This is a genomic window from Tahibacter sp. (assembly GCF_032229445.1).
GTDB lineage: Bacteria > Pseudomonadota > Gammaproteobacteria > Xanthomonadales > Rhodanobacteraceae > Tahibacter.
In genome coordinates this window covers 115,344-173,013 of record NZ_JAVTWC010000115.1, presented here as the reverse complement: position 1 = coordinate 173,013, position 57,670 = coordinate 115,344, and the positions used below count along the sequence as shown (strand labels likewise).

Annotated in this window: 44 protein-coding genes, 3 tRNA genes, 2 pseudogenes and 1 riboswitch; of the genes and pseudogenes, 24 read left to right on the top strand and 25 right to left on the bottom strand. The window is 66.6% G+C overall.

Going from position 1 to position 57,670, the window contains the following annotated elements; genetic code table 11:
• The first annotated feature begins 442 nt into the window (after positions 1–442).
• The 9 genes and pseudogenes from RUU78_RS21780 (at position 443) to RUU78_RS21740 (ending at position 11,656) form a co-directional block, all read left to right on the top strand.
• On the top strand, positions 443–1,120 hold the full coding sequence (locus RUU78_RS21780) for a response regulator transcription factor (protein WP_313919829.1): 678 nt from the start codon (positions 443–445) through the stop codon (positions 1,118–1,120).
• Positions 1,101–2,480, top strand: coding sequence for a HAMP domain-containing sensor histidine kinase (locus tag RUU78_RS21775; RefSeq protein WP_313919828.1), 1,380 nt, complete (start codon positions 1,101–1,103; stop codon positions 2,478–2,480). The genes RUU78_RS21780 and RUU78_RS21775 overlap by 20 nt, the downstream gene beginning before the upstream one ends.
• An 824-nt stretch (positions 2,481–3,304) precedes the next feature.
• Positions 3,305–6,730 (top strand): PKD domain-containing protein, encoded by a 3,426-nt coding sequence (locus RUU78_RS21770; protein WP_313919826.1) that lies wholly within the window; start codon positions 3,305–3,307, stop codon positions 6,728–6,730.
• Between the two features lie 437 nt (positions 6,731–7,167).
• A pseudogene (locus RUU78_RS21765) lies at positions 7,168–7,326 on the top strand (hypothetical protein); the annotation flags it as partial.
• Positions 7,327–7,402: 76 nt separating this feature from the next.
• Positions 7,403–7,729, top strand: a complete 327-nt coding sequence (locus tag RUU78_RS21760) for a hypothetical protein (protein WP_313919832.1) — start codon at positions 7,403–7,405, stop codon at positions 7,727–7,729.
• A gap of 69 nt (positions 7,730–7,798) precedes the next feature.
• Complete coding sequence (locus RUU78_RS21755) at positions 7,799–8,434, top strand: CGNR zinc finger domain-containing protein (protein ID WP_313919825.1); 636 nt, start codon at positions 7,799–7,801, stop codon at positions 8,432–8,434.
• The gene (locus tag RUU78_RS21750) at positions 8,431–9,300 is read left to right on the top strand and encodes a hypothetical protein (RefSeq protein WP_313919824.1); all 870 of its coding nucleotides are present in this window, start codon (positions 8,431–8,433) and stop codon (positions 9,298–9,300) included. Before RUU78_RS21755 ends, RUU78_RS21750 begins: the two co-directional genes overlap by 4 nt.
• Before the next feature lie 389 nt (positions 9,301–9,689).
• Positions 9,690–10,721 carry an SPFH domain-containing protein gene (locus RUU78_RS21745; RefSeq protein WP_313919823.1) on the top strand — a complete coding sequence of 344 codons (1,032 nt, stop codon included), beginning with the start codon at positions 9,690–9,692 and terminating at the stop codon, positions 10,719–10,721.
• A gap of 2 nt (positions 10,722–10,723) precedes the next feature.
• Positions 10,724–11,656, top strand: coding sequence for a sugar kinase (locus RUU78_RS21740; RefSeq protein WP_313919822.1), 933 nt, complete (start codon positions 10,724–10,726; stop codon positions 11,654–11,656).
• Positions 11,657–11,758: 102 nt separating this feature from the next.
• Here RUU78_RS21740 and gcvP read toward each other — a convergent pair whose 3' ends face one another.
• Positions 11,759–14,629, bottom strand: a complete 2,871-nt coding sequence (gene gcvP, locus RUU78_RS21735) for an aminomethyl-transferring glycine dehydrogenase (protein ID WP_313919820.1) — start codon at positions 14,627–14,629, stop codon at positions 11,759–11,761.
• A 39-nt stretch (positions 14,630–14,668) separates the two neighbouring features.
• Positions 14,669–14,764: riboswitch (glycine riboswitch) on the bottom strand.
• 400 nt (positions 14,765–15,164) lie between these two features.
• Here gcvP and RUU78_RS21730 point away from each other — a divergent pair.
• The 3 genes from RUU78_RS21730 to RUU78_RS21720 all read left to right on the top strand — a co-directional run bounded on the left by RUU78_RS21730 (position 15,165) and on the right by RUU78_RS21720 (position 19,345).
• Complete coding sequence (locus RUU78_RS21730) at positions 15,165–16,316, top strand: ATP-binding protein (protein ID WP_313919819.1); 1,152 nt, start codon at positions 15,165–15,167, stop codon at positions 16,314–16,316.
• A gap of 24 nt (positions 16,317–16,340) precedes the next feature.
• Entirely contained in the window at positions 16,341–16,895 is a 555-nt protein-coding gene (locus RUU78_RS21725; RefSeq protein ID WP_313919817.1) for a response regulator, read from the top strand.
• 134 nt (positions 16,896–17,029) lie between these two features.
• On the top strand, positions 17,030–19,345 hold the full coding sequence (locus RUU78_RS21720; protein ID WP_313919815.1) for a CSLREA domain-containing protein: 2,316 nt from the start codon (positions 17,030–17,032) through the stop codon (positions 19,343–19,345).
• Positions 19,346–19,375: 30 nt separating this feature from the next.
• Here RUU78_RS21720 and RUU78_RS21715 read toward each other — a convergent pair whose 3' ends face one another.
• Positions 19,376–23,212, bottom strand: a complete 3,837-nt coding sequence (locus RUU78_RS21715) for an EAL domain-containing protein (RefSeq protein ID WP_313919813.1) — start codon at positions 23,210–23,212, stop codon at positions 19,376–19,378.
• Positions 23,213–23,354: 142 nt separating this feature from the next.
• Positions 23,355–25,130 (bottom strand): cation:proton antiporter, encoded by a 1,776-nt coding sequence (locus tag RUU78_RS21710; protein ID WP_313919811.1) that lies wholly within the window; start codon positions 25,128–25,130, stop codon positions 23,355–23,357.
• Between the two features lie 151 nt (positions 25,131–25,281).
• On the opposite strand from RUU78_RS21710, the gene RUU78_RS21705 reads away from it, so the two are divergent.
• The 3 genes from RUU78_RS21705 to RUU78_RS21695 all read left to right on the top strand — a co-directional run bounded on the left by RUU78_RS21705 (position 25,282) and on the right by RUU78_RS21695 (position 25,628).
• Positions 25,282–25,357: transfer RNA gene (locus RUU78_RS21705), tRNA-Ala, on the top strand.
• Between the two features lie 40 nt (positions 25,358–25,397).
• Positions 25,398–25,473: transfer RNA gene (locus RUU78_RS21700), tRNA-Glu, on the top strand.
• Between the two features lie 78 nt (positions 25,474–25,551).
• A tRNA-Asp gene (locus RUU78_RS21695) sits at positions 25,552–25,628 on the top strand.
• A 143-nt stretch (positions 25,629–25,771) separates the two neighbouring features.
• Here RUU78_RS21695 and RUU78_RS21690 read toward each other — a convergent pair.
• Together RUU78_RS21690 and RUU78_RS21685 are read right to left on the bottom strand one after the other, a co-directional pair.
• Positions 25,772–26,272: a DUF1249 domain-containing protein gene (locus tag RUU78_RS21690; protein WP_313919809.1), complete on the bottom strand. Its 501-nt coding sequence runs from the start codon at positions 26,270–26,272 to the stop codon at positions 25,772–25,774.
• Between the two features lie 184 nt (positions 26,273–26,456).
• Positions 26,457–27,272 (bottom strand): pyruvate, water dikinase regulatory protein, encoded by an 816-nt coding sequence (locus tag RUU78_RS21685; protein WP_313919808.1) that lies wholly within the window; start codon positions 27,270–27,272, stop codon positions 26,457–26,459.
• 368 nt (positions 27,273–27,640) lie between these two features.
• Here RUU78_RS21685 and ppsA point away from each other — a divergent pair, with 368 nt between their 5' ends.
• Both ppsA and RUU78_RS21675 read left to right on the top strand, forming a co-directional pair.
• A complete protein-coding gene (ppsA, locus tag RUU78_RS21680; protein ID WP_313919807.1) occupies positions 27,641–30,007 on the top strand; it encodes a phosphoenolpyruvate synthase in 2,367 nt (788 codons plus the stop codon).
• A 78-nt stretch (positions 30,008–30,085) separates the two neighbouring features.
• Positions 30,086–30,544 carry a YaiI/YqxD family protein gene (locus RUU78_RS21675; protein WP_313919805.1) on the top strand — a complete coding sequence of 153 codons (459 nt, stop codon included), beginning with the start codon at positions 30,086–30,088 and terminating at the stop codon, positions 30,542–30,544.
• 83 nt (positions 30,545–30,627) lie between these two features.
• On the opposite strand, the gene tadA is transcribed toward RUU78_RS21675, so the two are convergent.
• Positions 30,628–31,098, bottom strand: coding sequence for a tRNA adenosine(34) deaminase TadA (gene tadA, locus RUU78_RS21670; RefSeq protein ID WP_313919803.1), 471 nt, complete (start codon positions 31,096–31,098; stop codon positions 30,628–30,630).
• A gap of 124 nt (positions 31,099–31,222) precedes the next feature.
• A complete protein-coding gene (locus RUU78_RS21665; protein ID WP_313919801.1) occupies positions 31,223–31,978 on the bottom strand; it encodes a transferase in 756 nt (251 codons plus the stop codon).
• 355 nt (positions 31,979–32,333) lie between these two features.
• On the opposite strand from RUU78_RS21665, the gene RUU78_RS21660 reads away from it, so the two are divergent.
• The 5 genes from RUU78_RS21660 (at position 32,334) to RUU78_RS21640 (ending at position 36,400) form a co-directional block, all read left to right on the top strand.
• The gene (locus RUU78_RS21660; protein WP_313919799.1) at positions 32,334–33,314 is read left to right on the top strand and encodes an NAD(P)-dependent oxidoreductase; all 981 of its coding nucleotides are present in this window, start codon (positions 32,334–32,336) and stop codon (positions 33,312–33,314) included.
• Between the two features lie 267 nt (positions 33,315–33,581).
• Positions 33,582–34,799, top strand: a complete 1,218-nt coding sequence (locus RUU78_RS21655; protein WP_313919797.1) for a helix-turn-helix domain-containing protein — start codon at positions 33,582–33,584, stop codon at positions 34,797–34,799.
• Positions 34,800–34,836: 37 nt separating this feature from the next.
• Complete coding sequence (locus RUU78_RS21650) at positions 34,837–35,478, top strand: glutamine cyclotransferase (protein WP_313919795.1); 642 nt, start codon at positions 34,837–34,839, stop codon at positions 35,476–35,478.
• Positions 35,479–35,697: 219 nt separating this feature from the next.
• The gene (locus RUU78_RS21645) at positions 35,698–36,021 is read left to right on the top strand and encodes a type II toxin-antitoxin system Phd/YefM family antitoxin (protein WP_313919793.1); all 324 of its coding nucleotides are present in this window, start codon (positions 35,698–35,700) and stop codon (positions 36,019–36,021) included.
• A complete protein-coding gene (locus RUU78_RS21640; protein WP_313919791.1) occupies positions 35,957–36,400 on the top strand; it encodes a type II toxin-antitoxin system RelE/ParE family toxin in 444 nt (147 codons plus the stop codon). The genes RUU78_RS21645 and RUU78_RS21640 overlap by 65 nt, the downstream gene beginning before the upstream one ends.
• A 219-nt stretch (positions 36,401–36,619) precedes the next feature.
• Here the strand turns inward: RUU78_RS21640 and RUU78_RS21635 are convergent.
• The 10 genes and pseudogenes from RUU78_RS21635 to folD all read right to left on the bottom strand — a co-directional run.
• Positions 36,620–36,944 (bottom strand): annotated as a pseudogene (locus RUU78_RS21635) (GIY-YIG nuclease family protein); the annotation flags it as partial.
• A gap of 236 nt (positions 36,945–37,180) precedes the next feature.
• Positions 37,181–37,810 (bottom strand): Fic family protein, encoded by a 630-nt coding sequence (locus RUU78_RS21630; RefSeq protein WP_313919789.1) that lies wholly within the window; start codon positions 37,808–37,810, stop codon positions 37,181–37,183.
• Complete coding sequence (locus RUU78_RS21625; protein WP_343232322.1) at positions 37,807–38,286, bottom strand: type IIL restriction-modification enzyme MmeI; 480 nt, start codon at positions 38,284–38,286, stop codon at positions 37,807–37,809. Before RUU78_RS21625 ends, RUU78_RS21630 begins: the two co-directional genes overlap by 4 nt.
• A 204-nt stretch (positions 38,287–38,490) precedes the next feature.
• Positions 38,491–40,134, bottom strand: a complete 1,644-nt coding sequence (guaA, locus tag RUU78_RS21620) for a glutamine-hydrolyzing GMP synthase (protein WP_313919787.1) — start codon at positions 40,132–40,134, stop codon at positions 38,491–38,493.
• Between the two features lie 131 nt (positions 40,135–40,265).
• On the bottom strand, positions 40,266–41,723 hold the full coding sequence (guaB, locus tag RUU78_RS21615; RefSeq protein ID WP_313919786.1) for an IMP dehydrogenase: 1,458 nt from the start codon (positions 41,721–41,723) through the stop codon (positions 40,266–40,268).
• 449 nt (positions 41,724–42,172) lie between these two features.
• Positions 42,173–43,456, bottom strand: a complete 1,284-nt coding sequence (locus RUU78_RS21610) for a TRAP transporter large permease subunit (protein WP_313919784.1) — start codon at positions 43,454–43,456, stop codon at positions 42,173–42,175.
• On the bottom strand, positions 43,453–43,956 hold the full coding sequence (locus tag RUU78_RS21605) for a TRAP transporter small permease (RefSeq protein ID WP_313919782.1): 504 nt from the start codon (positions 43,954–43,956) through the stop codon (positions 43,453–43,455). Before RUU78_RS21605 ends, RUU78_RS21610 begins: the two co-directional genes overlap by 4 nt.
• A gap of 31 nt (positions 43,957–43,987) precedes the next feature.
• Positions 43,988–45,001: a TRAP transporter substrate-binding protein DctP gene (gene dctP, locus RUU78_RS21600; protein WP_313919780.1), complete on the bottom strand. Its 1,014-nt coding sequence runs from the start codon at positions 44,999–45,001 to the stop codon at positions 43,988–43,990.
• A gap of 64 nt (positions 45,002–45,065) precedes the next feature.
• The gene (locus RUU78_RS21595; RefSeq protein ID WP_313919778.1) at positions 45,066–45,920 is read right to left on the bottom strand and encodes a TRAP transporter TatT component family protein; all 855 of its coding nucleotides are present in this window, start codon (positions 45,918–45,920) and stop codon (positions 45,066–45,068) included.
• Positions 45,921–45,925: 5 nt separating this feature from the next.
• Positions 45,926–46,783: a bifunctional methylenetetrahydrofolate dehydrogenase/methenyltetrahydrofolate cyclohydrolase FolD gene (folD, locus tag RUU78_RS21590; RefSeq protein ID WP_313919777.1), complete on the bottom strand. Its 858-nt coding sequence runs from the start codon at positions 46,781–46,783 to the stop codon at positions 45,926–45,928.
• A gap of 186 nt (positions 46,784–46,969) precedes the next feature.
• Here folD and RUU78_RS21585 point away from each other — a divergent pair, with 186 nt between their 5' ends.
• Positions 46,970–47,266: a DUF1244 domain-containing protein gene (locus tag RUU78_RS21585; RefSeq protein WP_313919776.1), complete on the top strand. Its 297-nt coding sequence runs from the start codon at positions 46,970–46,972 to the stop codon at positions 47,264–47,266.
• Positions 47,267–47,638: 372 nt separating this feature from the next.
• Here the strand turns inward: RUU78_RS21585 and serS are convergent, their stop codons facing one another.
• The 3 genes from serS to RUU78_RS21570 form a co-directional block, all read right to left on the bottom strand.
• Positions 47,639–48,916 carry a serine--tRNA ligase gene (gene serS / locus RUU78_RS21580; protein ID WP_313919774.1) on the bottom strand — a complete coding sequence of 426 codons (1,278 nt, stop codon included), beginning with the start codon at positions 48,914–48,916 and terminating at the stop codon, positions 47,639–47,641.
• 141 nt (positions 48,917–49,057) lie between these two features.
• Positions 49,058–50,230 carry an MFS transporter gene (locus RUU78_RS21575; RefSeq protein ID WP_313919772.1) on the bottom strand — a complete coding sequence of 391 codons (1,173 nt, stop codon included), beginning with the start codon at positions 50,228–50,230 and terminating at the stop codon, positions 49,058–49,060.
• Entirely contained in the window at positions 50,227–51,594 is a 1,368-nt protein-coding gene (locus RUU78_RS21570; RefSeq protein WP_313919770.1) for a replication-associated recombination protein A, read from the bottom strand. The genes RUU78_RS21575 and RUU78_RS21570 overlap by 4 nt, the downstream gene beginning before the upstream one ends.
• 140 nt (positions 51,595–51,734) lie before the next feature.
• Between RUU78_RS21570 and RUU78_RS21565 the strand changes: the two genes are divergently transcribed.
• Positions 51,735–52,307 (top strand): hypothetical protein, encoded by a 573-nt coding sequence (locus RUU78_RS21565; protein WP_313919769.1) that lies wholly within the window; start codon positions 51,735–51,737, stop codon positions 52,305–52,307.
• A gap of 11 nt (positions 52,308–52,318) precedes the next feature.
• Here the strand turns inward: RUU78_RS21565 and RUU78_RS21560 are convergent, their stop codons facing one another.
• From RUU78_RS21560 to RUU78_RS21540, 5 genes are all read right to left on the bottom strand, one after another.
• Positions 52,319–52,993: a YoaK family protein gene (locus tag RUU78_RS21560; protein WP_313919767.1), complete on the bottom strand. Its 675-nt coding sequence runs from the start codon at positions 52,991–52,993 to the stop codon at positions 52,319–52,321.
• Positions 52,993–53,676, bottom strand: a complete 684-nt coding sequence (lolA, locus tag RUU78_RS21555; RefSeq protein WP_313919766.1) for an outer membrane lipoprotein chaperone LolA — start codon at positions 53,674–53,676, stop codon at positions 52,993–52,995. The genes RUU78_RS21560 and lolA overlap by 1 nt, the downstream gene beginning before the upstream one ends.
• Before the next feature lie 5 nt (positions 53,677–53,681).
• Positions 53,682–54,770 carry a hypothetical protein gene (locus RUU78_RS21550; protein WP_313919764.1) on the bottom strand — a complete coding sequence of 363 codons (1,089 nt, stop codon included), beginning with the start codon at positions 54,768–54,770 and terminating at the stop codon, positions 53,682–53,684.
• 70 nt (positions 54,771–54,840) lie between these two features.
• Positions 54,841–57,132, bottom strand: coding sequence for a DNA translocase FtsK 4TM domain-containing protein (locus RUU78_RS21545; protein ID WP_313919762.1), 2,292 nt, complete (start codon positions 57,130–57,132; stop codon positions 54,841–54,843).
• Between the two features lie 236 nt (positions 57,133–57,368).
• Positions 57,369–57,659, bottom strand: a complete 291-nt coding sequence (locus RUU78_RS21540) for a hypothetical protein (protein WP_313919760.1) — start codon at positions 57,657–57,659, stop codon at positions 57,369–57,371.
• Between the last annotated feature and the right edge of the window lie 11 nt (positions 57,660–57,670).

Genomic DNA, 57,670 nt, shown 5'->3' with positions numbered 1-57,670 from the left:
GGGATGTGCGCGAGTTCGGCGTCGGCACAGGATGTGCCGTCGACGAACCCCCGGAGTGCCTCGCGCAGTCGGAGGGCAGGCGAGGGCATGGATGCCCGAGTTAGAGCAACGCAGGAGCAGTTGCCAGATGCCCGTAGACCGCGGCTTCTGGGGTGCGTTTCTCTTTGCCTACTTTCTCTTTGCGCATCTCAAAGAGAAAGTAGGTCGCGCGCCGCAGGCGTGCGAAAGCCCTTGGTCCAGGCCACCGCAGGCGTGGGAAAGCCCTTGATCCAGGGCAGCGCAGGCCACAAGCGCAGGCGAGCGAAAGCCTTTGGCCAAGGCCAGCGCCACCACCTCCACCGCCACAGGCGATCCCCCGCACGTAACACGCAACTGATTTGCACCCCCCACCCCACCCCGTCCACCATAGCCGGACCTCTGTCCGGCTACAGCCCCACTCTCAATGCCGCGTGCCCTGACCATCGAAGACGACACCGTGACCGCCGGCGAGATCGTCGCTGAACTCACCCGCCGTGGGCTGGCCGTGGATTGGGCCGCGAACGGCCGCGACGGCTTCGAACGCGCACGCGACGGTGCCTACGACGTCATCACGCTGGACCGCATGCTGCCCGAACTCGACGGCCTGAGCGTCGTGACGCGCCTGCGCGAGAGTGGCGTGCATACGCCGGTGCTGATGATCAGCGCGCTGTCGGACGTGGACGAGCGCGTGCGTGGCCTGCGCGCCGGCGGCGACGACTATCTGACCAAGCCCTTCAGCCCGGACGAAATGGCCGCGCGCGTCGAGGTGCTGCTGCGGCGCAACGGCGGCGGGCCGCGCGAGACCTGCCTGCGCGTGGCGGACCTGGAGCTGGACCTGATCGCGCGCGTCGCGCGCCGCGGCGGCACCGAACTGGAACTGCTGCCGACCGAGTTCCGCCTGCTCGAATTCCTCGTGCGCCAGTCCGGCCAGGTGCTGACGCGCACGATGATTTTCGAGGCTGTCTGGGGTTATCACTTCGACCCCGGCACCAACGTGATCGAAGTCCATATCGGCCGTCTGCGCCGCAAGCTCGATCCGCCCGGCAGCGCCGCGCTGATCCGCACGGTGCGCGGCTCGGGGTATGTCCTTGAAGCTCGCTGACGTCTGGCGCGCCGGCACGACGCGGCTGCTGCTGATCTACGGCGGATTATTCGCGCTGTGGTCCGTGGCGCTGATCGGCGTGATCCAGTGGAACACGACGCAATACCTGTCCAACGTGGTCGACCTGAAGCTCGACAACCTGTCGCGCTACTACATGACGCTGGACCGTGCGCGCCTGCGCGAGGCCATCGCGGTGACCAAGGCGCTGGATCTGCGCGACGTGCTTACGCAGGGAATGTTCGACGAGTCCGGACACTGGCTCGCAGGCAACCTCGCGCAAATTCCCGCCGAGTTGCCGCTGGACGGCAAGGTGCATTTGCTCGAACGCGGCGTGCAGCGCGTGGAAGGCCATCATCCGGTGCGCGCGCGCGGCATCTCGGTGCGCCTGGCCAGCGGCGAGTTGCTCGTGCTGACGCGCAATACCAGCGTGGTCGACGCGGTCGGCGCGCTGATCGGCGGTGCCGCGCTGTGGGGACTGCCGCTGATCGTGATCCCGGGACTGATCGGCGCGCTGCTGCTGAGCCGCCATCCGCTGCGTCGTGTGCGCGAGATGGAAACCGCAGTGGAGCCAATCCGGCGCGGCGATCTGCGCAAGCGCCTTCCCGTATCGCCGCGGCGCGACGAACTGGACCTGCTCGCCGGCATCGTCAACCGCATACTCGACGAGATCGAACGCCTCATGGGCGAGGTCAAGGGCGTCTGCGACAACATTGCCCATGACCTGCGCACGCCGCTGACCCGGCTGCGCGCACAGTTGCACCGGCTGCAGCACGAGACCCCGGCGGACGACCCGCGCGCCGGCCTGATCGACGCGACCATCGCCGACGCCGACGCGCTGCTGGACCGTTTCCGCGCATTGCTGCGCATCTCGGAACTGGAAGACCTGCATCGCCGTGCGGGCTTCGACGACGTCGATCTCGGCGCGACCCTCAAGCATGTCGGCGAGATCTACGCGCCGCTGGCCGAGGACAAGCAGATCGCCTTCACGCTGGAAACACCCGAATCGCTGCCGCGCCTGCGCGGCGACCCGCACCTGGTGTTCGAGGCCGTCTCCAACCTCGTCGACAACGCGATCAAGTTCACCCCGCCGCAGGGCCGGGTGCACGTGCTTACGACGCTCAGCGCGCTGGGCCCGCGCGTCGACGTGATCGACAACGGTCCCGGCATCGACGCGGTCGATCGCAACGCCGTGGTGCAGCGCTTCTACCGCAGCGCCAGCGCGCACGCGGAAGCCGGCCATGGCCTGGGGCTCGCCATCGTGGCGGCGATCGTGAAGCTGCACCGCTTCCGCCTCGAGATCACCGAATGCGGCGGCGGCGGCGCCAAGGTGTCGCTGCTGTGCTGGACCGCCCCGGACTGACACAGCCCGCCTGGCGGATCGCTAGCGCCTTGGCCGGCGACTGGGCAGCGACGGGTGGGGAGTGAGGTCAAGCTCGGGACGCGCCAGCGTCGCCGGGCGCTGGCGCGTGATGCCCGGAAGCAGCGGACGGCTCACGTGTCCGACCCGCCCGACAGCGGCCGCCGCGGTAGTCCACCGGACCCGGCGCAGGCGTGTGGCCAACCGGCTCAGCACGCCTGGTAATCGCGCCGCCCCGTGCCGTGCCCGCGACCGGCGCGCGTCCAACGCCGCGTTCCCGCCGTGAAGCTGACCGGACAACTCCGGATCGATCAAAAAATAATGCCTTGGTATCAATAACTTGAAATAAAAATATATTTTCAAGATATTGCCCGATGTGTCTCCGGCCGACTGCGCCCATGCTTTCCCGTCGTCGCCCGTCGGCCCTGCCGATCGCAGGGCGGAGCACGCCGGCCCGGTCCTGAGCTTCATCGGTGCCTGACGACGAGTGTGTATTGACCGGCTGCGTGGGAGGCGCGCCGGTTGGTGCGTTTCGCGGTGCCAACGCCTGGGAAGGCGCCGGCACCCGCCAACTGACCTGGATCGTGGAGGTGCACCACCGCGAAGTACGTTCGTCCGCCTTACCGCTGCATCACTGCGCGCCAGCGTCGAGCAGGACCGTCACCACGACTCGCCGGTAGCCCCGGTGCGCGACGGCCGCCCGCAGGCACTCAGTCGACCCACTTCCGGCCCGGCCCTGACCGTGCCGGTATCCACGCCGTCGAATGTGCCGAACGGGGGTCCGGCACGGCGACGGCAGCAGTTGCCGCTAATAAGGAATTTTTCTGATGCGTACGACTTTGTTCATCGGTATTGGCATTGCCTTGTCGGCCGCCGTCATGGCCGGGCCCGACCGCCCGTTCGACGACGGCTCCACCGGCACACGCGGCGGCGATCAAGAGCGCTGCCTGGTGTCGTTCGACTCCGCCCAGCAGGACGTCTGCACCGGCAACGTCACCCTGGCCAATCCGGATCTGAAAGATCTCGCCAATGTCGCGGCATTCAAGGATTCGCCGCTGCGCCTGATCAAATTCGACGGTCCCATCACCGAACAGCGCCGCAGCGCCGTACTGGCCGCCGGCTTCGAGATCGTGGGCTACGCGCCGTACAACGCGTTCATCGTGCGCGCTCCGGCCTCCTGGACCGGACAGCGCATCGTGATCGACGGCGCGCTCTGGACCGGCCCGTTCCTGCCGGCGTTCAAGGTCGACGTAAACCTCGCCAAGCAGATCGGCGGCCTCAACATCATCGAAAAGGCCGGTATCGAAGAACTCGTCGTCAGCCTCAACCGCGGCGTCGACCGTGGTGCCGTGCAGGAAGCCATCCAGCGCGCGCCGGGCCTGACCTACAGCAATACCGTGACCGCCGGCGACGAAACCCGCCTGCTCGCGCGTTTTGAACAGGCCAGCCTGCGCGCCGCCGTCGAACAGCTCGCCGCGGACCCGGGCGTCTCCGCCATCGGCCTGCGCTGGCCCATGCGGCTGCTGAACTCCCAGGCCGACTGGCTGCACCAGAGCAACGTCAACAGCCCGTCGCCGCTGCGTCCGGTGTTCGACCGCGGCATCTACGGCTGCGGCCAGATCGTCGGCGAACTCGACACCGGCATCCACATGGCGAACTGCGCATTCAACGATGCCTCGCAGGCCACACCACTGAACGCCTGCACCTCGGGCGCAAGCTGCCCGACGATCGCAAGCCCGAACAACAACGCGCGCAAGGTCATCGCCTACTACAAGTGGTCGGGCCTCAGCGGCAGCACACCGACCGATGACCATGGCCATGGCACCCATGTCGCCGGTTCGATCGCCGGCCAGAATCCGGCCAACGCCGTGGACTGCACGAATTTCACCACGCCGGGCGGCCACACCGATCTGGACGGCACGGCGCCGGGCGCCAAGCTCGTCATGCAGGAATCCGGCGGCAACCTCGCCTACCTCAACAGCCACGGCGGCAATCCGTACCACGCCGCCAATACGGCCTACGCCAACGGCGCGCGCCTGCACAGCAATTCCTGGGGCGGCGGCTGCGTCGATCAGTTCGGCCAGTACATCTCCGGGTGCACGGTGACCTATGACGCGCAGTCGCGCGACGCCGACAACGTCACGCGCGACCGCAGCGACCTCGTTCTGCTGTTTGCCGCCGGCAACGACGGCAGCGTCGCGCCGGCCGGCAACAACGTCGGCAGCCCGGGCAACGCGAAGAACGTGATCACGGTCGGCGCGACGAGCCGCGGCACCGCCGCAAACGCGATGGCCAGCTTCTCCTCGCGTGGCCCGACCAACGACGCACGCACGAAGCCGGACATCACCGCACAGGGTTCCAGCATCGTCTCCGCCGGCCGCAACGCCTGCGGCACGGCAACCATGAGCGGTACCTCGATGGCCACGCCGACCGCGGCCGGCCTCGCTGCCCTCGTGCGCGAATACCTGCAGCGCGGCTTCTACCCGACCGGGCAGAAGGTCGCCGCCAACGCGATCGCCAATCCCTCGGGCGCGCTGGTCAAGGCCATCCTGATCACCGGCGCCATGCCGATGACCGGCACCGGCGCAGCCACGTCGCCAGGCCAGTCGCAAGGCTGGGGCCGCATCCTGCTCGACGATTCGCTGTACTTCAACGGCGATGGCAACAAGCTGTACATCCATGACGCCCCGACCGGTCTGGCCACCGGCGGCCAGGACACCCACAGCCTGACCGTGGCCGCGGGCCAGCCACTCAACGTCACGCTGGCCTGGACCGATGTGGCGGCCTCCGTCGGCGCGAACCCGTCGCTGGTCAACTCGCTGCGCCTGGAACTCGTTGCGCCGAACGGTGATGTCTGGACGCAGAAACTGCCGTCCGGCGTCAGCGCGAGCAACGCCAATCCGAGCCAGAGCACGGCGACGACGAACTACGACAACCGCAACAACGTTCAGCGGATCAGCTTCGCCAGCCCGGCAGCCGGTGCCTATACCGTGCGCGTGCGCGGCATCAACGTGCCGACCGGTCCGCAGAAGTACGCGCTGGCCGTCACCGGCAACGTATCGACTGGCGGCGGCGGCAACCAGGCGCCCGTGGCGAACTTCAGCAACAGCGCGAGCGGCCTGACCGTCAATTTCACCGACAGCTCCACCGACAGTGACGGCACCATTGCGTCGCGCGCCTGGAACTTCGGCGACGGCACCACGTCGACCGCGACCAACCCGAGCAAGACCTACGCCTCGGCCGGCACCTACACGGTCACGCTGACCGTCACCGACAACGCCGGTGCGACCAACACCCGGACCGCGTCGGTCACGGTGTCCAGCGGCCCGGGCAACGTCGCGCCGGTGGCGAACTTCAGCAGCAGCACGAGCGGCCTCACGGCCACGTTCACCGACACCTCCACCGACTCCGACGGCACCATCGCGTCGCGTAGCTGGAACTTCGGCGACGGCGGCACCTCGACCGCGACCAACCCGACCCGCACCTACGCCGCGGCCGGTACCTACACGGTCACGCTGACGGTCACCGACAACGCCGGTGCGAGCAATACGCGGACCGCGTCGGTCACGGTCACCGCGCCTCCGGGCGGCAACACGCTGACCAACGGCGTGGCGGTCACCGGCATCAGCGGTGCAGCGAACAGCGAGCAGACCTGGACCCTGGCCGTGCCGGCCGGTGCCAGCAACCTCAAGTTCGTCACCGCCGGCGGCACCGGCGACGTCGACATGTACGTGAAGTTCGGCTCTGCCCCGACGACCAGCAGCTACGACTGCCGTCCGTATCTCGGTGGCAACGCAGAGACCTGCAACATCGCCACGGCGCAGGCCGGTACCTACTACGTGATGCTGCGCGGCTACAGCGCGTACACCGGCGTCAGCCTGACCGGCAGCTTCACGACCGGCGGTGGCGGCACGCAGACCTATACCAACACGACCGACGTCACGATCACCGACAACAGCACGGTCAACAGCCCGATCGTCGTGTCCGGCCGCACCGGCAATGCGCCGAGCAATGCCTCGGTCACCGTCGCGATCGTGCACACCTACCAGGGTGATCTGAAGGTCGACCTCGTCGCTCCGGACGGCACGCTGTACAACATCCACAACCGCACCGGCGGCGGGACCGACAACATCAACAAGACGGTCACGCTGAACCTGTCCAGCGAAGCGCTCAACGGTACCTGGAACCTGCGCGTCAACGACAACGGTCCGGGCGACGTCGGCCGGATCGACAGCTGGAGCGTCACGTTCTGATCGAAGGTTCAGGCGAGTAGCCTGAAGTCGAGGGATCGGCAACCTGCAACAGACGACGGCGGGCTCCACGGAGCCCGCCGTTTTTTTGACGCCCTGCGTTGGTTCACTCCGTCAATCGGCGGATCACCGGTTGGACTCCGGACGCAGACGAACATCGACCAGGATGTACCGCGCACGGCCGGCGCAAGGTTGCGACCGGCAAAACGCAGATTTCCGTGATGCCCAGTGACTTAGACGATGGTCGAATGCAACAACAGGACGACTCTCCCGCAAGCGCGTCATCCACGCTTCGTCGCCGCGCTGCAACGTATCGGCGCGAATTGCGGCATCGTCGCGCGAGGGCACAGTTCCTAAAATAATCTTCATTCGCCGGGCCACTTTGAAAAAGCGGGTGCCACGCATACTAATGCGGCGCACCATTCCTCTCCGGCTTCTCCATGCTCGGCATCGTCCGCGTCGCCCTGCAGCGTCCGTGCACCTTTGTCGTGCTGGCGTTGCTGCTGCTCATTGGTCCGCTCGCGGCCCAGCGTTCGCCGGCGGATATCTTTCCGGAAATCAGGATCCCGCTTATACGCATGGTCTGGCAATACACCGGCCTGCCTCCCGACTCGATGGCCGGCCGCATCACCACGCCGTTCCAGCGCGCGCTGACGCAGCGCGCGGTGGCCGAGCATGCGATCGCCGCCCTCGTCGGCGAGTCGTCCTCCGCGTTCGCGCTCGCACCCGACAGCGATAGGTGCGGTCAGCTATCTCGAAGTCGTGCAGTCGCAGACCGCCGCATTGACCGCGCAGCGCGAGGCGCTGGATCTCGACACGCGCCAGCTGCGCGCGAACGTCGCGCTGATCCGCGCGCTCGGCGGCGGCTGGGACAGTGGCGACGCGCAGGTAGCCAGGAACGAGTGTGGGGGAGTGAGAAATTTGGAAAGCCGCATCGGACGGGCCGCGAGCGCCTGCTCGTTGCTCACTCCTCTCCACTCTCTCCTGTTTCTCGACGCCTGACCGCCAAAACCACGATTGACGGTTTCACCTACGCCACTTAACCTGAAAACCAGCTTTATCCGGTTAGCCATGCACATAGAACAACACACCTTCGGCCCCACCGATATGGTCGGTGGCGACCTCGCCCTGGACCTGGTCAATACCGTGACCGCACGTGACAGCAAGCCGCGCGACTGGCTGCCCGATTTCCCCGCGCTGTTGCGCTGGGCGCGCCAGAGCAACGCCTTCAGCGCGCGCGATCTGCTGGCACTGGACCGCCTCGCGGCAGCCGAGCCGCGCAAGGCACGGGCCGCGCTGACGCGGGCCAAGGCGCTGCGCGAGGCGCTCTGCGCCGTCACCTACGCCGTGCTGCGCGAGCGCATGCCGGATGCGGCGGATCTCGCCCGCCTCGATGCGGCACAGGCTGCGGCCGCAGCCGCGGCCCAGCTCGTACGTCGCGACGGCCGCCTGCACCGCTGCTGGAACGTGCAGCGTTCGCAGCTCGACCTCATCACCCATGTCGTTGCGATGCACGCGATCGCGCTGCTGGAGGAGGCCGAACTGCAGCGCCTGCGCGTCTGCGACGGGCGCGACTGCGGCTGGGTGTTCCTCGACACCTCCAAGAGTGGCCGGCGCCGCTGGTGCGACATGGCGACCTGCGGCAATACCGCGAAGTCACAGCGGTTCCAGCAGCGCAAGGCGCCGTCGGCGCGGCACTCCGCGTGAACATCGCACTCGTCCTGGCCGCTGTTGTGCTGCAGGCTGCGGCGGGCAGCGACAGCGCACCCCGACGCTGGGCAACGTCTCCCGTGGCCAGTGACCAGTACGAATCCTCGCCGACATTCACGCCCGACGGACGCGAGCTGTATTTCATGCGCAGCAACCCGCAGTTCGCGCAGTGGCGCATCCTGCGGTCACGCTGCGAGAACGGCGCATGGTCGACGCCGCAGGCACCACGCTTCGCCGCGAAGCCGCCGGGGCTCGATGCCGATCCCTTCGTCTCCGCCGATGGCAAGCGCCTGTATTTCGTCTCCACGCGGCAGAACCGCGATGGCGGCGATGCGCTCGACATCTGGCGCGTGGTCCGCCGCGACGACGGCGACTGGGGCGAACCACAACGGCTGCCCGAGCCGGTCAACTCGGCCGCGTCGGAACTGATGCCGCGCGAAACCGCCGACGGCCGCCTGTTCTTCGGCTCCGACCGGCCCGGCGGACACGGCCAGGGCGACATCTACATCGCGACGCCGCTGGCCAACGGCGCGTGGCGCGTCGACAACGCCGGTCCAGCCGTGAGCACCAGCGCCTACGAATACGAGGCGGACATTTCCCGCGATGGCACGCGCCTCATCGTCGTCGCAAACCGCGGCACGCGCTCGCATCTGTACCGCTATCGGCACGACGGTACGAGCTGGATCGAACAGGGCCAGGTGCCGGCGTCCGATGCGGTGTTCCAGGTCGGACCGCTGCACTCGCCCGACGGCAGGCGCCTGCTGTTCGCCCAGGCCGACGGCGCGCGCTCGGGCGAATTGTTCCTGGCCAAACTCGAAACCGGTGCCGACACGTCCTGGCCGCCGCGCTGCAGCGCCGACTGACGGACTATCCACGCGGTCGTCTGTCAGGCACCGACGGCCGGCTCACGCTCGACCGCGGACGCATCCCGCTGGCCGGCGCACGCCTGTGGGCGCCGAACCTGCCGGGCAGCGCCAAGGATTTCGACTACGGCGTCGCGCGGCTGCAGGGCGGCAGCGCTGCACCGACGGCCTGGAGTTCTGACACCGCATCGCCACACGCGAGCCGTGCGCGAAACGCCTCCAGGCCAACGCCAAAGCGGTCTACTATCCGGCTTTCCGTGAGCCCGCCCTGGCGGCGTAGTTCACACCACGCGTCGGCGGAATGCCTGTGACGGTTCGGTCGTGCCCTGCGTACCGGGGACGCATGGGTCACCCCGTCGACGCCGGAAAAATTTTCGAGGAATCGTCCCATGTTCGGCTTCCGCTACGCCAAGGCCAGTCCCACGACCTATCTGATCCAGTTCCGTAATGGCCAGGCCATTCGCGAGGGCGCAGGCCTGGCCTTTTTCTATTTCGCGCCCAGCGCCTCGCTGGTTTCCATTCCGATGGAAAGCGTGGATGTGCCCTTCATGTTTCGCGAGGTGAGCGCGGACTTTCAGGAGGTGACCGTACAAGGCCAGGTCACCTACCGTGTCGCCGAGCCTCGGGTGCTGGCGACGCTGATGAATTTCACCCTCAAGCCGAACGGCGCCGACTACGTGTCGGAAGATCCGGTCAAGCTGCCGCAGCGCGTCGTCAACACCGTGCAGGTACAGCTACGCGCCGGCCTGCAGGGACTGACGCTGCAGGATCTGCTGCGCGGCTCGGAAGGCCTCGTGCAGACGGTGCGCGAGGGCTTGCGCCGGCCAGACGGGCTGCCCAGCCTCGGGCTGGAGCTGGTCAGCCTGGCGATACTCGCGATCAAGCCCACGCCGGACACCGCCCGCGCCCTGGAGGCCAAGGTCCGCGAACAGATTCTCAAGGAAGCCGACGACGCCCTGTACCTGCGGCGCAACGCGGCGATCGAGCAGGAGCGTGCGATCAAGGAGAACGAGCTCAATACCGAGATCGCCGTCGAAACCAAGAAGCGTCAGATTCGTGAAACCCAGATGGACGCCGAGCGCGCTGTGCTCGAGAAGCGGTTGCAGATCCAGGCTCAGGAAATGCAGGGCAGCATCGTGCACGAGAAAGAAAACGAAGCGCTCACCGAACTGCGCGTCGCCAATGCGAAACGCGATGCCGACGCCAAGGCCTACGCCATGAACGCCCTGGTCAGAACGGTCAGCGGCGTCGACCCGAAGGTGCTGCAGGCGCTCGCGCTGGGCAGCGCGGAGCCAGGCACCATCATCGCGGCGGCCTTCCAGGAGCTGGCGCAGAACGCCAGCAAGATCGGCGAACTCAACATCTCGCCGGACCTGTTGCAGCAGCTCACCCGCCCGGCCGCCGCACCGTCGAGAAAATGAGCATGTCCCTGCAGCACCGGATCATTCTGGTGACGCGGCGCACGCGGCTCGAAGACCTGGTCGCCCGGCTCAACACGGTCGAGCAGGCCCGCTTCTATGTCGAGCACATGGGCGCAGACTTCTCCGACTACGAAGCCGAACAGGTCACGTATCGGCACGCCGTCGAACAGGCCGAGGCCGTGCTTTCCCGATTCGGACGCGTGCAGCGACTGGAGCGCAGCCTGGTGCCCAATTTCCTGTTTCCGCCGGACTGTCTGGTGGTCGTTGTCGGCCAGGACGGCCTCGTCGCGAACACGTTGAAGTACCTCAACGGCCAGCCCGTCATCGGCGTGAATCCGGACCGCACGCGCTGGGACGGCCTGCTGCTGCCGTTTGCCGTATCCGATCTTCGCCTGGTGGTGCCGGAAGCGCTGGCGCGCAAGCGGGCGACACGTTCGATCACCATGGCCTGCGTACGGCTGAACGACGGACAGGAACTGCATGCGGTCAACGACCTGTTCATCGGCCCCCGCTCGCACGTGTCGGCGCGCTATACCATCGAGATCGACGGCCGGACCGAATCTCACTCCTCCAGCGGCATCATCGTCTCCACTGGACTGGGATCCACGGGCTGGTTCCGCAGTCTCGTCACCGGCGCCATCGGCATGACGGGACTGACCGGTTCCGGCGAGCTGGCCGCGTTGCAGCAGACCGGTTTCGCGTGGGAGTCAAAGTTTCTCTACTTCACCGTACGCGAGCCGTTCCCGAGCCGGAACTCGCAAGCGACGCTGGTGTTCGGACGCGTGGGAACCGCAGACGTATTGCGGCTGACCTCGCAGATGCCGGACTACGGCGTCATTTTCAGCGACGGCGTCGAGCACGACTATCTGGCGTTCAACTCGGGCGCCATCGCCGACGTGAAGCTCGCCGCCCGCGAGGGCATGCTGGTGATCTGAGGCAGCCGTTTATGCTGCCGCTCCCGCCCGGCCAGGCGCCTGCGCTGCAGGCGTCTGGCCGGGTTCGATCGAGCATTTTTCCGGGTTACCCAAATGCGGCGCTTACGCGTCGGCGGTTTCCTTGTAGGCCTCGATTGGAATGCAGGCGCACATGATGTTCTTGTCGCCGTAGACGTTGTCGACGCGCGCGACCGGCGGCCAGTATTTCTGCTGCCGCAACACGGCCAGCGGAAACGCGGCGAGTTCGCGCGGGTAGGCATGGGTCCACTCGCTGCCGCAGACCGCGGTCGCGGTGTGAGGCGCGTGCTTGAGCGGGTTGTCCTCGCGGTCGAGCTTGCCCTCTTCCACCGCGCGGATTTCCTCGCGGATCGCGATCATCGCGTCGATGAAGCGGTCGAGTTCATGCTGCGATTCGCTCTCGGTCGGTTCGACCATCAGCGTGCCCGCGACCGGGAAGCTCAGGGTCGGCGCGTGGAAGCCGAAATCGATGAGACGCTTGGCCACGTCCTCGGCGCTGATGCCGGTGGCGTCCTTGAGCGGACGCAGATCGAGGATGCATTCGTGCGCGACGAGGCCGTTGCGGCCCATGTACAGCGTCTCGTAGTGCGGCGCGAGGCGCTTGGCGACGTAGTTGGCGTTGAGCAGCGCGACCTGGGTCGCCTTGCGCAGGCCGGCCGCGCCCATCAGCGTGACGTACATCCACGAGATCGGCAGGATCGAGGCGGAACCGAAGTTCGCCGCGCTGACCATGCCGACATCGCCTTCGGCGCCGAGCGTGCGCGGCAGGAACGGCGCGAGGTGTGACTTGACCGCGCAGGGACCGACGCCGGGGCCACCGCCGCCGTGCGGGATGCAGAAGGTCTTGTGCAGGTTGAGGTGCGACACGTCCGAGCCCCACTTGCCCGGCTTGGCCACGCCGACCAGCGCGTTCATGTTGGCGCCGTCGGTATACACCTGGCCGCCGTGCGCATGGATGATCTCGCAGATCTCGACCACTTCCTCCTCGAACACGCCGTGTGTGGACGGGTACGTCATCATGATCGCGGCGAGGCGGCTGCTGTATTTCTCGGCGTTGCGGCGGATGTCCTCGACATCGACGTTGCCGTTGGCATCGGTCTTGGTCACGACCACGGTCATGCCGCACATCTGCGCCGACGCCGGATTGGTGCCGTGAGCCGAATCGGGGATCAGGCAGATATCGCGATGGGCCTCGCCACGCGAACGGTGATACGCACGGATCGCGAGCAGCCCGGCGTATTCGCCCTGCGCGCCGGAATTCGGCTGCAGGCTGACCGCGTCGTAGCCGGTGCATTCGACCAGCATGGCCTCGAGGCTGTCGATCAGGGCCTTGTAGCCTTGGGTCTGTGAAGCCGGCGCCAGCGGATGGATATTGCCGAACTCGGGCCAGGTGACCGGAATCATTTCGGCGGTGGCATTGAGCTTCATGGTGCAGCTGCCCAGCGGAATCATGGTTCGGTCGAGCGCGAGATCCTTGTCGGCCAGCGTGCGCAGGTAGCGCAGCAACTCATGTTCGCTGTGGTGTGTGTTGAATACCGGATGCTGCAGGAACGTGCTGGTGCGCTTGAGGGCGGCCGGCAGCGCGTCGGCCGTGGCCGCGTCGAGCGCATCGATGTCGGCGATGCTGGCGCCGAACAGCCCGGCCAGCACGACGACCTCCGCGCGCGTCGCGGTTTCGTCGAGACTGATGCCGACGCTCTGCGCGTCGATGCGGCGCAGGTTGATACGCGCGGCCTCGGCCTTGGCCAGAATCGCATCGGCATCGATGCCGACGACGTGCAGCGTGTCGAAGAAATCGGGTCCGACGGTGACGCCGGCCGAACGCAGCGCCGCGGCCAGCACCGCACTCAGCCGATGCACGCGCGTGGCGATGCGGATCAGCCCTTCCGGGCCGTGGTAGACCGCGTACATGCTGGCCATCACGGCGAGCAGCACCTGCGCGGTGCAGATGTTCGAGGTGGCCTTCTCGCGGCGGATGTGCTGTTCGCGCGTCTGCAGCGTCAGGCGGTAGGCAGGCTTGCCACCGGCATCGACCGATACGCCGATCAGGCGGCCCGGCATCGAGCGCTTGTAGGCATCGCGGCAGGCCATGAAGGCCGCATGCGGACCGCCGAAGCCGAACGGCACGCCGAAGCGCTGGCTGTTGCCGACGACGATGTCCGCGCCCCACTCGCCCGGCGCGGCGATCAGCGTCAGCGCGAGCAGATCGGTCGCGACCGCGACGAGACCGCCGCGCGCATGCACCGCGTCGGACAGCGCGGCGTAGTCGTGGATCTGGCCGAAGGTATTGGGGTATTGCAGCAGCACGCCGAACGCGTCGAGGCCGGCCGCCTCGCTGTCGTCGCCGACGTGCAGCACGATGCCGAGCGGTTCGGCGCGGGTCTGCAGCAGTTCCAGCGTCTGCGGATGCACGCCGCGCGAGACGAAGAAGGTGTTGGAGCGGGACTTGGACGAACGCCTGGCCAGGGTCATGGCTTCGGCCGCGGCCGTGCCTTCGTCGAGCAGCGAGGCGTTTGCGATCTCCATGCCGGTGAGGTCGGCGCAGAGGGTCTGAAAATTGATCAGGGCCTCCATGCGGCCCTGCGAGATTTCCGCCTGGTACGGCGTATAGGCCGTGTACCAGGCCGGGTTCTCGAGAATGTTGCGCAGGATGACGTTGGGCGTGTGGGTGCCGTAGTACCCCTGGCCGATGAAGCTGCGGAACACCTGGTTCCGGTCCGCGATCGCGCGGATCTGGGCGATGGCCTCGACTTCGCTGACCGGGCTGGGCAGGGCCAGCGGGGCGGCGGACTTGATCGAGGCCGGCACGATCGCATCGGTCAGCGCGTCGAGCGAGGCATGGCCGATGGTGTCGAGCATGTGCGCGATCTCGACATCGTTCGGGCCGATGTGGCGCTCGAGGAAAGCGTCGTGATGCTCCAGCTCGCGCAGGGAGGGACGGGTGTTCTGGCTCATGGTAGGAACGTCCGAAAACGACGCGCAGGCCGCACGTCGGGGCGCCCCTCTGTCCTTTTGCCTGAGAGTTTGGAAGCGAGGTCGCTTCTTGCCCCTTCGGCGCCGGTTTGTACCGGTCTCTCCAGAGTGTTCGCGCGCGGTGGTATGGGAGCCTGAGCGATTACGGGCGTTGCGCCTTCGGCAGCGGGGTCAGCCGCTTCTCCCACCGGGTGCGTAGCTGCCGAGTATAGCCCCGGGCGCGGTAAGCGCGCGAGCCGGCGGCCTCAACCGTGCGGCAATTCCCGGGCGTTCGCAATGCCTCATCCAGCGCCGCGCCGGCGCACACGGCGAAGATCCCGTCCGCGCCCCGGCTGATGCACGGAAACCCAGGCTCTCACTCGTTTCTCACTGCCCGGTTGCTTCCGAACTCCCCGCTCGCTTCAAAGGATGCACGCGGCAGACTGCGGGTCATCACAAACGGCTCATTTCCTTTTCTTCGCAAATGACTAAAAATCCACCCCGGCACGCCAGCCGGAATCAGGGTCCGAAACGCGCCATGCCTCTATCCCCACCATCACGTCTGCAAACCACACGTCTGCACACCGCGCTGGACGCAATCAGCGAACCTCTGGTGCTGTTGCGCGACGCGGCCATCGTGCATGCGAACTCCGCCGCTTTGCGCCTGGCGGAAAACCTCGCCGGCGGGCAGGGCAATCCGGAACTGTGCCTGCGTGACCTCGTGGAACGCTGCCAGGCCGATGCCAGCAGCCGCTCCGTCGTCGTGCCGCTGGCTACGGACGAGTCCGTCACAAGTGCGCTCGTGATGCTGCTCGACTACGAGCCGGCCGAGAATCTGCCACGCGACAGCAACGAGCTGGAGATGGCGCTGGCCCGTCTCAACACGGTGCAGGAACAGCTCGTGCAGTCGGAAAAGATGGCCTCGCTGGGCCAGCTCGCCGCGGGCATCGCGCACGAGATCAACAACCCTATCGGCTACATCCACTCCAACCTCGGCACGCTGCAGGAGTACCTCAACAACCTGTTCGGGCTGATCGAGTGCTACGAAGCGGCCCTCTCACAGCACGGACCGATGACCACCGAGCGTCGCGCCGAGGTCGCAGAGCGCAAGCGCGCGATCGATTTCGCCTTTCTCGTGCAGGATCTGCCGCCGCTGCTGGCCGAGTCGCGCGAAGGCATCGACCGGGTGCGCCGCATCGTGCAGGACCTGCGCGACTTCTCGCGCGTCGACCGCATGGAAACCTGGTCGCTGTATGACCTGCACCGCGGCCTGGACAGCACGCTCGGTATCGTCTGGAACGAGATCAAGTACAAGGCCGACGTGCGCAAGGAATACGGCAACCTGCCGCTGGTCGAATGCCTGCCCTCGCAGATGAATCAGGTATTCGTGAACATGCTGGTGAACGCGGCCCAGGCAATCGAGCAGCACGGCGAGATCGTGGTCCGCACCGGTATCGAGCCGGACAAGGTCTGGATCGAGATCGGCGACAATGGCAGCGGCATCGCGCCGGACAACCTCAAGCGCATCTTCGATCCGTTCTTCACTACCAAGCCGGTCGGCAAAGGCACCGGCCTGGGCCTGTCCATCTCCTATGGCATCGTGCGCAAGCACGGCGGCGACATCGCCGTCGACAGCCCACCCGGCCGCGGCACCACGTTCCGCATTACCCTGCCGCAGCGGCAGACCTGACTACCGCCCGCCAGGAGAACCTCCATGTACCGCGTGCTCATCGTCGACGACGAACCGAACATCCTCACCGCACTGCGCCGCAACCTGTCGAACATACCGACCAGCATGCTCGACGGCGAACGCCTGGAGCTGATCCCGGCCAACAGTCCCGACGACGCGCTGCAGCTCGCGGTGGACGAGAATTTCGATCTCGTGATCTCCGACCTGCGCATGCCCGGCATCAACGGCGTGGACCTGCTCGCCGAGATCGGCGCACGCCAGCCCAACATCGCACGTATCCTCATGAGCGGCTACGCCGACCTCGAGGCCATCGTCAACGCAGTGAACCAGGCGCGCATCTTCCGGTTCATCCCCAAGCCCTGGGACGACAACGACCTGCGCATGGCTGTGGTGCAGGCGCTGCACTACCGCGCCGTGATCCTCGAGAACCAGCGCCTCGCCGATCTCGTGCGTTCGCAGCGCGGCCAGCTCGAACGGCACGCGGCCGAACTGCACCGGCTAGAGATGGAGCATCCGGGCATCACGCGTCTGGAGCGCGACGAGACCGGCGCGATCTATATCGACGAGGACGATCTGTAAGCGGAGTAGTGCCAGAGCCATCGCCGGCCGGCCGCAGCGGGGTCTGCGGTACGCGGATGCGCGATCCTCGCTTGTCCCCTTTGGCACCGCTTTGGCGTTCTCCGCTATGTCTCCGGCAATCAGCGGGTCGCCCCATGCTACTTCGTCTCGTCATGCTGGCCAGCTTCGCGCTGGGCTCGGTCGCGCAGGCCGCGACCATCACGGTCACGACGTCGACCGATGAATTCGGGGAGGACGCGGAGGACTGCAGCCTGCGCGAAGCGCTGCAAGCCGCCATCACCGATGCCGCGTTCGGCGGCTGTATCGCCGGTTCCGCGCTGCTCGACACGATCCAGCTCAGCGGATCGACCTACTCGATCACGCGCGCAGGCGCCAACGAAGATGCGAATGCAACCGGCGACTTCGATGTCTCCGGCAACAGCATCATCATTGTGCAGGGCGTGGGGGCACAGCGCACGACGCTCGACGGCGCGGGGCTGGATCGCGTCATCGACGTCGCCAGCAGCGCGGACAGTCAGCTCTTTCTGCTCGATCTCACGGTACGCGGCGGTGACTCGGGCAACGGCGACGGCGGCGGCATCCGCATGCGCGGCGAGACGCTCATCGTGCGACGCAGCCATATTGCGGACAACACCGGGCGTATCGGCGGCGGTATCTATGCAACGGCAGCCGCCGGCGACGTACAGGTGATCGAAAGCGCCGTGACGCGTAACGTCGCTAACGGCCTGGGCGGCGGCATCCACAGCTCGGGCACGCTGAAGCTCGTCAACGCGACGATCAGCGAAAACCGCTCGACGTCGCTCGGCGGCGGGCTGTCCTCGTCCGGCACCAGCAGCCTCAAGAGCGTGACGATCGCGTTCAATTCAGCCGAGACCTACGGCGGCGCCTATTTCTCGGCCGGCAGCGCGACGATCGACAACTCGCTGTTCGCCAACAACGGCCAGCAGGGGGGCCTCAACGACGCCGCGGCCGATCTGCGCTGTTCGATCACCGCAGCCAGCGGCGGCTATAACTCCTATATGAGACGCGACTGTCCGTTCACGCCGTTCCGGACCAGTGACCGTCAGGAAGACCCACGACTGTCCACGCTGGTCGATGCCGGCCGCGGCACACCCGTGCACGTGCTGATGAAAGACAGCCCGGTCATCGGCACCGGCTCGCCGCCGCCGTTCGACGGTACGGACGCGCGCTGCCCCTCGTCCGATCAGCGCGGCGTCGCGCGCATGGAATGCGATCGCGGCGCGTTCGAGCTGCGCTATACCTATGTCGTCACCAACACCGCCGACGCAGAGGACAGCAACGTCGGCAACGGCGTCTGCCTGAGCACGCTGGGCGGGTGCACCCTGCGCGCTGCGATCCAGGAAGCCGGCGCAAGCGACCAGTTCGCCGTCATCGACGTGCGTGACGGTGTCTACGAACTCAACATTCCCGGCGCCGACGAGGATCTCGGCGAAACCGGCGATCTGGACCTGAAAGGTCTGGATCGCGCCGCGCGCGTGCTGATCGGCAGCGGTGCCGATCGCGTGATCATCCGCAACACCACGGGCGACCGCGTGTTCGACACGTCGAGCAACTCCGGCCTCAACGTGCCGATCGGGCTGTTCGGCCTGCGCATCATGGGCGGCAACCACACGGCCACGTCGTCGGGGGTCACCGGCGGCGGCGGCATGCGCCTGCGCGCGGTCGGGAACACGACCATCGATCAGGTCTGGTTCGATCGCAATCACACGACCGGCTACGGCGGTGGGCTGAACTTCATCGATTCCTCGTCAGGCGCGACCGCACGCATCACACGCAGCGCGTTCACGCGCAATTCGGCCGACGAGGACGGCGGCGGCGCGCTGCTGTCCCAAGGCGATCCGCTGACGGTCAGCAACACGCTGTTCGCTGACAACACCAGCGGCGGCCGTGCCGCCGGCGTGCGATTCTCCAATTCGCGGGTCGCCGATTTTGCCTATTCGACGGTCACGCGCAATCGCTCGGCGACGTCTGGCGGCGGCTTCGAGGCCGACGGCTCGGTCGTTCTGACTGGCATCATCTCGGCCGGCAATCGCGACTCCGGTGTCGGCGCGACATACCCGGACTGCGCCGCGGGCTCGGCCCAGAGCGTGTCGTCCGCCGGTTACAACATCATCGGTGTCGCCGGCACCAATGGTTGCCCCATGTCGGGCGACACGACCGGCAACCAGATCGGCGTGAACGCTCCGCTGTCGTCCGTCGGCATGATCGGCTACGCAATGCCTTACGTCGGCGTGCAGCCGGGCAATCCGGCCCTCGAGGGTGTACCGCGCAACGATTGCGTGCTGCCGGATGCACGCTTCGAGAAGACCGATATGTTTTCCAGCGAAAGACCCGGTGCCGTCGCGCAGTTCTGCACCGGCGGCGCGGTCGAGGGCCTCTCCGAACTGATATTCGCCGACGGGTTTGGCAGCGAATACGTCGGTGAGTGAGCCTGCGCCGCTACAACGCGCCAGGAGTCGTCAACCCGCCGCCATGCGGAACGCTTCGCGCACCATGCGGCGCAGTTCCTCGTCGTCCCAGGGCTTGGCCACGTAGCGATACACCGCGCCGCGGTTGACCGCTTCGGTCAACGAGGCGAAATCGCTGTAGCCGCTCAGGATGAGGCGTACGGTGTCGGGATACAGATCCTTGACGCGGCTGAGGAACTCGGTGCCGCTAATGTCCGGCATGCGCTGGTCGGAGATGATGACCTGCACCGGCTGCGCGGCGAGGATCTCGAAGGCCTGGCGCGCATTGGTCGCGGTCTCGATGTTGTAGCCGTCGCGGCGCAGCAGGCGCACGAGCGCACGCAGCACGTTCTCCTCGTCGTCGAGCAGCAGCAGCGTTTCGGTGCTGCTCGGCCGCGCGAGTTCGGTATCAGCGTCCTGGCGCAGATAGCGACGGCGCAGCACGTCGAAGGTCTGCGCCTCGGGCATGGGCAGGCAGAAGTAGTTACCCTGGAACTGGTCACATTCGCTGCGGCGCAGGAACGCGGCCTGGCCGATGGTTTCCACGCCTTCGGCGCTGACCGTCATGCCGAGCTGGTGGCCGAGCGCGATCACCGCGCGGCAGATGCCCGCCGAGCCCGGGTCCGTGATGATATCGCGCACGAAGGACTGGTCGATCTTGAGCTTGTCGATCGGAAACTGGCGCAGATAGTTGAGGCTGGAATAGCCCGAGCCGAAATCATCCAGTGACAGGCTGACGCCGAGCGCCTTGAGCGAGCGCATCGCAACGATGACGCGCTCGACATGGGCCATGACCATGGACTCGGTCAGTTCCAGCTCGAGATAGCGCGGCGGCAGGCGCGAGACCTCGAGCGCACGCCGCACGCGCTCGAGGAAATCCGGCCGCTGCAGCTGCAATGCCGACACATTCACCGCGACGGTGAAATCGGCCAGGCCGCTGTCGAGCCATTCGCGCGCCTTGCGGCAGGCCGATTCCAATACCCACTGCCCGAGTTCGACGATGATGCCGAGTTCCTCGGCGACCGGGATGAAGCGGCCTGGCGGCAGCAGGCCGTGCACCGGGCTGTTCCAGCGCACCAGCGCCTCGACGCCGCGCACCTGCCAGTCGTGCGCGCCGATCTGCGGCTGGAAGTGCAGCACGAGTTCCTCGTTCGCGATCGCGGCGCGCAGGCCGGAGCCGAGTTCGCGCCGGTCCTTGAGCGCCTGCGACTGCTCGTTGGAGAACGACGCGACCGCGTTGCGGCCCTCGTCCTTGGCCCTGATCATCGCGGCTTCGGCCTGCTGCACCAGTTCGAGCGCAGCGGTGCCGTTCTCGGGAAAACAGCTGACACCGACGCTACAGGTCAGGAATACCTGCTGCAGACCCAGGTTGATCGGCTGCTCGATCAACAGGCGCAGCGCTTCGCCGAGTTCCTGCTGGTCCGGCGCGTCGATGCCGTCGGATCGCACGACCAGGAACTCGTCGCCGGCGATGCGCGCGACCTTGCCCTGCTCGCCGACCGAATCGAGCAGGCGCTGCGCGACGGTGCGCAGCACCTGGTCGCCGATCGCGTGGCCGCGCGAATCGTTGATCAGGCGAAAGCGGTCCAGATCGAGGTAAAACACGCTGACGCGGCTACCGCGCAGCGCAGCGCCGGCCAGCCATGCGCTCAGGAACGTCTCGATCTGCTCGATGCGCGGCAGGCCGGTGACCGTATCATGACTGGCGAGATGGGCCAGTTCGTTCTCATAGCGGCGCCGTTCGGTGATGTCGCGCGCGACCGCGAAGATGCGCTGGTCCGGCGTCAGCGAGGCGGTCCACTCGAGCCAGTGGATTTCGCCGTCGGCGTCGATCCAGCGGTTGACGAAGGCATCGACCCGGCCTTGCGAGAGTATCTGTGCCGTCGCCGCGTCGGTGATGGCGAAATCGTCCGGGTGCGCGTGATCGCGCCAGTTGCTCATGAACAGCTCTTCGGCGCTGCGCCGCAACAGGCGCGTCGTGGCCGTGTTGAACTGGAACAGATGGCCCTTCGCGTCGACGATGACGAACAGTTCCAGCGACAGTGCGAAGAAGCGGTCGCGCTCCAGCCGCGCCTGCTCGGCCAGCAGCCGCTCGCTGATGTCGCGGAACACCACGACCGCGCCGGTCGCGCGGCCGTACAGATGCAGCGGCGAGGCGACCAGATCGACCGGGATGCGCCGACCGTCGCGTGCAATGAATTCGCTGTGCTCGCTGATGCGGCTGTCGAGCAGCAGGGCCCGCGCAGCCGGACCCGGCGCCTCGGGATGCGGCACGGCGAAGCGGCTCTCCGCTGCACAATCCTGCAGCTCGGCGGCTTCCCAGCCGAGGATCTCGCTCGCCGCCGGGTTGATGAAGGTCAGGCGGCCGTCGCGGTCGATCGCATACAGGCCTTCGCCGATGCTGGCCGTCATCGCGTGCACGAACGCGAGCTGGTGCGCGATGTCGCGCTCGGCTTCGCGCAGGCTGTGATGCAGCCACACCCGCTGCACGTTGCTGACGCTCAGTTGCGCGAACTGCATCAGCAGCACTTCGTCATCATCATCGAAGGTGCTGTCGCGCGGGCCGAACCACTCCAGCGTACCCACGACAGCACCGTCGTCGGCGCGCAGACTCATGCCGAGCCAGCGTCCTCGCGCGTTCTCACCGTCGGAGGCGGGGAAACTCCAGTCCGCGCGCTGCGGCTCGACCAGGCCCGCAGCATGCCGGCGCAGTTCGGCCGGCAGCAGGCGCGCCTGCTCGGCCTGGGGCGGTTTGGTCAGGACTACGACGACCTCGCTGCCGTGCTGCTGCGCTGCAACCGGCTGCAGGCTCAGGCGTACGAAATCGACGCCGGCGATTGTGACCATCGAACGCGCGAGCTGCAGCAACAGTCCCTGGACGTCGTCGATGGCCGAGCTGTCGATCGCGGCGCGGTTGAGCTCCAGTAACTGGTCGCGTCGCAGCAGCGACTGCTCATAGGTGCGGCGCAGCGCGCGCTCGGAGGCGCGGAACCGCGTCACGTCACGCGCGATCACGAACAGCCCGCTGCTGCGCGCGCGGTCGCGCAGCGGCACCAGGATCAGCTCGAGTTCGCGCGGCCGCGCGCCACCGGGCCGCAGCGCGGTCGCTTCCATCGATTGGGCGATGCCGCGCAGCACCGACGGCAGACGCATCTGCAGCGAAGCCTGCGTGGCTTCGTCGAACAGCGCGCTCAGGGGCTGGCCGTGCATGTCGTCGGCGCCGAGGCCGAACGTCTGCCGTGCGGCTTCATTGCCGCTGCGGATGTGCCAGTCCGCATCGATGTGGAGGACTGCGTCGGGATGGTTGTCGAGCAGGGAGCGGTACAGCTCGCGCCCCTGCTGCAGACGCGCCACCGCCGAGTCGCGCTGGAAAATCAACCCGGCGATGGTCGCGCCGACACGGGCCAGGGTCTGCGCAGACGAGTCGGCTTCGCTGCGATCGCTCAGCGCAATCAGTAATTGGCCGATGCGCAGGCCGTCGACGTCGTGCAGCGGCTCGATCCACAGGCCGCGGAATCCAGCGGCGCGCGCGAACTCATCCCAGCGCGGTGTCGCGGCCCCTTGCTCGAGCGGGAACCAGCCTTCAGCCCGGTCCAGTTCGCCATCGTCGCCGAGTACCGTATATAGCGCCGCAGTCGCCAGGCCGCCGCCACCGCCGCTCCAGAGAAACGGTTCGCCGTCGGCGCGCACGACCAGTGCAATGGCCGCCTCGGGGAACTCCAGCCGCAGCAGCTCCGCCAGTTCGCTCAGCACGCGCTCGCGCACGGCTCCGATCGCCAACAGGCGCAGGATCTCGTTCTGCCGCCGCAGCCATTGCGCGCCGTGCCGCATCCGAATCGAACCGCCCATGACCGGAATCGCCCCCCGCAGGTTGTCGAAAAAACCTCGCGCTTTTTTCCGATCGTCGCCCTGTCGATCGCACGAACAAACTATCGATCGGCGCCTGCCGTCGTTTTTCGACCGGGCGCGCGACGCCGAGAAATATACACGTTCACGGCAGTGTTTCGGTCCGGACTGCCGGCGCCGACGGCTGCATCACATCACGTAACGTCGATTGCAGACGCGCATGCACCTGCACGAAGGAACGCCACAGGAAGGCGGCCAGCGCCGCCGCCACGAGCAGCAGCAGCACGAGCACGCCGAGCGACGGCAGGATGGCCGAACCCAGCGCCATGACGAGCACGGCCAGTATCACGAGCACGGCGAGCGGAATCATCTTGCCGAGCACGCGGCGCAAGGCATACGTGCGTGCGCCGGCGACGCCGTCGCGGATGCCGAGCTCAGCCAGCACCATGCCGAGCGCATCGGCTTTTCGATACGCCGCGATCAGCATAGGCAGCGAAACGAACAGCGCCAGCGACCACAGCACGCTGCGCCGCAGCGTCTCGCCGGCAGTCCATTGCGGCAACCATTCGAGCATGCGCGGCTTGAGCCAGGCCGCGCCGAGAAATACCGCGACGATCAGGGCCATGTTGATGACGATGTGCAGCACGAGGCGGCGCAGCATCTGCGCAATCGCGGCGTTTTCCTCCTCGGGCCTGAGTCCGGCGATCCAGTGCTGGTACGCGATCATCAGCGCGCGCACCTTGCGCGGCAGCAGGCTGTCGGTGCGCTCGGCGATGCGGTCTGACGAGCGCATCAGGTACGGCGTGACGAATGCGGTGAGCACCGAAGCGGCGACCGCGATCGGGTACAGGAATTCGCTGGTCACGCCGCTCGCGAGGCCGACGCCGGCGATGACGAAGGAGAACTCGCCGATCTGCGCGAGTCCCAGCCCGGCGCGCAGCGCCGTACGGCCATCGTTGCCGGCGATCACGCCGCCGAACGTGACGGCCAGGGTCTTGCCGACGATCACGACCGCGGCGACGAGCGCGACCGGCACCGCGTAGCGGACCAGCAGGTGCGGATCGATCAGCATGCCGATCGCGACGAAGAACAGCGCACCGAACATGTCGCGCACCGGTTCGATCAGGTGCTCCACGCGCCTGGCCGCGCGGGCCTCGGCCACGATGGCGCCGGCGACGAAACCGCCGAGCGCCACGCTGAACCCTGCCGACTCGGCGAGCAGGGCCGCGCCGAAGCAGATCCCGAGTGAGGTGACCAGCAGCATTTCGCTGCGTCCCGAGGCGGCGACATGGTCGACCAGACGCGGCAGCAACAGCAGGCCCAGCACCAGCGCAACGACGATGAACAGGCTCAGCCGGCCCAGCGTTGCCAGCGCGCGTCCCGGCTCCACCGCCCCGCTGATCGCGATGCCGGAGAGCACCGCAATCAGCACGATCGCGAAGATGTCTTCGATCACGAGAATCCCGAACACCAGACGCGCGAAGCGCTCCTGCTTGTGGCCAGACTCGTGGATCGCGCGCAACACCAGCATGGTCGAGGAGATCGCCATCATCGCGCCGAGGAACAGCGCGTCCATGGTGCGCCAGCCGAACCAGCGCCCGAGCTCGTAGCCGGCCCAGAGCATCAGCATCACTTCCACACCGGTCGCGACCAATGCTGCGACACCGACCTCGCGCAGGCGACGCAGGCTGAACTCCAGGCCCAGCGAAAACATCAGCAGCACCACGCCCAGGTCGGCAAAGCTGCGGATGGTCTGTTCGTTCGTGATCAGTGCGAACGGCGGCGTGTACGGGCCGATGACCACGCCGGCGAGGATGTAGCCCAGCACCACGGGCTGACGCAGCCGGTGGAACAGCAGGGTCGTGCAGCCCGCCACGACCATGATGACGGCGAGATCCTTGAGGAATTCGTTCGCGTGCATGGCACCGTCTTACAGTGACCGCAGCGCCGCGGCAAGGATAGTGCCTGGCATGTGAGCGTCGAACGCCGCGGGTCACACGCCTGCAAAAAATTTTGCGCTAAGGGGTTGACGCTGACGGGTCCGCTCCCTAAGATTCCGCTCCTCTCGCGAGGGGGCCATAGCTCAGCTGGGAGAGCGCTACAATGGCATTGTAGAGGTCGTCGGTTCGATCCCGACTGGCTCCACCAAGAGTTTCATGCAAGTGCGGCATGAGTTTCGAAAGGTTACGTCCCCATCGTCTAGAGGCCTAGGACATTACCCTTTCACGGTAGCGACCGGGGTTCGAATCCCCGTGGGGACGCCAATCAAAAGGAACGCAGGACGCGTTCCGCTCCAAGTGAAAGTTGGAGCAAAAGCAACAAAGGAATTGTTGTGAGTTCAAGGAGTGGTAGTTCAGTCGGTTAGAATATCGGCCTGTCACGCCGAGGGTCGCGGGTTCGAGTCCCGTCCACTCCGCCAGCTGACAAGAACCCGCCTCACGGCGGGTTTTTTGTTGTCTCCGATTTTTGTCTGCCATTTCAGCGGCGACAGCCGCGACGCTCGCGCTGCTCACGTTGAACCGGCATCACGACCGCGCGGACCGCGCACGGCCCGCTACACGATCAGCCCTGTTGCCGCCTGCTCATCGGCGCGAGGCGATCCGGTGGCAGCGGCTGCAGGGTTCCTACCGAATGTCCCTGCTCGCCGAGGTATTCCAGCCAGCGCGTAAGGAACGCGTTCATGCGCAGGCGGTGCTGGAACACGGTCGGCGCCGGCGGATACGGACCAAGCACGTCGATGAGGTGACGTCCCGGATGGCAATGGGTCGCCTCGGCAAGGTGGGCGTCCTGGTACAGACGCAGCCAGGCCGACGGCGAGAGTTCGGCGTTGGTGCTGTCGCGCAGTACGTAATTGAGGCGCAGCTCCACCGTGTAGCGGTGCTGCTCGACGAGATCCAGGCGCACGTCGAGGCCGTCGTCGATGGAGGAGAGATAGCTGCCCTGGGCCAGCCGCTGCGGTGCGAACAGGCGCACGAGGCGCGCGTGGTTTTCCGCGTACAGCCCCATCAGGTAGGCGAAGCGTCCGGGAAACAGTTTCAGTGGTTTGTCGGCGAGCGTGCTCATGCGACCGATCATAGCAGCGGCCCACAGCACGACCAGACTGCCGCCCGTCGCCGCGGACTGCTACGATGGGCTTCCCCGCGGCCTCCGTCTTTTTTGACGCCACGCCGGGCTACGTGTAAACAAGCGGCGCGCCGGACACCGCCGACCCACACTCGTTTCTCACTCGCCCCCTACTTTCCTGACCCTAGAACATGTGCCGCTCGATGCCGAGCGCCGACAGGATCTTGCTCGCGATCTCCTCGATCGAGGTATGCGTCGTGTTCTGCACCGGGATGTTTTCGCGCTTGAACAGCTTGTCGGCCTGGGCCAGTTCCCAGCGGCACTGCTCCAACGTCGCGTAGCGGCTATTTGGACGGCGGTTCTCGCGCACGTGCGCCAGACGCTGCGCATCGATCGACAGTCCGTAGAGGCGATTGCGATACGGCCGCAGGCGCACCGGCAGCTCCATCTTCTCGAGATCGTCGTCGGTCAGCGGATAGTTGGCTGCCTTCACGCCGTAGTGCAGCGCCATGTAGAGGCAGGTCGGCGTCTTGCCCGAACGCGATACGCCGACGAGGATCATTTCCGCATCCGCGTAGTTGGTCGACACGCCGTCGTCGTGCGACAGCGCATAGTTGGTCGCGTTGATGCGCTCTTCATACTCGGCGAAATTGACCAGCCCATGCGCCTTGTTGACGTGGCGCGCGCGCATCGTGCCCAGTTCCTGCTCCAGCGGACCGATGAAGGGCGCGAACACGTCCACCATGAGCGCACCGCTCGTGGTCAGCACCTCAGTCAGCACCGGATCGATCACGGTATTGATCACGATCGGCCGCGCGCCGGTCTGCGCATGGCAGGTCTTGATGCGGATCGCAGCGGCCTGAGCCTTGACCTCGTCGTCGACGAATGGAATGCGGAAGGTGTCGAAATCGATGCCGTCGAACTGGGTCAGCACCGAATGGCCGACGGTCTCGGCCGTGATGCCGGTACCGTCGGATATGAAATAGATGGTTCTGCGCATGAGGCGCCCTGAGCCGGGAGACCATGCAAGAGTACGCGTGCTTAGCGGGAATCGGGAATCGTAAGAGCTAACCCGGAAAAGCCCGCGGCTTTGAGGCGAGGGTTGGGCTCAGCTCGGCTACGCCTGCAACGATTCTCGATTCCCCCGCCCCCCTTCCCCGCTCTACCGCAGTGCACAACTTGTTTCCCTCGTCGCGAACCCGGAAAATCGAGCGTCTTTTTCGACGCCGGCGCCCGTCGGCGGATCTGAAGCTCGCCGCACACCTCATCCACGCCCGCCCCGACCCGGCGGCCTTGGTGGCGGTCCCGCGCAGCGGCAGGTTGCGCAGGGCCCGGCGGCGCATCCCTACCGCAATCCGGAGATTGACCTTGAGCGACCTGGTGCTTTGGCTGGACAACCTGCGACTCTCCGACCTGGGCAAGGTCGGGGGCAAGAATTCGTCGCTGGGCGAGATGATCGGCAACCTCGCCAAGCTCGGCGTCTCCGTACCAGGCGGCTTCGCCACCACCGCGTACGCCTTCCAGCAGTTCATCGCGCAGAGCGGCCTCGCCGATCGGGTGCAGCAGCGCCTCGCCGATCTCGACGTCGAGGACGTCGACGCGCTGAACCTCGCGGGCGCCGAGATCCGCCGCTGGGTGGTCGAAACCCCGCTGCTGCCGGAATTCGATCGCGAAGTCCGCGCCGCCTACGCCAAGCTCAGCGCCGATGCCGGTGGCAGCGACGTCTCCGTCGCAGTGCGCTCGTCGGCCACGGCCGAAGACCTGCCGGACGCCTCGTTCGCAGGCCAGCAGGAAACCTTCCTCAACGTCACCGGCGCGGACGACGTGATCCACAAGGTCAAGGAAGTCTTCGCCTCGCTCTACAACGACCGCGCGATCGCCTATCGCGTGCATCACGGCTTCAAGCACGAGGACGTGTTCCTCTCCGCCGGCGTGCAGCTCATGGTGCGCTCCGACGTCGGCTCCTCCGGCGTGCTGTTCACGCTCGACACCGAATCGGGTTTCCGCGACGTGGTGTTCGTAACCGGCAGCTACGGCCTAGGCGAAATGGTCGTGCAGGGTGCGGTGAATCCCGACGAGTTCTACGTGTACAAGCCCACGCTGAGCCGGGGCCTGCCCGCGATCCTGCGGCGCCAGGCCGGCGCCAAGCAGCAGCGCATGGTGTATTCGGACACGCCGGGCGAACGCGTGCGCATCGAGGAGACGCCGGCCGCCGACCGCGCGCGCTTCTGCCTCAGCGACGCCGACGTGCACGAACTCGCCAGGCAGTCGCTCGTGATCGAGCAGCACTACGGCCGTCCCATGGACATCGAATGGGCCAAGGATGGCGTCACCGGCAAGCTCTACATCGTGCAGGCGCGCCCCGAAACGGTGAAGTCACGCGGGCGCGCCGCGCAGATCGAGCGTTTCCATCTGCGCGGCCACAGCAGCGTGTTGTGCGAAGGCCGCGCGATCGGCCAGAAAATTGGTTCCGGCACGGCCAAGGTGATCCGCACACTCGCCGATATGAGCCGCGTGCAGCCGGGCGACGTGCTCGTCGCCGACATGACCGACCCCGACTGGGAGCCGGTAATGAAGCGCGCCGCCGCGATCGTCACCAACCGCGGCGGCCGCACCTGCCATGCGGCGATCATCGCGCGCGAGCTGGGCGTGCCGGCCGTGGTCGGCTGCGGCAACGCGCTCGACTCGATCCCCGACGGCGCCGAAGTGACCGTGTCCTGCGCCGAGGGCGATACGGGACTGATCTACTCGGGACTGCTCGAGTTCGAGCGCATCACGGCCGATCTCGATGCGATGCCGCCGGCACCGCTGAAGATCATGATGAACGTCGCCAACCCGGAGCGCGCGTTCGATTTCGCGATGCTGCCGAATGCCGGCGTGGGCCTCGCCCGGCTCGAGATGATCATCAACAGTCACATCGGCCTGCACCCCAAGGCGCTGATCGAATACAAGAAGCAGGATGCGGAGACCCGGCGCAAGATCGACGAGCGCATCAACGGCGCCGATCCGGTCGAGTTCTACGTCGACCGTCTCGCCGAAGGCATCGCGACGATCACCGCGGCATTCGCGCCGAATCCGGTCATCGTGCGCCTGTCGGATTTCAAGTCCAACGAATACGCCAACCTCATCGGCGGCGCACGCTACGAGCCGCACGAAGAGAACCCGATGATCGGTTTCCGCGGCGCGGCGCGCTACGTGGACCCGTCGTTCAAGGACTGCTTCGCGCTGGAATGCCGCGCGATGAAGCGCGTGCGCGAGGACATGGGGCTGACCAACGCCTGGGTCATGATCCCGTTCGTGCGCACGCTGGACGAAGGCCGCAAGGTCATCGAGGTTCTGGCCGAGAACGGCCTCCGGCGCGGCGAGAACGGCCTCAAGCTCATCATGATGTGCGAGCTGCCGTCCAACGCGCTGCTGGCCGAGGAGTTCCTTGAAATTTTCGACGGATTTTCTATAGGTTCGAACGACCTGACCCAGCTGACCCTGGGCCTGGACCGCGACTCGGCCATCGTGTCGCACCTGTTCGACGAGCGCGACCCGGCGGTCAAGAAACTGCTGTCGATGGCGATCCGGACCGCCAAGGCCAAGGGCAAGTACATCGGCATCTGCGGCCAGGGACCCTCGGACCATCCGGACCTCGCGCTGTGGCTCATGGAGCAGGGCATCGAGTCGGTGTCGCTGAATCCCGACACCGTCGTCGATACCTGGCTGAAGCTGGCCAAGGCGAAAGGATGAGGAAAGAGTGAGAAGGAGTGAGAAAAGAGTAGCGCGCTCTCTTTTCTCACTCCTCTCCTCCTCTTTCCTCGCTCATCCATGCGCCTCTGGGTCGATGCCGACGCCTGTCCGAACGTCATCAAGGACATCATTTTCCGCGCCGCCGATCGCGTCGGCGTGGAAACCATCCTCGTGGCCAACCAGTACGTGCGCACGCCGCCGTCGCCGCACATCCGATCGATGCAGGTCCCTGGCGGTTTCGACGCGGCAGACGACGCGATCGTGGCGCGCGTCGAACCCGGTGATCTCGTCGTCACCGCGGACATTCCGCTGGCCTCGGCCGCGATCGGCAAGGGCGCGCTCGCGCTCAATCCGCGCGGCGAGCTGTACACCGCCGACAGCATCGCGCAGCGCCTGAGCATGCGCAATTTCATGGACGAACTGCGCGGTGCCGGCGTCGATACCGGCGGTCCCGCGACGTTCCACGCACGCGACCGTCAGGCGTTCGCCAACCAGCTCGACAGCCTGCTACGACGAGTAACGAGTGAGGAAAAGTGAGTAAAAAGTAGGAAGAAGCGACAAAGAATGAACAGGCGGCGACGACTCGTTTCTCACCTCTCTCACTCACCACTGCCAGCAAGTCAGCGTCGCTTGCGAAAGAACGCGCGCAGCAACGCGCCGGATTCCTCCGCGGAGACGCCGGCAACCACGTCGATGCGATGGTTGTGCCGTTCGGAGATCAGCGTGTCGAACACGCTGCCGGCCGCGCCCGTCTTGGGGTCGCTCGCGCCGTAGACCACGCGCGCGACGCGCGCATGGACCAGCGCCATCGAACACATCGCGCACGGTTCCAGCGTCACGTACAGCGTGGCACCGGGAAAGCGATAGTTGCCGACGCGCCGGCCCGCATCTCGCAGGGCCTGGATCTCGGCATGCGCGCTCGGATCGTTGAGACCGATGTTGTGATTGTGGCCTTCGCCGACCAGTAGGCCGTCGACCACCAGCACCGCGCCGACCGGCACCTCGCCATGCTGCTCCTCCGCGCGGCGCGCGAGTTCCAGCGCGTACTGCATCCAGCGCAGGTCAGTGTCGGCAGCGGTGTTGTCGGCCATGCACGGAACTCCAGCGGGGCAACGCGGCGTATCGGGGGGCGCGCAGGATAGCGGATGCGTCCGGCGCGCGGGTGAGCGTGAACTCAGGGATGAGGAGTGAGAAAACAGTGGTCATCTGCTTTTGTCACTCCTGCTCCCTGTTTTCGAGACTTCCAAGCCAGGCCTGCTGCGCGGCACGCACGCGCGCGAACGCCATGACGAGCTGCGCCCAGGCGACCCGGTCCAGCGTCGCCGGCCTTTCGATCGCGCCGAGGCGCCGGCGCACCGGCGCGCCGGCGAACACGACGGCGTTGCCGTGGTCCGCATCGTCGGCAACGAAGACCGCATCGGCGAATTGCGCGCGCAGGCGCCGCAGGAACAGATCGAAGCCTGGATCGCTGCGATCGAGATTCACGACGAGCACGCCGCGCGCCCGCAGCGCAGTGCGGCAGGCAGCGGCGAAGTCCACTGAACGCAGCCGCGCCGGCATGCCGGCCTCGTCGTAGCCGTCGAGCAGGATCGCGTCGAAGGTGCGCGTCGCTGCTGCGACGAAGGCGACGCCGTCGCCGAGACGGATGCGCAGGCGGCCGTCGTCGCGCGGGATCGCGAAGGCATCGCGCAACGCGATCACGCGCGCGTCGAGTTCGACCACGTCGATGCGCGCACTGGCTACATGACGATGGCAGAATTTCGCCAGCGAGCCGCCACCGAGGCCGACCACGCCGATGCGCCGGGGCGTGGCGCCGAACAGCAGGAAACCCATCATGACGCAGGTGTAGTCGAATACCAACGCGTCGGGCGCATTCACGCGCATGCGGCTTTGTATCCGGGCGGGACCGAAATGCAGCGAGCGCAGGCCGGCCGCGTCGACCACGTACGGCGCCTGTCCGCGACGGCTCATGCGCGGCCGGCGACGTCGCGCCAAACGGATTCGCGAACGACACGCGGCGTGACGACCCGGCAGGCCCTGTGGCCGAACACGGCTGTCGGTACCAGCGCGCTCGCGCCTGTACGGCGCCGCTTGCGCGTGGCGCCATGCGTCGTACCCTCGCCACCGTGGAATCGTTGCTGCGCCATGCGTCGAGGTTAGCCGCGACGGTGATGCAGCGAAAGCACCGCGTTTCAGCTTGCTTGCGCTGCGAGCACCGAGACCGAACGTCCCTGGATGCTCGCGGTACGCCGCGATCCGTTTCGCGCTCGCCGGCCTACCGACGCCGGGTAGACTGCGCAGCTTGCATCACGCAACGGAGGCATGCATGCGCATCATCGTCACCGGCAGTTCGGGCCATCTTGGCGAAGCGCTGATGCGCACCCTGCGCGCGCAAGGACACGAAGCGATCGGCGTCGACATCCGGCCCGCAAGCTACACCGACCGCGTCGGCACTCTCGTCGATGCGGCCTTCGTGCACGAGGCGATCGCCGGTGCCGATGCGGTCATCCATCCCGCCACGCTGCACAAGCCCCATGTCGCCACGCACACGCCTCAGGCCTTCGTCGACACCAACATCAGCGGCACGCTCAACGTGCTCGAAGCCTGCGTGGCGCAGCGGGTCAAGGCGCTGGTCTTCACGAGCACCACGAGCACCTTCGGTGCCGCGCTCGTGCCGCCGCCCGGCGAACCCGCGGCATGGATAGACGAAGACGTCAGGCCGGTGCCGAAGAACATCTATGGCGTCACGAAAATAGCCGCAGAAGATCTTTGTGAACTGTTCCATCGCCGCCACGCCCTGCCATGCCTTGTGCTGCGCACCTCGCGCTTTTTCCCCGAGGCCGACGACAGCGCCGACGTGCGCGAGGCCTATGCCGACGACAACACCAAGGTCAACGAATTGCTCTACCGCCGCGTCGACATCGCCGATGTCGTCGACGCCCACCTGCTCGCGATCGGCAAGGCGCCCGCGCTCGGCTTCGACCGCTTCGTCATCAGCGCCGCGACGCCGTTCACGCGTGGCGACACGGCGCAATTGCGCCACGACGCGCCCGGCGTGGCCGCACGGTACTTTCCCGAGTACGCCGACGAATACGCCTGCCGCGGCTGGCGCCTGTTTCCGGCTATCGATCGTGTCTACAGCAGTGAAAAGGCCGTGCGCATGCTTGGCTGGACGCCACGCCACGGTTTTGGCGAAGCGCTGGCGCAGCTGCGCGAGGGCCGTGACTGGCGCAGTCCGCTGGCGCAGACGATCGGCGCGAAGCGGTATCACGCAGAAGCGTTTGCACACGGGCCATATCCGGTCTGAGCGCGTTGCAGTCCGCGCCTGCGCCTGCCCGGGCAGGCGTACTGCCACCGCCGTAAGCGCTGTCTCGCCGGTCTCGAACCTGAGCCGTTCGAACCCGCTGGGGCATGCGCGCGGACCCTGCGCGCTCCGCCTGATCGCGCAGGGTTGCGTGATCATGATGTCGTGCGACCGCTCGCAGTACGACGGCGGCGCCTGCGACGACCGGTCGTGCGCTAGATTGCGAACCTGCCTCGACACGACGGGAGCGTCACACGTGGCGCGATTCGCATGGACTCGCTGATCACTGCCGCAGCACGCGCGCTCGCCGCGGGCGATCCGTTCGGCGCGCTGAACCACGTGGCGTTGCGCGAAGACGCGCCGGCGCTCGCGCTGCGCGGTATCGCAATGGCACAGCTCGGCGATCTCGTGCGCGCCAAGGCGCTGCTGCGCCGCGCGGCGCGCGCGTTCAGCCCGAAGGAGACGGTGGCGCGTGCGCGCTGCGTCGTCGCCGAAGCCGAGATCGCGCTGGTCGCGCGCGACCTCGGCTGGCCGGCCAAGGCCCTCGATGCCGCCCGCGAAACGCTGGAACGGCAGGGCGACCGGCTCAACGCCGCGCATGCGCGGCACCTCGCGATCCGGCGGCTGCTGCTGATCGGACGCCTCGACGAGGCCGAGCGCCTGCTCGCCGGACTCGACCCCACGCCCTTCCCGCCCGCGTCCCGAGCTGCGCACGAGCTGGTCGTGGCAGGCATCGCGATGCGCCGCCTGCGCACACAGGTCGCGCGCGATGCGATCGCCCAGGCGCGGCACGCCGCGCAGCAGGCCGCCGTCCTGGCGCTGATCGCGGAAGTCGACAGCGCGTCCCGGCTGCTGGACGCGCCGGCGGCGCGCAGGATCGCGCAGGGCGAGGAGCGTCACCTGCGCCTGGAAGAAGTGGAAGCGTTGCTCGCATCGCAGACACTCGTCGTCGACGCGTGCCGCTACAGCGTCGGCAGCTCGGCGAAACGCGTTTCCCTCGCCACACGCCCGGTTCTGTTCGCCCTCGCCCGCGCGCTCGGTGAGGCGTGGCCCGGCGACGTGCCGCGAAGCACCTTGATCGCGATAGCCTTCCGGACGAAGTTCGCGGACGACTCGCATCGAGCGCGCCTGCGCGTGGAAATCGGGCGGCTGCGTACGCTGTTGCGGACGCTGGCCGACGTGCGCGCGACGAAGCACGGATTCGCTCTGGTGCCGAGCGCTGTCCGCGACGTCGTCGTGATCGCCAGCCTCGTCGAGGAAAAGCATGCCGGCGTTCTGGCCTTCCTTGCCGACGGCGAGTCCTGGTCGAGTTCGGCGCTCGCCGTTGCGCTCGGTGCGAGCCAGCGCACGGTGCAGCGCGCGCTGGACGCACTCGCGGCAGCGGGCAAGGTGCAGTCGTTCGGTCACGGCCGCGCGCGGCGCTGGATGACGCCACCCGCCGCGGGATTCACGACGACCTTGTTACTCCCGGCGCCCGTGCCCGGGTGAGTAGTGTCTGATGACCTTCACGCGACAGGACACGACCATGCAAGCCACAAAACGATCCGCCGCCGATATCGTCCGCGAATACGGCCCGTTTCCGGGGGTCGATGCCGTGCACGGTGTCAGCCACGACGGCCAGCGCGTCTGGTTCGGTGCCGGCGATACCTTGAACGCGATCGATCCGGCCAGCGGCGAGACACTGCGTTTGCTAAACGTCCCCGCACATGCGGGAACCGCCTTCGACGGCCGGCATCTGTTCCAGATCGCCGAAAGCCGCATCCAGAAAGTCGACCCCGATACCGGCGACGTGCTCGCCACGATCCCCGCACCCGGCGGCGGCGGCGACTCGGGCCTCGCCTGGGCCGAAGGCTCGCTCTGGGTCGGCCAGTACCGCGAACGCAAGATCCACCAGGTCGATCCCGACACCGGCGAGATCCTGCGCACCATCGAGTCCAACCGCTTCGTCACCGGCGTCACCTGGGTCGACGGCGAACTCTGGCACGGCACCTGGGAAGGCGACGAAAGCGAACTGCGCCGTATCGATGCGCAGACCGGCGATGTGCTCGAACGCATCGAGATGCCGCCCGGCGTCCACGTATCCGGCCTCGAATCCGACGGCGCCGACCAGTTCTTCTGCGGCGGCGGGAAGAGCGGCAAGATCCGGGCGGTGCGGCGGCCGCGGTGAGCAAGGCTATGGGCGTAGTTCGGCGCTGAGGACGATGTGCGCGTGGGTTTGAACGACCGCGCCAGCGCAGCCGCGCGCCGCAATCAGCGCGCAAGGCGGCACGGGAGTGGTTTTGCATGGACAGGCGGCCGGGCGATCGACCGACACCCGGCCGTCGGCATTTCGCTGGTGCGGCATGCTAGTCTGCACAGAATTCTGTCACTACCTTCTGGGGCCAGCATGGGTTTTTCAGCCCGCGATGTGGTGCCTTTCACCCAGGCACGCGCCAACCTTTCAGAACTCGCCGACCAGGCCAAGGCCGGGGCCGAGAAAATCATCACCAAGAACGGTGCGAGCTACGTCGCCTTGATCGACGCAGACCGGCTGGACTACTACCATCGGCTGGAACGCGAGCGCATCCACCTGCTGCTTATCGATGATGCCAAGCGTGGCTTGGCTGACATCGAAGCGGGTCGCACCTACGCGGCAGATCCTGCCCTTGCCCAAATTCAACAGCGCCGAACCAGCGCTACCAGTGGCAAGTTTGCCAAGAAGCGCGGCTGAGGACGTCTACCGGGTCGAGTTGACGGCGAGTTTCCTCGATCGCCTCAATGCCATCGAGGTGTTCTTGTCCGAGGCGGACGCAATCTTCGCTTTTGACGACCTGCTTGCGGAACTGCGTGCCACGGTGATCCCGAACCTGGCCCGGTTCCCTCGTATGGGTCGGCGCTACCTCGACAACCCACCGCAATCGGCAGAAGCGCTCGCACAACTTGCCACTCTGCCGGAAGGTGCGGCCAACGCCCTGCGCGAATACCCGCATGGTGACTACCTGATGCTGTATGCGGCCGTGGAGGTCAGTGCCACTGTGTACTTGCTGTCCATTCGGCATCGTCGCCAGCTTTCGTTTGACTTTGCTCGGCTTTGGCAGGCGTCAACTTGACTACAGAGTGGACCGGCCGGACTCGATACCTGTAACTTTCCACAACGACATTTTCCTGAAAGTACCGTCACGACTCGCACCGGATTGCAGGCTTTGGCTGAAACCAGCCATTCACTACGAGTTCCTGTCGGGCTGAACGCAGGCAACGTAGTGGTTTGATTGGCCGTGCGAGCAATCCGGTAGACGTCCTGCTTCGCACACCCCGGCAGCCGGAAACCATCATGCATCCCGGCCTTCTGCCTCCACCAGCTTCGCGGCGCTGGGATCGTAGATATAGCCGGTGATGCTGCCGTCCCTGATGCGCGAGACGGCCTCGTCGATGACGAACAGCGGAACGAGAAACCATTCCTCGGGCTGCGCCGGGTGACCGAAGCGGTCGTTGATGGTCATGTTCAATCGCGCCGGCGCGAACAGCCCGGTGGAACAGGTTCTCCATGCGGGTGCGGTTTATACCCGCGAGCTTGTACGTCGCCACCACGTCGACCTTCGCCAGCAGGTAGGTCGAATCGTGTCCGGCATTGGCGCTGCGCGTCTCCACCTTGCCGTCTGTTCCACGCCTGAAATCAGGACCCGATCAAAACCCGCCTGAGCTAAAATGACCGCGAACCAACCGGAGCCATGCCATGCCCCTCCAGCCGCCCCCGCGCAAACGGCCCAGCCGCGAGGCCATTGTCCGTGCCGTGGCCAGCTCCACGGCCATCGAAACCGGCGAACGCATCGCCAACATCGAAGCCCGCTTGCGCAACCACCAGACGAACCCGGCTCATCTGTCCCTTGCCCTCACTCGCCCTGCGCGGCCAGCGCCACGCTGACCAGCTCGCGCATTGGTGCGTAGTCCCTGCCCACGCCGAACTGGATGGCCGAAAAATAGGCGTTCCTGTCAGCATCCCAACGACTGTAATCCAATGGCCCGCGTCCGGCCTGTACGGCCATGACATCCGCCAGCAGGCGCGACAGCCTGCCATTGCCCTCACGAACCGGGTGAATCAGGATCAGTTCCACATGACAGACGGCAATTGCCTCGGCAAGCGCGTCATCGTCCATGTTTCCGCAAGGCGTGTAGCGATGCAGACAATCGCGCTCGAATCCCGCCAGTAAACGTGGAATCTGTGCTGCATTCGCGAAATGAAATTCGCCTTTGGCCAGGTTGACGCTGCGCACCTGTCCCGCCCAGTCGTACAGGTTGCCCAGCCACAGCCGATGCCACTCCATCAGGTCGTCCACGTCCAGGCGACGCTCAGGGAACTGGTCGCCCATCACGAATTCATACAATTGCAGCAGCAGCGAAAGCTCGGCTTCATCCATCTGCTCCGGGTCGGTAATGCCCGGTGTATTGCGCAACACCCGATCGTTCGACCCCGGTTGCATCGCAACCTGCGAACCGCTGGCATCGTAGCGGCTGTCGCTCACTTGGCTGTCAGCTCGCGCTGCGCGGGATCGTCCGCCGCCCTATTGCGCGAGCGCGAACCGTTTCCGCTGATCTGGCGGACCGTGCTGATGCCCGCCAACGGCAGGAAGAAGCCGAAGTGGTCGGGAGAATCCGTGTAGACGCAAGCGACGGTCCCGCCGCTGGCCAGGTCTTCGGCTTCGAAGTCTGCGCCGTCGGTCGCGAGGATGAATCTTGCCTTGGTCCTGGCCGTGGCTAGGCTGGCCTTCGGCGCCGCAGGCGTCGCCGTGACGTGGCCCGCCTGGCTGACCACGATAGGGATAGTGCTGGTCTGGAGAACGCCGCCCAGATCGGACTTGTTCGACGCACCTGCGCGAAGGCGCCGGATGGTCGTAGCCTTGTTGCCGAACGCTTCAAGAAAGGCATACGGAAACTCTGCGGGATCAAAATCCTGCTCCGCAAGGTCGGTGATGGCTTGCTCGATTTCTACGGCGTTCATGAGCGTTCGCACACCCCTCTGCGCGGGACCGGCGGACTGCTATCGTTTCGGAGGGCGCTCATGTTGTGGCCTCTGTTGCTCGGCGTGACGTCCTTGTTCCCAAGGGTTTAGCAGACCTGCAACGCAGACGGACACGCGTAGGTCACTCAGCCCGGCTTAGCGGGCCGTCGTGCCAACGGCTAACGGCCGATGACCGCCCATCCGTCACTCCCACTCAATCGTAGCCGGCGGCTTGCCGCTGATGTCGTAGACCACGCGCGAGACGCCGCGCAGTTCGTTGATGATGCGGGTCGACACGGCGCCGAGGAAGTCGTACGGCAGGTGGGCCCAGTGCGCGGTCATGAAGTCGATGGTCTCGACGGCGCGCAGGGCGATGACCCATTCGTAGGCGCGCGCGTCACCGACGACCCCGACGGACTTGACCGGCAGGAACACGGCGAAGGCCTGGCTGGTCTTGTCGTAGAGATTGTGGGCGCGCAGTTCGCGGATGAAGATGTCGTCGGCGCGCTGCAGCAGTTCGACGTATTCGGCTTTCACTTCGCCGAGGATGCGCACGCCGAGGCCGGGACCCGGGAACGGATGGCGATAGACCATGTCGCGCGGCAGGCCGAGTTCCACGCCGAGGCGGCGCACTTCGTCCTTGAACAGTTCGCGTAGTGGCTCGACCAGGCCGAGCTTCATGTGTTCAGGCAGGCCGCCAACGTTGTGGTGGCTTTTGATCACATGCGCTTTGCCAGTCCTGGATCCGGCCGATTCGATCACGTCGGGATAGATCGTGCCCTGCGCGAGCCACTTCACATCGCTGAGCCTGGCAGATTCTTCCTCGAAGATCTCGACGAACAGGCGGCCGATGATCTTGCGCTTGGCTTCGGGATCCTCGACGTCGGCGAGCGCGGCGAAATAGCGTTCGGCCGCGTTGACGCGGATCACGTTGACGCCCATGTGCTGCGCCATCGTGGCCATGACCTGGTCGCCTTCCTGCCAGCGCAGCAGGCCGGTGTCGACGAAGACGCAGACGAGCTGGTCGCCGATCGCGCGCTTGAGCAGTGCCGCGACGACCGAGGAATCTACACCGCCCGAGAGGCCCAGCAGCACCTTGTCGGAACCGACCTGGGCGCGCACGCGGGCAGCAGCGTCCTCGATGATGTTCGCCGCCGTCCACAAGGTCTCACAGCCGGCAATGTCCACAACGAAGCGACGCAGCAGTTCCGCGCCCTGCTTGGTGTGGGTCACTTCCGGATGGAACTGCACGCCGTAGTAGCGGCGCGTTTCGTCGGCCATGGCGGCGTACGGCAACGACTCGGTCGCGGCCACAGCGGCAAACCCGGGTGGCAGCGTGACGACGCGGTCGCCGTGCGACATCCAGACATCGAGCGCGATGCGCGGCACGGTGGTCTCGGTCGCCAACGTCGAGCCCTGATCGCCCATCCAGGATTCACCTTCGCCGAGCACCGGCGCGGCGACGGCATCGGTACCCAGGCCGGCGAACAGAGTGCAGGCCGTATCGGCACTGACGCGCGCGTAGCCGAACTCACGGTGATGGCCGCTTTCCACGCTGCCACCGAGCTGCTCGGCCAGTGTCTGCATGCCGTAGCAGATGCCGAGCACCGGCACGCCGAGATCGAACACCGCCTGCGGCGCGCGCGGCGAGTTTTCCTCGGTCACCGATTCGGGACCGCCGGAAAGAATCACGGCGCGCGGCGCGAAGGCCGGAATATCGGCCGGGTCATGGTCCCAGGCCCAGATCTCGCAATACACACCAAGCTCGCGGATGCGCCGCGCGATGAGCTGGGTGTACTGCGCGCCGAAATCGAGGATCAGGATCTTGTCGGTGTGGATGTTCTGCATGGTTCCGTTCGCAACATGGACGGCCCGAAGGCGACGGCGATCCGTCGAGTGGATCGCGTGGGCGACGCACGCATCAGCGGGCGTCGCGCGAAGACATGAAAAAAAGGGGACCCGCAGGTCCCCGTGTTCGATCAATCCAGACGATAGTTAGGCGCTTCTTTCGTGATCGCCACGTCGTGCACATGCGACTCGCGGATGCCGGCGCCGGTGATGCGCACGAACTGTGGCTTCACGTGCAACTCGTCGACGGTCGCGCAACCGACATAGCCCATCGAGGCACGCAGACCGCCGACGAGCTGATGCACGATGCTGCGCAGCGGACCGCGATACGGCACGCGCCCTTCGATGCCTTCGGGAACGAGCTTGTCCGTGTCGGTCTCGTCCTGGAAATAGCGGTCCTTGGAGCCCTTCTGCATCGCGCCGAGCGAACCCATGCCGCGATAGCTCTTGTACGAGCGGCCCTGGTACAGCTCGACCTCGCCGGGTGCTTCCTCGGTGCCGGCGAACATGCCGCCGATCATCACGCAGGATGCACCGGCGACAAGCGCCTTGGCGATGTCGCCGGAATAGCGAATGCCGCCGTCGGCGATCAGGGGAACGTTGGCGTCGCGCAGCGCTTCGGCGACCATGCTGACCGCCGATATCTGCGGTACGCCGACACCGGCGATCATGCGCGTGGTGCAGATCGAACCGGGCCCGACGCCGACCTTGACCGCGTCGGCACCGGCGTCGACGAGCGCGCGCGCGGCATCGCCGGTGACGATGTTGCCGCCGATGACCTGCATGTCGGGGAAGTTCTTCTTGACCCAGGCGACGCGATCGAGCACGCCCTGCGAATGGCCGTGGGCGGTATCGACGACGAGCACATCGACGCCTGCCTCGACGAGCGCCGCTACGCGGTCTTCGGTATCGCCGCCGACACCGACGGCCGCGCCGACGCGCAAGCGTTCATGCGTGTCCTTGGCCGCGTTCGGATTGTCGCGCGCCTTCTGGATGTCCTTGACGGTGATGAGCCCGCGCAGGCGGAAGGCGTCGTCGACGACGAGGACCTTCTCGATGCGGTGCTTGTGCAACAGGGCGAGCACTTCTTCCTCGTGCGCGCCTTCGTTGACGGTAATCAGGCGATCCTTGCGCGTCATGATGTGGCGCACGGGATCGTCGGGTTTCTTCTCGAAGCGCAGATCGCGATTGGTGACGATGCCGACGAGGTGTTCGCCGTCGACGACGGGCACGCCGGAGATATTGCGCGCCCGCACGATCTGCATGACTTCGCGGATCGAGGTGTCCGGGGTGACCGTGATCGGATCGCGGATCACGCCGGCTTCGAACTTCTTGACCAGGCGGACTTCCGCAGCCTGGCGCTCTGCCGGCATATTCTTGTGGATGATGCCCATGCCGCCACACTGCGCCATCGTGATGGCCAGGCGGGCTTCGGTGACGGTATCCATGGCGGCGGCGAGGACCGGAATGTTGAGCCGGATGCCGCGGGTCAATCGGGTGGAGAGGCTGACGTCCTTGGGCAGGACATTGGAATAGGCGGGAACCAGCGAGACGTCGTCGAACGTCAGGGCTTCGGCGAGGATGCGCATACGCTTTTGGACCGTCGCAAAAACGGGATTATACGGGAAGGTTTGGCGGGCTCAAATAACTTTGGTCGGCACGGCCAAGATTGCCGCCAAGACTGCGGTTGCCTTTGCCGTTGTTTCTGGCGCACATGGATGTGCGCCGCTTTTCCGGGCCCCATAGGTCGCGGCGAAGGCGGCGCAGGATCAGCCCGCGCAACGCGCGGGTCGCGCACAGGGACGTGCGCGAGTTCGTCGTCGGGCCAGGATGGCCCGTCGACGAGCCCCGTAGCCGGCTCGCGGAGCCGGAGCGCAGGATGCGCGGAGGCCGCGGCCCCTGGGGTGTGTTCTCTTTGGTTACTTTCTCTTGCACAAGCAAGAGAAAGTGACTCGGGCGCCGCAGGCGCACGAAACGCCTTTGCTATCACAAGCCCCCGCGATGCGACAGCAATACACCTATATACAAAGTTGAAACGTTACCGCGCCAACCAAAGCGACAGCCCCGGCCAATACGTAATGATCAACGTAGCCGCCAGCATGATCAGGAAGAACGGCACCGCCGCCCTCACCAGCGTCATCACCGGCTGGCGGAAGCGCGCGCTCGCGATGTAGAGGTTGATGCCCAGCGGTGGCAGGAAGATGCCGAGCTGCAGGTTGGCGAGGAAGATGATGCCCAGATGCACCGGATCGATGCCGTAGCGCACGGCCACCGGCAGCACCAGCGGCACGAGCAGGATGATCGCGGGAAAGCCTTCCAGGAGCATGCCGAACACGAGCAGGAACAGGTTCAGCGCGAGCAGGAACAGGAACGGATTGCTTTCCGGGATATGTGTGCGCAGGAACTGGAACAGCTGATCCGGAATTTCGGCGTCGATCAGCCAGTTGGTCAGCGCGAGCGAGAAGCCAAGGATCATGAGGATGCCGCCGACCAGCACCATGGCATGGCGGATCACTTCGGGCAGCTGCGACAGCTTGATCTCGCGCCGGATCAGCACGTTGACGATAAGCACGTAGAGCGCAGTCGCGGCCGCGGCTTCCGACGCGGCTAGCTTGCCGGAATAGATGCCGACGAGAATCACGAACGGCAGCGGGATTTCCCAGACCGCGTCCTTGACCGCGGACCACAGTTCGCCGCGCGGCGGCGCGGCCGGGCGCGCCACGCCGCGCATGTGCCACGCGCTGTAGACGCCGAGCATCGTGACCATCAGCAGGCATGGCAGCAGGCCGGCCTTGAACAGCGCGTCGATGCTGACCGGCGGCGTGGTCTGAAACTGCTGCGCGACCACGCCGTAAAGGATCAGCGGCATCGACGGCACGAGCAGCAGGCCCAGGCTGCCCGAAGCGGTGAGCAGGCCCAGGCTGAATTTCTGGCCGTACTGCGCCTGCAGCAGCGCCGGGTACAGAACGGCGCCGAGCGCGATGATGGTGACGCCGGTTGCGCCCGTGAATGCGGTGAACAACGTGCACGCCAGCACGGCGACGATGGCGAGGCCTCCGGGCATCCAGCCGACCAGGGCGTTGGTCAGCCGCACGAGGCGCTGCGGCGTCTTGCTCTCGGCGAGGATGTAGCCGGCCAGCGTGAACAGCGGGATCGCAATCAGCGCCGGCATGTCAGACAGCCGGTAGAACTCCACCGCGACGGCGATACCTTCCTGCCCGGCCATCTGGAAACCGAGCAGCGCGATCGCGCCGAGGATCGCGAACAGCGGCGCGCCCATCGCCGCGAGCAGGATCAGCACACCGATGATGAGCCAGATCACGGCGACGCCACCGGCAGCGCTTCATGCGTTTTCGGCGGCAGCAGCGAACGGATCAGGAAACGCAGCGCCATCAGGCCGAAGCCGACCGGCAGAATCAGTTCGAGCACCCAGGCCGGAACGCCGAGCACGCCGTCGGTTCCACCCTCGCGATCCAGCTGCACGAGTCCCCAGCTGTGCCAGGCCATCAGCGCGCACAGCACCGCGGCGAAGGTAAGCGCGATGAAGCGCGCGACACGAAGCTTCACGCCGCTGACGAAGCGGCCGATGAAGTCGAGGCCGATGTGCTGGTCCTCGCGCGTCGCGATGACTGCGCCGAGCATGGCGCTCCACAGCACCAGCGCGCGCAGCACGGGCTCGGCCCAGGCGAAGCCGCTGTCGAACACGTTGCGCAGCAGGATCTGTGCGCCGGCCAGCAGCACCATGAAGACGACGAGGAAGGTGAGCACCCAGTCCTCGAAGCGATGCAGGCGCGCGAGATGGCGCTGGAATGCGGTGGTCACGTCGTGCGTTTTCCGGAAACGGGGGTGCCGATTACTTCTTGCGGTTCGCCGCGAGTTCGTCGTTGACGGCCTTGATGATCTCGGCCGACGGGGCCTTGTCGCTGTCGAGCGACTGCGCCGATTCCGCGCCGACCTTCTGCCAGTTCGTGGTTTCCTCGGCATTGGGCTGATACACCGATATGCCCTGCTTCCTGAGCGCCTCGACCGCCTTGGCGTTGTCCTCGATGCTGATCTGGTCCAGGCGCGCGAACGCCTTGGCCATCTCGTCCTTGAGCACGGCCTGGTCGGCCGCGGCGATCTTGTCGAAGGATTTCTTGTCGACCACGATGACGCCGACCACGTAGCTGACCGGCAGGTCGACGATGTGCTTGATCTTGGTATGCCACTGGAACGCGATCGCGCCGGCGAAGGTGTTTGCGGCGGTGTCGATCAGGCCGGTCTGCAGGCTGGTATAGACGTCGGCCAGCGGCAGCGAGATCGGCGTCACGCCGACCGCCTTGAACGCGACCTCGGCGATGTAGTCGCCCTGCGGCACCCACACCTTGGCAGCCTTGAGTTCATCGCGCGTCTTGATGTCGCGCGCGCTCATGATGTACGCGAAACCGCCGCCGGACAGGCCCAGCGCGACGAAGCCGCCCTTCTCGAAACCGTCCTTGATGCGCTGGTCGAACTTCGCCCGGACCGCATCGACTTCGGCCTGGTTGCGGAACAGGAACGGCAGACCGTAGACCTGCACGTCCGGGTTGTTCGCCGAGATTTCTCCGCCGGTGAAGGCGCCGCCGTGCAGCTGGCCGATCTTGATCTTGCGCTGCACTGTGGCCGGGTCGCCCATGACGCCGCCCGGGTAGTACTTGACCTCGACGCGGCCTTCGGTGCGCGTCTTGACCGCATCCGCGCCGGCGCGCATTTCCTTCATCCACGCCGTGCCGTCCGGCGCGGTCGTCGCGATCTTGATCACTTCGGCCTGCACGCCGCCCGCCGCGAACACCCCGAACAGGGCGACTGGCGCGAATACGGCGGAAAGCCAACGCTTGCGTAAACTCATGCGGAACTCCTCAGGACCGTCGCGGCCCGTTCTGCCCGATACGACGACGCCGCGCGCGGCGTCATCAGAAATAGTCCTTGCCCGACGCCAGCAGCGCCTTGGCCCGCTGCTGCGCCAGCACGTTCATCAAGGTCATGCGCGGCGCCTCGGGCGCGGCGGCAACGACTTCGTTGAGCAAACGGTCGTGCAGCTCCTGGTCGAACACGAGACGCGCGTAATACTGCGCGTACAGGGTCTTGGCCATGAGATTTCTGCCCTGCGACTGTGCGATCGCGGTATCGAACGCGGCCTTGCCGAGTTCAGGCCTGCCGCCGAGCGAGGCCGGCCGCAGCGAATGCAGCACGCCGAGCACCATGTGCGGCTCGCCGTCGGCGTAGTCCGGATTCAGCGCGAGCACGCGCTCGACGAGCAACTGCACCTTGGGCAGGTCGGCGATCGCATTCCAGTCGCCGCTGTCCTGCTGGATGCGTCCGGCCCAGGCCGAGGCCAGGCCATAGAGCAGATCGATGTCCTTCGTGCTGGTCTTCGCCGCGACGGCGGCGAAGGCCTCGAACGGCTGCTCTAGCGCGGCGCATAGCGGCGCACTGCGCTCGCAGGTCGCGCGGCGCGCATAGCCGAACGCGCGGTTGGCCAGGTGCCTGGCGCGCTCGGGCTCGGCCACGAAGCCGCCGGCATAGGCCCCGTAGAGCCGCGCCGCGGCGAGCAAGGTGCCGCTGTTCTTCGGATCGCCTTCGAGCAGCGCGTCGAGCAGCAGCAGGTAGGCCGGCAGGCCGTCGCGCACCGTGCCTGGGTCGTCCTGGTTGAGGATTGCGCTGCCGAGGTTGTCGGCAAAGCGCTGGCTGGCCTTGTTGACCACGCTGGCACAGCCAGCGAGCAAGGCCAGTGCGGCGAACAAAGCGATGCGAAGGGTGCGGTGCATGGGGTTCATCGATCGAAAAAGGTTTCCGCGGCTTCGAGGGTGTTTTCGATCAGTGTTGCGACGGTCATGCGCCCTACCCCGCCCGGCACCGGCGTGATCCACGACGCGCGCTGCGCCGCCGTGTCGAAATCGACGTCGCCGACAAGACGTCCGTCATCGAGGCGGTTGATGCCAATATCAATGACGATGGCACCGGGCCTGATCCATTCGCCCTTGACGAGACCGGGCCGGCCGACCGCGACGACGACGATGTCGGCCTGGCCGACGAAGCTCGGCAGGTCGCGCGTGAATTTGTGGCACGACGTGGTGGTGCAGCCGGCCAGCAGCAGTTCCAGCGCCATCGGGCGACCGACGTGGTTGGACACGCCGACGATGACGGCATGTTGGCCGCGCACGGGCCGGTCGGTATAGGACAGCAGGGTCATGACGCCCTTGGGCGTGCACGGACGCAGTCCGCGCTGGCGCAACACGAGTGCGCCGACGTTCGCGGCATGGAAGCCGTCGACGTCCTTGCGCGGATCGATGCGGTTGATCAGGGCCGTGGCGTCGATATGCGCCGGCAGCGGCAGCTGCACGAGGATGCCGTGCACGCGCGCATCGGCGTTGAGTGTGTCGATCAGCGCGTAGAGCTCGGCTTCGGGCGTATCCGCCGGCAGGTCGTAGTCGAACGAACGGAAGTCGACTTCCTTGCAGGCCTTGCGCTTGTTCCTGACGTAGACCGTCGAGGCCGGATCGGCGCCGACGAGCACGACAGCGAGGCCCGGGCGAGATTTGCCGGCGCTCACGCGGGCGCTGACGCGACCCTTGATGCGCTCGAGCAATTCATCGGCGATGCGTTTGCCGTCCAGTATCCGGGCGGTCATGTGTGGGCAGGTCCAGGGCCGGTGCGCAACCGGCGGTACAAGGGCGTCGACACGACGCGGATCGTCAGGAAAGGGCCTGAGCCCGAGGCAACAGGCCGCGCATTATCCATGTCCCGCGACGTCGCCTCAAACCGCGGCGTCGGGATGCTCAGCTACCATGCAGTTTTCACCCACCGGGATCCGTCCATGTCCGCCTCTACCGTTGAACTCGAAGCCGCCGCGTTCCGCCGCCTGCTGGCGCACCTGAACCAGCGCAGCGACGTGCAGAACATCGACCTCATGATCACCTCAGGCTTCTGCCGCAACTGCCTGGCCGACTGGTATCGCGAAGCGGCTGCCGAGCGCGACATCGACCTGAGCAAGGACGCCGCGCGCGAACACGTCTACGGCATGCCGTTCGCGGAGTGGAAGCGGCTGCACCAGAAGGACGCGACGCCGGAGCAGCTGGCGGCGTTCGAGCGGGCGCAGAAGGAACATGGATGACGGTGATGCGGCCTGCTCGCTTCATTCCCCAATCAGTACTGTCCACGCGAAACACCATCCCCACCCAACCCTCCGGCCCGTTGGGCGTTCTGGACGATGAGAGCCTTCGGCTCTAAGCCATCGTCCTTCACCCCCTTGAAGGGAAGGGAGTACCTGCGCCGTAGCTCTTGAGCCCCCCTTCAGCGGGGAGGGAGTACCTGCGCCGTAGCTCTTGAGCCCCCCCTTCAGCGGGGAGGTAGTATCTGCGTCGTAGCTCTTGAGCCCCCCCTTCAGCGGGGAGGTAGTATCTGCGTCGTAGCTGTTGAGCCCTCCCCTTCAAGGGGAGGGTTGGGTGGGGATGGTGTTTCGACGCTGGCGACGTCTGCAAAGCTATCAGGCAATCTTCTCGACCCCCCCCATATACGGCCGCAGCACCGCCGGAATCCCGATCGAACCGTCGGCCTGCTGGTAGTTCTCCATGACCGCGATCATCGCGCGGCCGACGGCGACGCCGGAGCCGTTCAAGGTGTGCACGAGTTCGGGCTTGCCGGTTTCCGGGTTGCGCCAGCGCGCGAGCATGCGGCGCGCCTGGAAATCGCCGCAGTTGGAGCACGACGAGATCTCGCGGTAGGTGCCCTGCGACGGCAGCCAGACGTCCAGATCAAAGGTCTTGATCGCGGCGAAGCCCATGTCGCCGGTGCACAGCAGCATGCGGCGGTACGGCAGTTCCAGCGCTTCGAGCACTTTCTCGGCGCAGCGCGTCATGCGCTCGTGCTCGGCGTCGCTGTCGGCAGGCTTGGCGATGCTGACCAGCTCGACCTTTTCGAACTGGTGCTGGCGGATCATGCCGCGCGTATCGCGCCCGTGCGAACCGGCTTCGGCGCGGAAGCACATCGAATGCGCGGTATAGCGCTGAGGCAGCGAGTCGGCCTCGACGATGCTGTCGCGCACGAGATTGGTCAGTGGCACTTCCGAGGTCGGGATCAGGTAGCGATTGCTCTCGCCGACGGCGGTGGAGAACAGATCTTCCTCGAACTTCGGCAGCTGGCCGGTGCCGAGCATGGACTCGGCATTGACGATCAGCGGCACGTTGGTTTCGAGATAACCGTGCGAATTGCTGTGCAGGTCGAGCATGAACTGGGCGAGCGCGCGATGCAGCCGGGCCAGTTCGCCGCGCAGCACGGTGAAGCGCGCGCCGGAGAGCTTGGCGCCGGCATCGCCGTCGAGCCAGCCCTTGCGCGCGCCGAGGTCGACGTGATCGCGCACACCGAAATCGAAGGTGCGCGGCGTGCCCCAGCGGTGCTGTTCGACGTTGGCGGATTCGTCGGCGCCCTGTGGCACAGATTCGTGCGGCAGGTTCGGAATGCCCTGCACGACCGCGGCGAGTTGCTGCTGCACCTCGGCCAGGTGTGCCTCGTTCGCCTTGAGCGCGTCGCCGATGCCACCGACCTCGGCCATCAGCGCGGAGGCATCCTCGCCCTTGCCCTTGGCCATGCCGATCTGCTTGGACAGCGTGTTGCGCCGGTTCTGCAGCTCCTGGGTCTCGACCTGGACCGCCTTGCGCCGGGTTTCGAGCGCCTCGATCGCGGCGGTGTCGAGCACGTATCCGCGCGTCGCCAGACGTTCGGCCACGGCATCGAGCTGGCCGCGCAGCAGAGCTGGGTCAAGCATGGCAATCCTTAGAAATTCAACGAAGTCGCGGATTCTCGCGGCTAGCCGCGAGAATGAAGTCCAGGGCTATCGCGGCCAGTAGCCGCGATAGTGAAGTCCGGGATTATCGCGGCTAGCCGCCGCGGCACGCAACGCGGATGCTCAAGCCGCTGACGCGGGGCGCACCCAGAACGCGAGCAGCAGCGCCGCGGCCAGCGCGCAGGCAGAGCCGAACGCAAACGCGGCCAGCGGCGCGATATCCGACCAGAGCCAGCCGAACAGCAGCGAGGCCGGCAGCAGCAGCACGCCGGCGACGAGGTTGTACCAGCCGAACGCAGTGCCGGCCTGGTCTCCCGGCACGAGATCGGCGACCAGCGCCTTCTCTGCGCCTTCGGTCGCGGCGAGGAACAGGCCGTAGCCGGCGAACAGCGGCCATAACAGCCACGGCGTGGCCGGCAGCAGGCCGAACACGAGATAGAACCCTGCGTACACCGCCCAGCCGCCAACGATCAGGCGGCGCCGGTCGACGCGGTCCGACCAAGCCGACAGCGGCGGTCCGAACACCGCCGCCACACCGCAGACCAGTGCCCAGATCAGCGGCACCTGCGCGTCGCCGAGGCCGAGCTCGCGCGCGCGCAGCAGCAGGAACATGTTCGACGAGTTTCCCAAAGTGAACAAGGCAAGAACGCAAAGATAGCGGCGCAGCGCGACCGGCTGGTCGGACAGGTTCCAGCGGAACGGCTTGGGCTTGAGCACGGTGCGTTCGGGCTCACGCACGAGCAGGGTCAGCACGATCACGAGCACGGCCGGCACGATGGCCCAGAAGAACACCTCACGCAGGCTATAGCCGAGCGCGAGCAGCAGCGCCGCCAGCAGCGGTCCGACCACGGCGCCGAGATTGTCCATCGCCCGGTGCAGGCCGAACGCAAGACCGCGCTGCGCCGGCGCGACGCTCAGGGTCAGCAGCGCATCGCGCGGCGCCGCGCGCAGCCCCTTGCCGACGCGGTCGGCGAAGCGGCAGGCGAGCACGCCGAGCCAGCTCGTGCTCAGCGCGATCAGCGGTCGCACGAGGCCCGACACCGCATAACCCGCGACCACCCACCAGCGCATCTGCCGCAGGCGATCGGCCAGCACGCCGGCGACGAGCTTGAGCACGCTGCCGAAGGCTTCGGCGATGCCTTCGATCAGGCCCAGCGCCTTCGGCCCGGCCATCAGCACGCTGGCCAGATACAGCGGCACGAGCGGATAGATCATGTCGCTGGCCGCGTCGTTGACGAAGCTGATCAGGCCCAGCAGCCAGATCGTCCGGGGCAATGACAGCGCCGCGCGGATCATCCGGCGTCGGTCTCCCGGCGCGGCTTGCGGGCGAGCGCGTCTGCGCGCGCCGCGCGCAGTTCGCGCAGCTTCTCGGCGATGCGCGCTTCGAGGCCGCGCCCGGTCGGGCGGTAGAACTCGCGTCCGACCAGTGCGTCCGGCAGGCATTGCTGATCGAGCGCGACGCCGCCCTCGAGGTCGTGGTCGTACTGGTAGCCCTTGCCGTAGCCGAGGTTTTTCATGAGCCTGGTCGGCGCGTTGCGGATTTCCATCGGCACGTCGAGCGTGCCACTGGCACGGATTTCCGCGCGCACTTCACCGAACGCCGTGTAGACCGCGTTGCTCTTCGCGGCCAGCGCCATGTAGACGACGAGCTGGGCCAGCGCAAGATCGCCCTCGGGGCTGCCGAGGCGATCGTAGGTTTCCCAGGCCTCGATCGCCATGCCGATCGCGCGCGCGTCGGCCAGGCCGACATCCTCGACCGCCATGCGCGTGAGGCGCCGCGCGAGATAGGCCGGATCGCAGCCGCCGTCGAGCATGCGCGTGAACCAGTACAGCGCGGCGTCCGGATCGGACGAACGTACCGACTTGTGCAAGGCCGAGATCTGGTCGTAGAACTGCTCGCCGCCCTTGTCGAAGCGCCGCGTCCGGTCGGCCAGCACCTGGGTCAGCGTGGTCTCGTCGATGCGGCCGCCCTCGGCCAGCTCGGCGGCGATCTCCAGCAGGGTCAGCGCGCGACGCACGTCGCCGTCGGCGGCCTGGGCGATCAGGCCCAGCGATTCGTCGCTGACCGTAAGCCCCTGCCCGCCCAGGCCGCGCTCGGTATCGGCCAGTGCGCGCCGCAGCGCAGCGACGATGTCCGCCGCGCCGACCGCTTCGAGCACATGCACGCGGCAGCGCGAAAGCAACGCGGAGTTCAGTTCGAACGACGGGTTCTCCGTGGTCGCACCGACGAAGAGGATCACGCCCTTCTCGATATGCGGCAGGAACGCGTCCTGCTGCACCTTGTTGAAGCGGTGGACCTCGTCGACGAACAACACGGTGCGCACGCCACGGGCGAAGTTCGCGGCGGCCTCGTCCAGCGCGGCGCGCACGTCGGCCAGCCCGGTCATGACCGCCGAGATCGCCTTGAACTGCGCATCGGCATAGCGCGCCAGCAGCAGGGCCAGCGTGGTCTTGCCGCAACCGGGCGGGCCCCAGAGGATCATCGAATGCACGTGGCCGGACTCGACCGCGCGGCGCAGCGGCTTGCCCTCGGCCAGGAGCCGTGTCTGGCCGACGATCTCGCCAAGCTCGCGCGGCCGCATGCGCTCGGCCAGCGGCTTCAGCCCGTCGGGCTCGGCGAACAGGCCGGCAGCGGCCGGGGTGGTTTTTCTGCGTGACATGGGCGCCAAGAGTAACGCCGCCGGCAAACGCCGCACAGTCCTTATATTTAGCTACAAATCCAAAGAGATACGCCATGGCCGCGCGGACGGTTGCGGGGCTTTCTGGTACCGTAGACCGACCCATGACTGCGGGACTTCCCATGAACCCTCAGCGCGCTCTGCTGTTCGCCGCCCTGGTCGCCGCTGCGCCGGCCCACGCCGCCGAGGTCTGTTTCAACGGGCAGGACCTGAGCATCCCGGCCACGACCGAGGGGCTATACATCAATTTCCTGACCGGCGTCCACGCCGAGACCGAAGCGGGCGCGCCGGGTTTCGATTTCGATCCCTATGCGTCAGCCAGCACCACGCCGGCCGACGATCTGCGCTTCTACTGGGGTTCGTCGGCCACGGGCAATGCCGGTGTAGCGAGCAGCGGCGTCACGTACGCCGTGCTCTTTACCGGATCGGTGGTCGGTCCGTCCAACCTGTTCACGCGCGAAGGCTTCTCGGGCAATACCTCGGCCTGGACCAGCGGGGTGATCAGGGGCTATCTCGGCATGCGTTTCCGCAACGAGGCCACCAACGCGATCAACTACGGCTGGGTGCAGATGACGACATCCGCTCCGCAGGGTTTTCCGATGACCGTCCACGGCTGGTGCTTCGAGAACACGGGCGAGGCCATCGCGATCGGGCCGGTATCCGACGTGGTCTTCGCGAACGGCTTCGACAGCTGAGCGGCTGCGCGTCAGGCACCCCGGCGCATCGCGCGCGCGCGATACACCGCGTAAGCGGCGCCGGCAACGCCGGTCAGCGCAGCCGGCAGCAGCAGCACGTACTCGTCGAGCTGCGTGTATCCCGCGGCGCCGGCCATCGCGCCGAGCGCAAAGCCGGAGAGGATCAGCAGATACAGATTGCGCCGTCGCGCCTCGTGCGCGAGCCCGCGCAGGCGCTGCCCGAGCATGATGCCCAGGTCGGTGACGATGCCCGAGACGTGGGTAGTGCGCAGCACCGCACCGCTGTAGGTGCTGGCCATTGCGTTCTGCAGGCCGCACGCAGCGGTCGCCACGCAGATGCCGACGGTCGAATGCTCGCGCAGCAGCGGAATCGCGATCAGCAGCAACAGCGACTCGATCATCAGCGCGACACCGTAGCGCCGCCCGAGACGCAGCGTGCTGTCGCCCACGATCGCGCCGCTCAGCGCCGCACCGGCGACAAAGCTCAGCAGGAAAAGGAACAGTTCCAGCGCTAGGCCGCCCTGCCCCTGCGTCACCGCGACGCCGAGCAAGGTGGTGGTGCCGGTCAGGTGGGTGATGGCCTGGTGCTCGAACGCGAGGAGACCGACCGCGTTGACCATTCCGGCAACGCCGGCCAGCGCAAACGCGCCAGCACCGACCCAGCGTGGCAGGCGCGCGACGACCATCAGTCTTTGAGCGGGTGCACTTCGGCTTCGGGCTTGACCTCACCGATAACATCGACACCGGCCGGCGGCGTGAAGCGGAACCGGTCGGCGCCGAGCTGGGGATTGCGCTGCCAGTCGGCATAGAGAGTTTCGGTGCGGTTGCCCAGCGTGTCCTTGAACACCATGCGGCTGAGCACGACGGCGCCGCCGCACTCGCTCCTGGCCGCATCCGCGCAGCCGAAGCCGAGATCGGCGTATTCGAATTCGGCTTCCTTCGCCTTGGACGTCAGCCGCAGCCATTTCAGGCCATCGCGCTCGCCCTGCTCGGCCGCGGCAAAGTCGCGATCGAGCAGGCTGACATCGGTCAACACGGTCAGCGGACTGTGCGCTTCTTCCAGGCTCTGGCTGCGCACGGTGACCTGTTCCAGGTCCGGGTCGTAGATCCAGACATGCATGCCGTCGGCGACGATGAGTTGCTCGTACGGCTTGGTCACGTTCCAGCGGAACTGGCGCGGCGCCTGCACGGCGAGACTGCCGCTGGAACCTTTGCCGGGATGGTTGTTCGCGTCGAACACGCGCTGCTCGAAATTCGCCGACACCGTCTGCAGACCTTTCGCGAAAGCATCCAGGCGCGCACGCGCGGTCTCGGCGGAGGCGCTGGTCGCGGCGCAGATCAGGCACAGGGCAAGCAGGCGGGTCGGCATGGGGATCATTCGTTGGTGGTGGAGGCTGCGCCGTGGACCGGCATGGATACGACAGGTTCCCGCGCGGCGAGGCGCGCATTCAGCCCGGCGAGGAATTCGCGCGGCTGATCGATACCCAGGACTATCGTGTCGACGCGGCGCTCGATGCCGAACCAACCGACGACGACGACGGGCTCGTGCAGGCTGATGTGCACGTTTGGCGTTCCGGCCTCGTTGAGCCGCAGTACGCCGGGCGCACGACGCGGCAGGTCGTCGCGACAGGGAGTGGCTTGCGCGACCGCCGCGAGCGGCACGGCCGCCTCCGCCACGGCCAGTCCGTAGCGCAGATACAGTGTGTCCGAATCGAGCGAGACGGGACAGCGCAGCGTGGCGCGGTAGTGGCCGAACATCAACGCCAGCGACAGCACGGTCAGCAGCGTAACGATCCAGGCGGTCGTAGCGCTTGCGAATACGGTCAGTATCGCGTGCGCGATCGGCAGATCGATCAGCATCAGGATCAGGAACGCCTGCTGGTTGCTGGCGTTGCCGTCCTTGCGGTGGTAGCTGAAATGCGTGTCGCCGGCGTAGTGCCAGGCTCGGCGCGCACCGGCGAATACGTGCAGCCACATGCGCATGTCGAACGCCACGACGCGCGCGGGAAGTGTCGTACCGAAGTGCTGCTGCACGCCCTCACGCAGTGCGTAATCCGGATTGCGGTCGCGCGCCAGACGCACGACGAGACGCAGCATGCTCACGACGATACCGACTTCCAGCGCCACGACGAGACCGAGACCGAGACCGACGTTGCGCAGCAGGCGCAGCGCCGACCAGGCCGGGCCGCTGGTATCGGGCAGGATCACGCTCGCGACCCAGATGCCGACACCGGCCAGCGCCAGCGCGCCCAGCGCCGCGCGGCGGCGATCACGCCGATGCAGCCACCAGTACACGGCGGGAACGGTCAGGAGCAGATCGAAGGTTGCCGGCCACTGCGGCAGGTCGCCGCTGGCACGCAGCCATTCCGGCGGTTGGCCCAGTATCTGCCAGCTGAAGGCATAGATCGCGATGGCGAAAAACAGCGCCCACACCGTGGCGCGGCGGCGTTCGGTCGGGCTCATACGTCGTGCTGCAGTATCCATGGCCTGGTGTGTCAACTCGTGAGCGTGCGTTGAATCGGGCGCGTTGATTTCAGAACTCCGGCGGCGGCGGCGCGAGGACGGTGCGATTGCCGTTGTGTTCCGGCGCGCTGACGACACCCTGCTGCTCCATGAGTTCGACCAGGCGCGCGGCGCGGTTGTAGCCCACCTTGAGGCGGCGTTGCACGCCCGATATCGACGCGCGGCGCGACTCGGTCACGATGCGCACGGCCTGGTCGTATAGCTCGTCGTAGTCGGAATTGCCTTCGCTGATTTCTTCCGGCAGGCCGGTCTCGCCGATGACCTTGCCGTCGTTGGTGGTCTGGACCTCTTCGAGCACCCCGGCGATGTATTCGGGGCGGCCCTGCGCGCGCAGCCACTGCACGACACGATGCACTTCGTGGTCGTCGACGAAAGCGCCGTGCACCCGCTCGGGGGTGGCCGTGCCTGGCGGCAGGTGCAGCATGTCGCCGTGGCCGAGCAGCGCCTCGGCGCCGGACTGGTCGAGGATGGTGCGCGAGTCGATCTTGCTCGATACCTGAAAAGCGATGCGGGTCGGGATATTGGCCTTGATCAGGCCGGTGATCACGTCGACCGACGGACGCTGCGTGGCGAGGATCAGGTGCACGCCGGCGGCGCGCGCCTTCTGCGCGAGGCGGGCGATGAGCTCTTCCACTTTCTTGCCGACGATCATCATCATGTCGGCGAATTCGTCGATGAAGATGACGATGTAGGGCAAGGGCTGCAGCGGCTCGGCGCGGCGTTCCGGCTGCGAGGCGTCCGGGCGGAACAGCGGGTCGAGCAATGGCTGACCGGCTTCCTCTGCTTCCCTGACCTTCTTGTTGAAGCCGGCCAGGTTGCGCACGCCGGTCGCGGCCATGAGCTTGTAGCGGCGTTCCATCTCGGCCACGCACCAGCGCAGTGCGTTGGCGGCTTCCTTCATGTCGGTGACGACCGGCGCGAGCAAATGCGGGATGCCTTCGTAGACCGACAGCTCCAGCATCTTCGGGTCGATCATGATCATGCGTACCTCGCGTGGGCTGGCCTTGTACAGCAGGCTCAGCACCATCGCGTTGACCGCTACCGATTTGCCCGAGCCGGTCGTGCCGGCGACCAGCAGATGCGGCATCTTGGCGAGGTCCGCCACGGCCGGACGTCCACCGATGTCCTTGCCCAGGGCCAGGGTCAGCGGCGACTTGGAGGCGTCGTACTTGTCCGAACGCAGGATTTCCGAGAGATAGACCATCTCGCGCTTGGCGTTGGGGATTTCCAGGCCGATCACGTTCTTGCCGGGGATCACGTCGACGACGCGCACGCTGACCACGGACAGGCCGCGCGCGATGTCCTTGTCGAGATTGCTGATCTGGCTGCCGCGCACGCCCGCAGCCGGCTCCATCTCGAAGCGGGTGACTACCGGCCCCGGAAACACGCCGACGACCTGGGCCTCGATGCGGAAATCCTTGAGCTTGAGTTCGACCTGACGCGAAAGCACGGCCAGCGTTTCCGCCGAATAGCCGGCGACTTGCGGTTTGGGTTCGTCCAGCAGCGACAGCGGCGGCAGTTCGCCGTTGACCGGCGCACCGACGAATAGCGGGATCTGCTGCTCGCGCTCGGCGCGCTCGCTCTTTTCGATGGCGGCAGCGGCGGGCTTCTCGATGCGTACCGGTTCGCGCTTGGCCTGCTTGACGGTTTCGACCTTGCGCACTTCCTCGCGCTCGCTGCGTGCGGCGCGGGCGACTCGGGCGTCGTCGGCCTTTTTCAGGCTGCCCACCAGCCAGCCGCCGGCCACAAGGATGCCGCGACCGATCGCATCCATGACTTTGAACCAGGACAGGCCCGTGGCCAGCGTGACGGCAACGAGAAATACGGCGAGCAGCAGCAAGGTGGCGCCGAGAAAACCAAATCCATGCAGAAGGCCGCCGCCGATCATTTTGCCGAGGATGCCGCCAGCTTTCTCCGGCAACTGGCTCGGACCGGTGAAATGCAGATGGGCCAGGCCGCTGCCGCTAAGGAAAAACGCGACGAAGCCAACCAGACGCAACGAGGGTTCCAGCGCCGACTTCGGCGCGTCTTCGCGCGGCCGCAGGATGCCGGCGCCGACCGCCAGCAGCAACAACGGAAACACGTAGGCCAGGCCACCGAAGAAATACAGCGAGAGATCGGCGATCCAGGCGCCGACCGCACCACCGAAATTGTGGATCTGCTCGGGTTCGCCAGCATGCGACCAGCCCGGATCCTGCGGGCTGTAGCTCAACAGGCAGGCGAGCAGATAGACGACGACGGGCAACAGCAGGATGAACGCGATTTCGCGCAGACGCTTCTGCAACGGGTCGGAGCCGGTCATGGCAGGGATGGCTTTGGAAGTGCGCGACACCGCTGGACTATACCTCAAGAAATCGCCGCAAGGCGTTGTTCGACCAATGATTCCGGGGGGCGGCGCGACACCTGGCAGAACCCACGCTCGCGCAATGGCGAGGCTCGTCTGCACGGCGGTCTGTGCACCAGCCCGACTTTACCCCGTCATCGCGTAGCGGGCAGCCTGCTCTGCCGCTACTTGCCCGACCGGCAGAAACCAGCCGATCACGGCCGAGTCTGCTGTGAGCCGTGCCAGGCGCGGACCGCGTGAACGATCAGCTCGTGACCTGCCGCAATGAAAGCGGCTGCCGCCACCCTGACTTCCGCGAGGATCGTGACGTTCATCGCCCACGCATGCAAAGCCATCGGCGTCACGATGTGGTGGCCAAGACGGTCGAGGCTGAACAGGGCACAGGCCGGCACGACGCCCCGTCCGGTCAAGCAACCGCCGCGCCGCAGCAGCCGGCTGCCGGCTGCCGCACAGGCTAATGGCGAGGAAACCGATCCAGGTGCCATGGACGCCCCGC

What these genes read in the sequence shown, in the direction of transcription:
- RUU78_RS21725 (WP_313919817.1), top strand. Translation starts at nt 16,341, where the DNA reads ATGTACCGCGTGCTCATCGTCGACGACGAACCGAACATCCTCACCGCA.
- RUU78_RS21625 (WP_343232322.1), bottom strand. Translation starts at nt 38,286, where the DNA reads ATGAACGCCGTAGAAATCGAGCAAGCCATCACCGACCTTGCGGAGCAG.
- RUU78_RS21570 (WP_313919770.1), bottom strand. Translation starts at nt 51,594, where the DNA reads ATGTCACGCAGAAAAACCACCCCGGCCGCTGCCGGCCTGTTCGCCGAG.
- RUU78_RS21550 (WP_313919764.1), bottom strand. Translation starts at nt 54,770, where the DNA reads ATGAGCCCGACCGAACGCCGCCGCGCCACGGTGTGGGCGCTGTTTTTC.
- gcvP (WP_313919820.1), bottom strand. Translation starts at nt 14,629, where the DNA reads ATGAGCCAGAACACCCGTCCCTCCCTGCGCGAGCTGGAGCATCACGAC.
- RUU78_RS21755 (WP_313919825.1), top strand. Translation starts at nt 7,799, where the DNA reads ATGCACATAGAACAACACACCTTCGGCCCCACCGATATGGTCGGTGGC.
- guaA (WP_313919787.1), bottom strand. Translation starts at nt 40,134, where the DNA reads ATGCAGAACATCCACACCGACAAGATCCTGATCCTCGATTTCGGCGCG.
- RUU78_RS21585 (WP_313919776.1), top strand. Translation starts at nt 46,970, where the DNA reads ATGTCCGCCTCTACCGTTGAACTCGAAGCCGCCGCGTTCCGCCGCCTG.
- guaB (WP_313919786.1), bottom strand. Translation starts at nt 41,723, where the DNA reads ATGCGCATCCTCGCCGAAGCCCTGACGTTCGACGACGTCTCGCTGGTT.
- RUU78_RS21650 (WP_313919795.1), top strand. Translation starts at nt 34,837, where the DNA reads ATGCAAGCCACAAAACGATCCGCCGCCGATATCGTCCGCGAATACGGC.
- RUU78_RS21575 (WP_313919772.1), bottom strand. Translation starts at nt 50,230, where the DNA reads ATGATCCGCGCGGCGCTGTCATTGCCCCGGACGATCTGGCTGCTGGGC.
- RUU78_RS21760 (WP_313919832.1), top strand. Translation starts at nt 7,403, where the DNA reads ATGCGATCGCCGCCCTCGTCGGCGAGTCGTCCTCCGCGTTCGCGCTCG.
- RUU78_RS21770 (WP_313919826.1), top strand. Translation starts at nt 3,305, where the DNA reads ATGCGTACGACTTTGTTCATCGGTATTGGCATTGCCTTGTCGGCCGCC.
- lolA (WP_313919766.1), bottom strand. Translation starts at nt 53,676, where the DNA reads ATGCCGACCCGCCTGCTTGCCCTGTGCCTGATCTGCGCCGCGACCAGC.
- RUU78_RS21560 (WP_313919767.1), bottom strand. Translation starts at nt 52,993, where the DNA reads ATGGTCGTCGCGCGCCTGCCACGCTGGGTCGGTGCTGGCGCGTTTGCG.
- RUU78_RS21685 (WP_313919808.1), bottom strand. Translation starts at nt 27,272, where the DNA reads ATGCGCAGAACCATCTATTTCATATCCGACGGTACCGGCATCACGGCC.
- RUU78_RS21740 (WP_313919822.1), top strand. Translation starts at nt 10,724, where the DNA reads ATGTCCCTGCAGCACCGGATCATTCTGGTGACGCGGCGCACGCGGCTC.
- RUU78_RS21720 (WP_313919815.1), top strand. Translation starts at nt 17,030, where the DNA reads ATGCTACTTCGTCTCGTCATGCTGGCCAGCTTCGCGCTGGGCTCGGTC.
- RUU78_RS21540 (WP_313919760.1), bottom strand. Translation starts at nt 57,659, where the DNA reads ATGGCACCTGGATCGGTTTCCTCGCCATTAGCCTGTGCGGCAGCCGGC.
- RUU78_RS21665 (WP_313919801.1), bottom strand. Translation starts at nt 31,978, where the DNA reads ATGAGCCGTCGCGGACAGGCGCCGTACGTGGTCGACGCGGCCGGCCTG.
- RUU78_RS21545 (WP_313919762.1), bottom strand. Translation starts at nt 57,132, where the DNA reads ATGACCGGCTCCGACCCGTTGCAGAAGCGTCTGCGCGAAATCGCGTTC.
- RUU78_RS21565 (WP_313919769.1), top strand. Translation starts at nt 51,735, where the DNA reads ATGAACCCTCAGCGCGCTCTGCTGTTCGCCGCCCTGGTCGCCGCTGCG.
- RUU78_RS21655 (WP_313919797.1), top strand. Translation starts at nt 33,582, where the DNA reads ATGGACTCGCTGATCACTGCCGCAGCACGCGCGCTCGCCGCGGGCGAT.
- RUU78_RS21690 (WP_313919809.1), bottom strand. Translation starts at nt 26,272, where the DNA reads ATGAGCACGCTCGCCGACAAACCACTGAAACTGTTTCCCGGACGCTTC.
- RUU78_RS21775 (WP_313919828.1), top strand. Translation starts at nt 1,101, where the DNA reads ATGTCCTTGAAGCTCGCTGACGTCTGGCGCGCCGGCACGACGCGGCTG.
- RUU78_RS21730 (WP_313919819.1), top strand. Translation starts at nt 15,165, where the DNA reads ATGCCTCTATCCCCACCATCACGTCTGCAAACCACACGTCTGCACACC.
- RUU78_RS21675 (WP_313919805.1), top strand. Translation starts at nt 30,086, where the DNA reads ATGCGCCTCTGGGTCGATGCCGACGCCTGTCCGAACGTCATCAAGGAC.
- RUU78_RS21660 (WP_313919799.1), top strand. Translation starts at nt 32,334, where the DNA reads ATGCGCATCATCGTCACCGGCAGTTCGGGCCATCTTGGCGAAGCGCTG.
- RUU78_RS21715 (WP_313919813.1), bottom strand. Translation starts at nt 23,212, where the DNA reads ATGGGCGGTTCGATTCGGATGCGGCACGGCGCGCAATGGCTGCGGCGG.
- RUU78_RS21595 (WP_313919778.1), bottom strand. Translation starts at nt 45,920, where the DNA reads ATGCACCGCACCCTTCGCATCGCTTTGTTCGCCGCACTGGCCTTGCTC.
- RUU78_RS21710 (WP_313919811.1), bottom strand. Translation starts at nt 25,130, where the DNA reads ATGCACGCGAACGAATTCCTCAAGGATCTCGCCGTCATCATGGTCGTG.
- RUU78_RS21780 (WP_313919829.1), top strand. Translation starts at nt 443, where the DNA reads ATGCCGCGTGCCCTGACCATCGAAGACGACACCGTGACCGCCGGCGAG.
- serS (WP_313919774.1), bottom strand. Translation starts at nt 48,916, where the DNA reads ATGCTTGACCCAGCTCTGCTGCGCGGCCAGCTCGATGCCGTGGCCGAA.
- RUU78_RS21645 (WP_313919793.1), top strand. Translation starts at nt 35,698, where the DNA reads ATGGGTTTTTCAGCCCGCGATGTGGTGCCTTTCACCCAGGCACGCGCC.
- dctP (WP_313919780.1), bottom strand. Translation starts at nt 45,001, where the DNA reads ATGAGTTTACGCAAGCGTTGGCTTTCCGCCGTATTCGCGCCAGTCGCC.
- RUU78_RS21745 (WP_313919823.1), top strand. Translation starts at nt 9,690, where the DNA reads ATGTTCGGCTTCCGCTACGCCAAGGCCAGTCCCACGACCTATCTGATC.
- folD (WP_313919777.1), bottom strand. Translation starts at nt 46,783, where the DNA reads ATGACCGCCCGGATACTGGACGGCAAACGCATCGCCGATGAATTGCTC.
- tadA (WP_313919803.1), bottom strand. Translation starts at nt 31,098, where the DNA reads ATGGCCGACAACACCGCTGCCGACACTGACCTGCGCTGGATGCAGTAC.